Here is a 57,671-nt window from a genome sequence, read left to right on the forward strand (position 1 = left end):
GGACTGGCGACGCTGGCACAACAGATTTCCGATGGAGGTTCCCAATGAATGATCGTCCGGCCGTGACAATGCCCGGTGAAAACCTGCTACCAACCGATGCTGATGTCGACGCGCTGGTGCGCGCCGAACATGGCAACCCGTTTTCCATTCTTGGCCCGCACCCGGACGGTGATGGGCTGGTCGTGCGCGCCTACCTGCCTAATGCGTTGGGCGTCGAAGTGCTTGAACGCAGCGGCGGGAGAGTCCTGGCGGCCATGGAGCAAGGGCAGGTGCCCGGCTTTTTCTTCACCCGATTGACCAATCAACAGCCGTATCTGTTGAAGATTCGCTGGGCCAGTGGCGAACAAATCACCGAAGACCCTTTCAGCTTTGGTCCCCAGCTCGGCGAAATGGACATGTACCTGTTTTCCGAGGGCAACCATCGGGAAATCGGCCGCGTGTTCGGCGCTCAGCCCATGGAGGTCGATGGCGTTCAGGGTGTTCGCTTCGCAGTGTGGGCGCCTAACGCTCGCCGCGTATCGGTAGTTGGCAGCTTCAACGGTTGGGACGGGCGTCGGCACCCCATGCGCTTGCGCTTTCCGTCAGGCGTGTGGGAGATCTTCATCCCGCGTTTGCAGCCGGGCGAGGCCTACAAATACGAGATTCTTGGCCCGCACGGCATCCTGCCACTGAAGGCCGATCCAATTGCACTGGCCACCGAACTGCCGCCAGGCACTGCATCGGTAGTCTCGCACCCGCTTGAATACGAATGGAAAGACGAGGCCTGGCTGGAGCAGCGGGCAAAGCAGCAGTCGGTGAAAGCACCGATGAGCATCTACGAGCTGCACGCTGGCTCCTGGCGTCGCGACGGCGGCGACGACGGTCGCTTGTACGACTGGCATGAACTGGCCGAGCGGCTGATTCCCTATGTGGTCGATCTGGGTTTCACCCATATCGAACTGATGCCCATCATGGAGCACCCCTTCGGCGGCTCCTGGGGTTACCAGCTGCTGTCCCAGTTCGCGCCAAGCGCGCGTTATGGGTCGGCGCACGACTTCGCAGCCTTCATCGATGCCTGCCACGCCGCCGGTATTGGTGTGATTCTCGACTGGGTTCCGGCCCACTTCCCGACTGATGCTCATGGTTTGGGCGAGTTCGATGGCACTGCGCTTTACGAGTACGCGCACCCGTTCGAGGGCTTCCATCAGGACTGGGATACCTACATCTACAACCTGGGGCGTACCGAGGTGCATGGCTTCATGCTTGCCTCGGCATTGCACTGGCTGCGCGAATTCCACGTCGACGCGCTGCGTGTGGATGCGGTGGCCTCGATGCTGTATCGCGACTACTCGCGCAAGGATGGTGAGTGGATTCCCAACCGTCATGGCGGCCGGGAGAATCTGGAAGCCATCGACTTCCTGCGTCACCTGAATGATGTCGTGGCGACTGAAACCCCTGGTGCGCTGGTCATTGCTGAGGAGTCCACAGCATTCCCCGGCGTGAGCAAGCCAACGTCCGAGGACGGGCTCGGCTTTGCCTACAAGTGGAACATGGGCTGGATGCACGACACGCTCCAATACATCGAAGAAGACCCGATCAACCGTCAGTACCACCACGACAAATTCACTTTCGGCATGGTCTACGCCTATTCGGAACACTTCGTCCTGCCGATTTCCCACGATGAGGTGGTGCACGGCAAAGGCTCGTTGATCGACAAAATGCCGGGCGACCGCTGGCAGAAATTCGCCAACCTGCGGGCTTATCTGTCGTTCATGTGGACGCACCCCGGCAAGAAGCTACTGTTCATGGGCTGCGAGTTCGGCCAATGGCGTGAATGGAACCATGACCGCGAGCTTGATTGGCATCTGCTGGAAGAGCCCGACCACCGCGGCGCGCAGAATCTGGTGCGCGATCTCAATCATCTGTACAGCAAGGAACCTGCGCTGCATGAGCTCGACTCCGATCCGGCCGGCTTCCAGTGGTTGATCGGTGATGATCGCGCCAACAGCGTGTTTGCTTGGCTGCGCATGGATTCCAGCGGCAATCCATTGTTGATCGTGGGTAATTACACGCCGGTCGTTCGCGAGAACTATCGCATTGGCGTGCCCGTCGACAGCCGCTGGGAGGAAATCTTCAACAGTGACGCCGAGTGCTATGGCGGCTCCAACGTGGGTAATGGCGGCGGCATATTGGCCGAGCAGATTCCGGCTCATGGTCAGGATGTGTCACTGGCGCTGACCCTGCCGCCGCTGGGTGTGATCATCCTTCGACCCCAGGTGTAACTGCTGCAGACCGGCGCCTGATGCCAGACGCCGGTACAAAAAAAGCCGGAGCGATGATCGCTCCGGCTTTTTTGTTTATGGTGCTTGCGGTGGCAGCGGGCAGAGCAAACTTGCGGTCATTATCAAGTCGCTGTAGACGGGTGCTCTTCCTGCGGGTCGTCGTCGTTTTGCGCCTGGCCACGAGAACGCAGCTTCTTCGCCCGTAGTTCCAGCGCCACGTAAACCATCGTGGCGAACATAAGCGGGATAAGGAAGTAGACCACCCGGTAGCCGATCAACCCGGCCACGATGTTGGCCTGGCTGAGTTCACCTCCGCTGAGCATTGCCACGAACACCGCTTCAATCACGCCCAGCCCGGCCGGTATGTGGGCAATCACGCCCGCTACGCTGCTGATCATCAGAATGCCCAGCACGACGGGATAGGGCACCTGTTGCGACAGCATGAAATAGACCACCAGCGCCATCAGTGCCCAGTTGCTGGCGCCGAGCAGCATCTGGACCACAGCCAGGCGCAGGCTCGGCAAATAGATCTCGTGCTTGCGGATCGTCCAGTGGCGACGTTTGGAGAAACCGCACGCCCAGAGATAGACCGCCGAGACCAGCAGCAGCCCAGCGCCCAGTACACGCAATGCGGTATGACCGATCTCCCAGTCAGCGGGCGGCGTGATCCATCCCAGGGAAAAGATCAGCCCCGCCAGCCACAAATAGCCGAGCCAGTTGGTCAGCACGCTCATGGTGAACACACGGGTGATCTGCGAGGTGCGCAGGCCAAACCGCGAGTAGAGCCGATAGCGCAGCGCGATTCCGCCTACCCAGGCGCTCAGGTTGAGGTTGAAGGCGTAGCAGACAAAGGTCACCGGGAGGATTTGCCGGATTGGCATGTCGTGCTGGGCATAGCGTTTGCCGAGTACGTCGAAACAGCAGTACACCGCATAACTCACCGCGGTGGCTGCACCAGCCATCCACAGCGTCCTGGCGCTGTAGTTGCGCAGCGTCTGATAGACCTCACTCCAGTTGACGTTGCGGGCAAGCCCGATCAATAGCCCGGCGACCAGAATGAAGAAGCAGTAGGTCAGGATCCGCTTGATCAGCGGCCATCGGCGGCGCCACCCGCTCTGTGGCTGGTGGTGTCGCTCTGTCATTGATGTTCTCGCTGCATGGGGGCGGGACTGGGCTCCAAGGGCTCCGGATCGAGCAGCTGCAACCTTGGTTTGTGCGCCGGCAACAGGCCCACCCACTGAGGGAAGTGACGCAGGAAGTGGAAAATGATGAAGGCCAGCGGTGCTCGCCACCAGTAACCACGGATGATGCGCTCCAGCGGAATGCGGCGGCAGTCCTGTTGCAGCAGTCGGTCCAGGTTCTCGTGCAATTGGCGGTTGAAGCTGTGATCACGAATGATCAGGTTCGCCTCGAGGTTGAGCGACAGGCTCAGGGGATCGAGATTGCTCGAGCCCACTGTGGACCACTCGTAGTCGGCCAGCGCTACCTTGCCATGCAACGGCCGGCGGCAGTATTCATGGATCTCCACGCCGTCGCTCATCAGATAGTTGTAGAGCATGCGCGCGCCGAACTTCGCAATCGGCATGTCCGGTTCGCCCTGCAGAATCAACCGGACCCTGACGCCACGCCGTGCGGCGTTTCGGATTTCCCGCAGCACCCGGTAACCGGGGAAGAAATAAGCGTTGGCGATCAGCAGGCGTGAGCGAGCATCGCGGATCGCCTGCAGATAATGCTGCTCGATGTCGTTGCTGTGGTCGTTGTTGTCGCGGGTCACGAACAGGGCGCGGGCTTCTCCTCGGCTGACGCCGACAAAACCGTTGCTTTGAGTTCGTGGTCGCCGATGCCACCAGCGCCGGTGCGAAGAGGTGGCCGTGATGTTCGCGAGTGAAAAGCGGTGGATATCGTGTACGACCGGGCCTTCTACCCGAAGCGCGTAATCCTGTTTGGCTGCTGGGCCGAAATCGCCTAGATGGTCAGCTGAAAAGTTGATGCCTCCGATGAAAGCCAGATCGCCATCCACGACGACAATCTTGCGGTGCATTCGGCGGAATACGTTCAGACGCTTGCCCAACACCCGCTTGCCCGGATCGAATACGTGGACGCGTACACCGGCCCGCGCCATCGCCGCAGCAAAATCGCCATCCAGGTCAGCCGAGCCATAACCGTCTACGGTCACGTCCACGCTCACGCCGCGCTCTGCTGCCGCGATCAGTGTCTGTTGCAGCTCCTGCCCAACCTTGTCTTTGAAAAAGATGAAGGTTTCCAACAGGACTTCCTTTTCCGCGGCCGCAATGGCCTCGAACACAGCGGGAAAGAATTCCTCGCCGTTTTCCAGCAACTGAAGACGATTCCCGTCTCTCCAGTGAAAATTCATAGGTGTATCTCCACCGCCAAGGGCAGATGATCGGACAAGTGTGTCCAGGGTTTGTTACCCAGTATTCTCGGTTTGTGACTCGTGGCATTTCGCACATAGATCCGGTCCAGCCGCAGCATCGGCCAGCGCGCCGGGAAGGTTTTCGCCACCTTGCCCTGTGCTACCGCGAAAACCTCGTGCATACCGGCACAGCGATCCAGCACCTGAGCACCTTTGAGTCGCCAGTCGTTGAAGTCCCCGGCGACCACCACCGGGGCATCGGCTGGCAGCGAATCAAGAAGGTCGCAGAGCAGGCGCAATTGCTGCTGACGATGAGCTTCGCGCAAGCCCAGGTGCACGCAGATAGCGTGGAACTCGTCATGCCCCGGTACCTGCAGCACGCTGTGCAACAGGCCGCGACGCTCAGGGCCAGCAATGGAAATGTCGAGGTTCTCGTAGCGCGTGATGGGGAATTTAGAGAGCAGGGCATTGCCGTGGTCGCCGTCAGGGTAGACGGCGTTGCGGCCATAGGCGAAATCGGTCCAGATGCTGTCAGCCAGGAACTCGTACTGCGACATCTTGGGCCAGTCATGAAAGCGCAAGGCATGCTTTTCATGAGTGCCGAGGACTTCCTGCAAAAACACGATATCGGCCGATACCGCCCTCACTGCCTCGCGCAGCTCCGGAAGGATGAAACGCCGGTTGAGCGCGGTGAAGCCTTTATGTGTGTTCACGGTCAGCAGGCGCACCGTGCTGACGGCCGTGGACATATGCGCGTCGAGGTCGCGGCTGTCGAGGGGGTGGGTCTTGTCCAGATTCACGCCAATGCTCCTTCCAACTGGCCTGGAGTGGTTTCCAGGTCTTTATCCAGTCCGAGCCGGCGCAACAGCTGTCGCGCGTCATAGGGCGCCCGGACCTTTACATCGTTATCGAAATAGCAATAAACGGCGCGATGCTTGCGCGCCGGAGGCTTGATGGAGCTGATCAGATGAGCGTCGTCAGGCTGGCCGCCATTGTTCCAGCGGGTGATGCGCTGGGCCCAGTTATCCAGCGCCTCATCGGTGTAGCCGCTGGTGTAGAGCTGTTCGGCCCCGTGAAGGCGGATGTAGACGAAATCACTGGTGAGATCCTCTCGGTATGGCCACTTGCCGGCCGTGTCGGCTACAACCAGTGCAACCTTATATTTGCGCAAAAGCGCTACGAACGACTGATCGACGAAGCTCTCGTTACGTATTTCGACCGCATGGCGAAGGGAGCGTTTGCGGTCAATCTGCAGATAACTGCGCCCCTCCATGCGTGGTTCACAGCCTTTTGCCATTTCCAACGCCGCAGCCGTGTCATGCGGCAGCAAACTGAGGAAGGTTTCGAAACGCTCGGGATCGAATTTGAACGAAGGCGGGAACTGCCACAGCATCGGACCGAGCTTGTCCTTGAGCGCAAGAACACCGGAGGCGAGAAAGTTGGCAATGGGCTTCTCGACCTCCCGAAGGCGCAGCACATGGGTGATGTAGCGGGGCGCCTTGACGCTGAAAACGAAGCCCTTGGGTGTCTCGTCATACCAGCCGGCGTAGAGCTCTGGCTTCTGCAGCGAGTAGAACGAGCCGTTGATCTCGATGCTGCTCACGGCGCGCGAGGCGAACTTCAGCTCGTTCTTCTGGACGAGACCCTTGGGATAGAAGTCGCCTCGCCAAGGTGCGTAGCGCCAGCCGGAAATGCCTATATGGATGGCTGCCATCGCTTGCTCCTGTAGTCTAACGGGGGTTCTGCATGCTGGTCGGGTCGCTGGCCGGGAAGGTGTCGGCGACGGCCTCGTCGACCAGCGTTTCTTCCGAGCCGTGTACGTTCGAGCCCTCTCGTTGGGGCTTCAGCTCGACCTTGATCCAACCGCCTTCGCGCCGATCGAACGCTTCGAATGCCGCGATGACATCGCTCATCGGCTTGACCTGCGTGAGAATCTTCGTCGGGTCGATGCGCCGCGCCTGGATCATCTCGATCAGCCGGGGGATGTATTTGCGGTGGTGGCAGTTACCCATGTTCATGGTGATGTTCTTGTTCATCGCCATGCCGATGGGGAAGGTCGTGGCATCCGGCGGGTAGACGCCAATGATCGACAAGGTGCCGGCCTTGGCCAGACACTGCACGCCCCATTCGAGCGCCTGTGAGGGGGCATCGCCCGGTTGCCACTTGGCGTTCTGATCGGCATTGGCGCCGTCGGCAGGTTTGCCGCCGCAGCAACCGTGTTCCGCATCGACGCCCACGGCATCAATCACGCGGTCGACGCCAATCCCGCCGGTCAAACGCTTGAGCGTTTCGATCGGGTCTTCTCGATTGAAGTCGATGATCTCCGCCCCCTGACGCTGGGCCATGCGCAGACGGTCGTCGTATTGATCGATGGCAAAGATGCGCCCGGCCCCCAGCAGTTTGGCGCTGGCAATGGCGAACTGACCGACCGGACCGCAGCCGAATACGGCTACCGTGTCGCCGGCTTCGATCTCGGCCATCTCCGCGCCGAAATAGCCGGTCGGGAAAATGTCCGACAGCAGAATTGCCTGGTCATCGCTGATTTCCGGCGGCAGCTTCACCAGACCGATGTTGGCAAAGGGAATGCGCGCCTTTTCGGCTTGCAGTCCATGGAATGGCCCTGTGGCTGCAGGGCCGCCGTAGAATGCAGTGCCTGCTTCCTTGCCGTTTGGATTGGCCACGTCGCACTGGGCGAAATAGCCCGAGCGGCAGTACGAGCAGTTGCCGCAGGCGATGGTCGAGGGAATCACCACGCGGTCGCCGATCTGCAGGTTGCGCACGTCCTCGCCGAGCTCTTCAACGATGCCGACACCCTCATGGCCAAGAATGGTGCCGGGCTTCATGCCGCTGAAGGTGCCGCGCACGAAGTGCAGATCCGTCCCGCAAATGGCAGAGGCGGTGATGCGCACAATGGCGTCGGTCGGGGCTTCGATCTTGGGGTCGGGTACGTCTTCGAGGCGTATGTCGCCGACATCGTGATAGACCACAGCTTTCATGGGCGTCTCCATAAACGGTCCAATCGCGCCTGGCCGGGCATCGATTGGTCTGAATGAATGGTGAGTGACATCCAGCAGATCAGCCGAGCTGGAGCAGCTGGGCTGAAAAATCCTTGGGCATGCGCCTGCCTGTGCGGGCGGCGCGATCCACGGCACGTTGCTTACGCAATCTGCTCCCTTCATTCGGACTGATAGCGGCTTGCCCGGTTCATCTTTTTTTCCCCTGCAGCGCAGCCGGGGCCGCTCAGTATCGGGAGTTACCGCCTGTTGGAAGAGTGCTGAGCCGAGGCGAAAGGCACGGCCGGGTCAACGAAACGGGTGCTCCCATGGCAGCTCGCCCGCGAACGCTTCGACCAGATAGTCGATCATGGCTCGAACTTTGGCCGGCGGGCGGCGATCTGGTGGGTAGACCACATGGATCCCGCCGAGGCCCAACGGTGGCTGATCGAGTTCGATGACTTCCAGCTCACCTCGGCTGAGGGCCGCCGCCACGATGAACTGCGGCTGGTAGATCAGCCCTTGGTCACCCACGGCGGCTGCAACCAGCGCCGCGCCGTTGTTAGCCACCAGGTTGCCCTGGATCGGTACGCGGAATTCTCCCTCGGGTCCGAATGCCCATTCTCGACCGCCCAGCAAGTTCGACAGGCTGTAACCCAGGCAATTGTGCTGCGACAGATCGCTCACCCGCTTCGGCACGCCATGCCGGGCCAGATAGCCGGGCGAGGCGCAGACCTGCATCCGGCAGTCAGTCAGACGCCTGGCCTGCAACGGGCTGTCGGTCAGGCGGCCAATTCGCACGGCCATGTCCCAGCTCCCATCGATCAAGTCGACCTGGCTGTCGGTCAGCCCCAGTTCGACTTTGACCGCTGGGTGGCGCTGACTGAATTCAGGCATCAAGGGCGCGATGAAACGGGTACCGAACGACAGAGGCACGTTCATGCGCAGCAGGCCTGAGGCTTCGACCCGCTGTGAGGCGACGCTGGCCTCGGCTTCGTCGATTTCCGGGAGGATCCGCAGGCACGCCTCGAGGTAGCTGCTGCCCGCCGCTGTCAGGCTTAGCCGTCGGGTGCTGCGGTGAAAAAGCTTGACCCCTAGGCGTGCTTCCAGCGCATCCACATGCTTGGTCGCCATGGCCGGTGACAAGCCCAGATGACGCGCAGCGGCAGACAGGCTGCCAGCACTGGCTGCACGGGCAAACACTCGCATTCCGGTGATTCGGTCGAGCATTGCAGCTCCTACTCTCAGTTGAAACTGTTGATTCAGATTGCCTTGTTCAGCTCAAAACAACCGTAATCCATACTGTGCGTCCGCCCCCTCAGGATCAAGATGCGATGCACAACTACGCCAATATGAGGATGCCCACACTGTTCGTTCCGCACGGTGCCGGGCCGTGCTTCTTCATGGAGTGGAACCCTGTCGACGCATGGGATGCGATGGCTGCCTTTCTGAGATCTGTCGCCGCAACGTTGCCGCAGCGCCCTCGTGCGATCGTGCTGATCTCCGGGCATTGGCTGGAGTCCCGCGTCATGGTCACGGCGAACGCACGACCTGAGCTCATCTATGACTACAGCGGATTTCCCGCGCACACCTACGCCTTGGAGTACCCGGCACCAGGCGATCCATCGCTGGCGGCACGGCTGGTCGATTTGCTTGGTGAGGCTGGCATTGCGGCGGGCGAGGACGGGCGACGCGGCTACGACCACGGCACCTTCATCCCACTGAAGCTGATGTTTGCCGAGGCAGACGTGCCGGTGGTGCAGTTGTCGCTGCAGCGCGATCTGGACGCGGCGACCCATCTCGCTATTGGTCGCGCCATCGCCCCGCTGCGTGATGAGGGTGTGTTGATCGTCGGCAGCGGCATGAGCTTTCACAACATGCGTGGCTATGGCGATCCGCGTTTCGCGCCGATTTCGGATGAGTTCGACCACTGGTTGAGCAATGCCGTCAGTGCACCGAGTTCGGATCGTGAGGCGCTGCTGCAAGGATGGGAGCAGGCGCCTTCAGCGAGGCTCTGCCATCCGCCCCGTGGCGAAGAGCACCTATTGCCGCTGATGGTGGCGGCTGGCGCTGCGCCGGACGGGGCGGGACGCAAGGTATTCACCGATCGCGTCATGCATACGACGCTGTCGGCCTACCGGTTTGACTGATCCATCAGTCCATTTAGCAAAGAGGTCTCTTCATGCGCAGTTCTACCGTACAGATCCAGACATCCGACCCCAGCCGCCTTATCCGCAGGCTCTGCAAACACTGGAGCCACAAGTTCGAGGTGGATTTCGATGACCGACATGGTCATATCGCCTTGGGCGACACTCAGTGCTCGCTGACGGCTGGAAAAAACAGCCTGACCGCGACCTTGCAGACCACGAACGAGGAACAGCAGGCGCGCATGGAAGCCGTTGTGGCTGACCACCTGCAGCGCATGTCAGCCGACGAGACGTTCAATTTTTCCTGGCAGCGCTGAGGTGCTGTCGATCAGTTGTTGCTGGCGAAGTTCGGCAACGTGCTGACCGGTTGCGAAAAGCGGAAAGGAATGGACATCATCGAGTCGCCATAAGCTTTTTGCACGACGAAATGCAGGTGTGGGCCGGTGCTACGGCCGGTATTGCCGGACTGGCCAAGCAGACTGCCGACTTTTACCTGTTGCCCCGCCTTGACCTTCACTGAACCGCGCTTCAGGTGCAGGTATGCGCTATGCGTGCCGTCGTCGTGCAGGATTCGCACGTAGTTGCCGGCCGGGTTGGGCATCCGCCCGTGCTGCCCATCATGAGCCTTCAACACCGTTCCCGCACGCGCCGCCACGATGGGGGTGCCCTGCGGCATGGCGATATCGACCGCATAACGGCCCTTGGGCGACGTGTGGCTGTAGTCCCCGCCTGCGCCCTGCGAAATGGAGAACGGGCCGCCTTTCCAGGGCAGGGCATAGGCATAACCGCCAACGGAACCCTTTTTGCCCGGCTCAGGTGAGTAGATCAGCGAGTAGCTGAACGAATGCTGGTACATCAGCGGATAGCCGGGCTGGCGTTTGCGCAATGTGGCGATGCGCATACGGGTCCGTGCTGGCACTGTCTTGCGGACTACGCCTTTGCCAACGCCAGTGACGTTGACCATGTGCGTCAGGCGCAACACGACTTCGACCGGAACGTCGGTGTCGTTGCGAACGTCCATCGCTTTGCCCGAGCCGATGCGGTTGACGAACAGTTTTACGGTGCCCGGTTTGGTGGCGGGCAACGTCGCATTACTGATGGTGCCGCCGGCATGTGAGGGCAGGGCAACGATGGAGCAGAAGGTCAGCAGAACGGAGGAAATGATCAGCCGAATGAGATGCATAAAGAAGTGGTCCGTCACGGAAGGGACACTCTGCCCGCGACTGGCAGGAACAAATCCGTAGGTTCATGAACGCCGCGCTGTGGGTTGGGACTGGAGTCGCTTGGCGGGGTTCACTACCGCACGTCGAGTTCAAACGAACGGTTGAGTAATGGCGCGGTTGTTCTGCCTCAGAGACAAAAAAGCCCCGGAAACCGGGGCCTTGAAAGCAATAGTGGTCAGGTCGGTGCCTGCTCGCCCGTTATTCCTCTTCCTTGATCAGTTCGAACAGCAACAGCGAACGGCCGGTGAGGGCGTACTCGTTGTTGAAGTCGAAACGCTCGGACCGGGCGTTGGGGTTGTTGGTATCAATCAGGCGGTTCCAGTAGATGCCTTGAGGCACCTCGGGTAGCGTGAAATTGACCACGTCGTGATGGGAGTTGACGATCAGCAGCAGGGTAGCGTCCGAGCCGGCCTTGCGGATACCGGTGGGCTGCGCACGCCCATCCAACAGCATGCCCATGCACCGGTTGTTGCCATCTTCCCAGTGCTCGATGGTCATTTCTTCGCCATGTGGCGCCAGCCAGGTGACGTCCTTGATGTCCAGTTCTTCGTTATAGGCACCGACGAGGAAACGTCCGCGACGCAGCATCGGATAGCGTTGACGCAGCCGGATCAGCTTGCGCACGAAGGCCTGCAGCGTGCGGCCATCCTCGGAAATATCCCAGTTGACCCAGCCGATTTCACTGTCCTGGCAATACGCGTTGTTATTGCCGTTCTGGGTGCGCGCGAACTCGTCACCGGCCACGATCATCGGCGTGCCCTGGGAGAACAGCAGCGTGCCGAAGAAGTTACGCATCTGACGGAAGCGCAACTCGTTGATCTCCGGATCGTCAGTCGGGCCTTCCGTGCCATGGTTCCAGGAGATGTTGTTGCTGCTGCCGTCACGGTTGTCTTCGTCATTGGCCTCGTTGTGCTTGTCGTTGTACGACACCAGGTCATTCAGGGTGAAGCCGTCATGCGCGGTGATGAAGTTCACCGAACTGAATGGGCGGCGGCCACGCTGATTGAACAGGTCCCCAGAACCGGTCAGGCGCGCTGCAAAGTCCGGCAGCTGATCCTCGTCGCCTTTCCAGAACGCGCGCACGGTGTCGCGATACTGGTCGTTCCACTCGGCCCAGCCCGGCGGGAAGCCACCGACCTGATAACCGCCGGGGCCACAGTCCCAGGGCTCGGCGATAAGTTTGGTTTTTGCCAGCACCGGGTCCTGACGGCAGGCGACCAGGAACCCGTGGCGTTCGTCATAACCGTCGTGCTCGCGGCCGAGGATGGTCGCCAGATCGAAGCGGAAGCCATCGACATGCATCTCTTCGGCCCAGTAGCGCAGGGAGTCAGTCACCATTTGCAGGACACAGGGGTGACTCATGTCCAACGTGTTGCCGGTGCCTGAATCGTTGATGTAGTAGCGCTTCTGGTCGGGCATCAGCCGGTAGTACGAGGCATTGTCGATGCCGCGCATGGAAAGCGTTGGGCCCAGCTCGTTGCCCTCGGCGGTGTGGTTGTAGACCACGTCGAGAATGACCTCGAGATCCGCGTTGTGAAGGTGGGCGACCATTTCCTTGAATTCGCTGATCTTGCCGCTCGCCAAATATTTCGGGTGCGGTGCGAAGAAGGCGATGCTGTTGTAACCCCAATAGTTGCTCATCCCTTTTTCGAGCAGATGCTGATCCTGCACGAAACCGTGGATCGGCAGAAACTCGATGGATGAAACACCGAGCTTGCGCACGTAGTCGATCACTTCCGGCGTTTTGAAACCGCCAAAGGTGCCGCGCATGTCCTCGGGAACAGCCGGGTGCTGCATTGTGAAACCCCGCACGTGGGTTTCGTAGATGATCGTGCGATCCCAGGGTACCTGTACCGGGCGGTCATGCCCCCATGTGAAAGCAGGGTCGATGATCTTGGACTTCGGTACGAAGGGCGCACTGTCGCGTTCGTCATAGCTCAGGTCCGCATCGGCATGGCCAATGGTGTAGCCAAACAGCGCCTCGGACCATTTCAGCCCACCGACCAGTTGCTTGGCATAGGGGTCGATCAGCAACTTATTCGGGTTGAAGCGGTGTCCGGCATCCGGCGCATACGGGCCATGCACGCGGTAGCCATAGATCTGCCCTGGATGGGCATCGGGCAGATAACCGTGCCAGATTTCGTCGGTGTATTCCGGCAGCTCGATGCGCTCGAGCTCGGTTTCGCCATCGGCATCGAACAGGCACAGCTCAACCTTTGTGGCATTCGCGGAAAAGATCGCGAAGTTGACCCCTAATCCGTCCCAGGTGGCGCCAAGCGGGAAGGGCTGTCCCTCGCGAATACGCGAAGGCACCAGAATTTGAGGCGCCGCAGGTTTTTTTCTACTCATGAAATCTCCGATGGCTACTCTGCCCAATGGCTGTGCAGGGCGATGAAGGACCACGACTGGCCGGCTCCCGGATGGAGCCAGCTCGGTGGCATGGCGCGGTGTCGTTCAGCTGTCTTTCTTGACCCGTGGTGCACGAGGTTTTTTCACGCCTTCCGGGGTGCCCTCGGCTGCGTTGGTACCTGCTTTGGCTTTGGGACGTGCAGTCCCCTTGGCCGGAGCGACCGCAGGCTTGGCTGGCTTGACGTCTTTTGGCTCCTTGGCTTCCTTCGCAGGCTTGGCTGCCTTAGTCGCTTTGGCGGGTTTGTCAGCAGGGGTGGCATCCGTTGGTTTTGTGACTGCTTTACGCGCGCGGGCTGCCGGCTTTGATTCGGAGGTATCGTTTTCCGCTTCAGCCAGCTTGCGGGCCATCTCCCAATGACGTTCGTCCTGCCCGTGCGGGCGGCCTTCCGAAACCCAAATGTCGTAGGCCAACTCGCGGATGCGCTGCTCTTGTTTGGTCATCGTTCTGATTCTCCTGTTGAACTCATTGTTAGCTGTAAAAGCGCAAAGGGCAGGTGCTGCAAAACATCGGGCACGCTTAAACCTTCTTGTTTGGGTCTGACTGTCATTCCGTCGAAAAGTCGCTCCATTGCTTTACCGCTCAGCGCATCGGGCAATCGGACATGTGTGTCGCCCCAGCGCTCGATCGGAACCTGTGGTGTCTGGCTGTCGCCAAGCAAGCCGTAGGCCAGACGTGCGGCAATCACAATCACGCAGTGGCCGTCGAGCTCACGAGCGAAGGCAATCACACGTTCGGCATGCTCGCCTTCGACCTTCAAAGGAAGATAGCGGCCCTCGGTAAACAGACGCGGGTGAGCACGACGCAGTTTCAGTGTGTTCGCGATCAGCCATTGCTTGATGCGACCGTCCTGCCAGTTCGCCATGAGCTCGGCTGGCTGTGCGTCCAGGCTAAAGGTAGCGCGACGACGGTCGAAATCGACGGGACGGCGGTTGTCGGGGTCGACCAGACTGAAGTCCCAGTAGTCCGCGCCCTGATAGAGGTCGGGCACGCCCGGCGTGGTCATGCGCAGAAAAGTCTGGGTAAGACTGTTGAGTGCGCCGGCAGGGGCCAGCTCGGCGGCAGCTGCGGCGATGTCGTCGCGCAGCGTCTTGCATTCGTCCCCCAGAAGCAGGGCGCGCAGGTAGTGCTGGCAGGCGCCTTCGTAATCACTGTTCGGATCGGTCCAGGTGCTGCGTAATTTGGCCTCGCGCACAGCCTTTTCCTGCCATTGGATCATCCGCTCGCAGAAGGTTTCCATGGCCGACTTGTCGTCCGCCTTCAGGTCCAGCGGCCAGCAGCCGAGCAGCACCTGATACAGCAACATTTCGTCGCCCGGCGAAGGCGCTGGTCCCTCCGGCAGCTCCTGGCGCTGGCCGTAGGCGAGCTGACGCCAATGTTTGACTTTGCTGGCGAACCATTCGGCACGTTCGCTGATCACCGTCATCCTCGCACGGGTGTCTTCGCCGCGTTTGTGATCATGGGTAGCCGTGGTCAGCAAGTTGCGCGGGAAGTGCTCCGCACGTTCAAGGCACTCGGCATGGAAGGTGTCGACCGGTGCGCTGAAGGTCTGCGCGTCGAAGCCGACATCGTTGCGCGACAGCAGCGTGCCGGAGCGGTAGCAGGCGGTGTCTTCCACGGCCTTGGCGGCGGCAGGCGAGGTCAGCTGCTGGAAGCGGGTACAGGCATAGCGGCGAATCCGCCGTGCAGGTCCCGGCGGTAAGGAGCGCAGGTCTTCCCCGCCGAGCCAGCGATCAAGCTGATCCAGCAGCGGCCAGTCGGCTTCGCCAAGTGTGGTGCGCGCTCCCGCCAGCGCCTGCTGGAAGAATGGCTCGTCAGACTCGCGTCGGCCGCGGGCCGCGATGTAGGTGCGGTACACCGGGAAATGCACGATCAACTCGAGCAGCCCGCGGCGGATCGCGCCGAGTGTGATATCGCGGGTCATCACGTCATGGCGCGCGACCTGCAGCAGCGCTTGGGCAACGGTTTCGAAGTCGCCGGCCAGCGGTCCGGTCAGCACCAGCTGTCGCGCCTGCCGGACTTCCTCCATGAAATCGGCCGGGCGCTCGGCAGTTTCGCTCCACAGCGTACACAGCACGGATTTACCGGCCGGGTCGTGTTGCAGCAGCGACACCTGGTTCATGAATTCGTAGCCAGTAGTGCCGTCGACGCCCCAGTCGTCATGGAGATGTTCGCCCTCAGCGAGAATCTTCTCGACGTAGATCGGCACATGATCCTGTTCCGCATCCTCGGGCCGCGCGGCATTGAGTCGATCGACACGACGCCGCAAGCGCCGGCAGTAACCGCGTGGATTGGCCAGCCCGTCGATGTGATCGATGCGCAAGCCGTCAACCAACCCTTCACTGATCAGCTCGAAGATCTTGGCATGGGTTTCCTCGAACACAACGGGGCGCTCGACGCGCAGACCGCCCAGCTCATTGATGTCGAAGAATCGCCGCCAGTTGATGTCGTCTCCCGCGGTACGCCAGCTGGCGAGGCGATAGTTCTGTCGTTCGAGCAGACCATGCAGGCGTTTGAAGCCTTCTTCGGTGGTCGAGTCGTAGTGTCTGATTGCTTGTTCCAGCGTTTGCCGAGTATTGCTGTCCTCCAGCAGTCGGGCCAGGTCGGCACGCAATTCACGCGCAGTCTGATAAGGCGCCGGCTCGGTTTTCAAGGCATCGAAATGCTGCGCCAGGCTACGCAACTCAGGTTGATCGGTCAGGCGCAGGATCTCGCCGTAAGTGGGTGGCGAAATGGGGAAGCGGTGCTCGTAGTGCTCGGCGTAAAAAGCGCCATTTTCGATATCCAGGCGCAGGGGAATCTTGCCTTCCTGCAGCGCATCGCCGTAGTCACTGCCAAGGAAAGGCACCAATAGCTGGCCTTCCAGCAGTGGATCGGGGGAATTCCACTGGATATCGAAAAATTGTGCGTAGGGGCTGCGGCGCCCCCACTCGAGCACGTCGAGCCACCAGGCGTTGCCGGAGCCGCCAACCGCCATGTGGTTGGAGACAATGTCCAGTATCAGGCCCATGCCCTTGGCGCGCAGTGCATCGACCAGTCTTCGCAGCGCCGGCTCACCGCCCAGCTCTGGATTGATACGGGTCGGGTCGATGACGTCGTAGCCGTGCATTGAGCCGGGCCGTGCCGTCAGCAGCGGGGACGCGTACAGATGGCTGATACCAAGGTCGGCAAAGTAGTCGACCAGAGCGGTGGCATCGTCGAGGGTGAAGTCACGATGGAACTGCAGTCGCAACGTGGCGCTAAGGTCTCTCATCGATGTTTACTTCCAGTGGCCTGCTTGCGCGCGCTGGAGAGCAGCTCCAGGCGGTGCGAGCAAGCGGGGTCATCAAGCAGGGTAGCGCTGTCGCTGGGGTAGCGTCGGCGCCAGTTGGGATGGGTGTCGATGATGCCGGGCAGATTCGGTTGTTCGAGCAGGCCCAGGGCGTCCTCGACAGGGAACAGCACCAGCGGAGCCGGCGTGCGGCCGAGGAAGACGGCACAAGCGTCGGCGAGTACGTCTGGATCGGTGAGGTCGCCCTCGATGCTCGGTGCGTATTCACGTAACAGCCTCAGCAGCCCGCCACGCTCGCGTTCGCGTTCCTCCAGCTGTGCGGGGCGTTCGTCCTCGCGGTGCTGGCCGACCTGGATACGCCAGTCGATGTCATGGGCTGTCCACCAGCCCTCGATGGTCGGCAGGTCATGCGTGGTCGACGTGGCGATTGCGCTGTCTGGCCATTCATCGAGTGGCTTGAAAGTGCCGTTGTTGTCGCGTTCGAAAAACAGCACGCGCATGCCCAGCAGCTTGCGTGCCGCCAGCTTGTCGCGCAGTCCTTCGGGGACCGTCCCGAGGTCTTCGCCCAGCACCACAGCGTTACGCCGCCAGGCCTCCAGCGTGAGCAGGCGCAGCAGGTCGTCAAAGGGGTAATTGAGGTAAGCGCCTTCGGTGGGGCCGGCGCCTGCGGGCATCACCCACAGACGCATCAAGCCCATCACATGATCGATGCGTATGCCGCCGGCATGCGCCAGGTTGGCCCGAACCATTTCGATGAACGCGCGGTAACCGTGTGCATTGAGGCCCCATGGGGAGAACGCTGAGATCCCCCAGCTTTGTCCCTGACGATTGATGACATCGGGCGGTGCACCCACGCTGAGCGCCGCCAAAACTTCATCCTGGCGACTCCAAGCCTGGCTGCCACCCCCGTCGGCACCCACGGCCAGGTCGCTGATCAGGCCGATCTTCATTCCAGCGCTGCAGGCGGCAATCTGGGCACGCTCGAGCCCACGGGCGATCAGCCATTGGCAAAAGGCGTAATAGCTGACCTCGGAGGCGTTTTCCTGTGCGAACTGTTCAACGGCGGCGCTTTGGGGCGTGCGGTATTCCTCGGGCCAGTCGCGCCAGTGCTGTGGGAAACCTTCTGGGCCGAGGAGGGCTGCGTGCAAGGCCTCGAAGCGACAATGGTTTTCCAGTGCTTCGCCGCCGGCTTCGCGAAAACTGTCGAAGTCCGCCTGCTGGGCGTTACCGCCGGTGGCGAAATCCTCGTAGAGCGTGCGCAGCAGGCACTGACGGGCTTGCGAGGCTGCGCTCCAATCGATCAGGTCGAGCGCCTCGAGGCGTTGTAGCTCGTCAGCAAGCCCGCAGGACTCGATTGCCATGCGCAGCGGCTTCTCACCCAGCACGGTGCCAGGTGCACTGTGCAGAATGTTGTAGAACAGCCGGCTGGAAGGCGAATACGGGCTGTATTGACCGCTGTTGCCGGTAAACATCGCGTGCACCGGGCTGATGCCCAGCGCGTCGGCCCCATGTGCAGCTGCATTGCGCGCAATCGCTTCAAGTGCCTGGGTATCGCCGAGCCCGCCATCACCGGGCCGACGCAATCCATAGAGCTGCACCGTAACCCCCCATGCTCCCGGGCCGGCCACGTCTTCTACGCTAGGGCAGGCGGCAGGGGAGACGGCCAGTGTAAGCTGCTGGTCAGCAATACTCAGCCGGTGATAGCCAGGCGTATCGATGGCCGCAAGACGCGACTGGCTATCCAGGCTTCCGTCCTGCTCGCTACCGTCTTCGAGGGTCAGGCTGTAAGGTGCCGATGGCTCGAAGTACTGACTGAGGTCCAGCGGCGCGCCCTGATCCAGCGTCAGCAGCGGCGGCACACTGGCCGCGCCTGAGCCGGCGTCGAGTTTTTCCAGGCTGAGTTCAATCTCCTCGTCGCTGGTGGCTGGCAGCCCCAGCCCGCCGAGCACGGCGCGCAAGACCTCCGGTTTGACCCGTTGATCCTTGCCATCCGCATCAACCCATTCGATGGACAGGCCAGCCGCCTTGGCCAGGCGGTTCAGTCGTTCATCGCTCATTAAGACACTCCTGCTGATTCGAGCAAATACATCCTGGCGGTGCGCGCAGGTAATGTGTCGGTGCCGCCTGAATCGCCTTCACGGCTGCTATGCAGCAAGCGCGCAGTCGAGGCAGGGGGCGTAACGGCAAGGTCGTTGCCACTCAAGTTGAGCTCCAGGCGCAACTCGCTGCGGTCACCCAGTTGCCAGCGAGCCAAGGCCGCGCTTTCGCCCAAGGTTTCGGCGCCGAGGAATTGCGAGCCTTCCAGCCGCGGCACGATTTCGGCGTGGCGAAGCTGCAGCAGATGGCGATACAGGCTCAGCCATTCGGCGTGCTCAGGCTCGTCGCGCTTACTGAAGTCAGGCTTGGAGGCCTCATACGTCTCGACCGCGTTTGGATCGGGTATACGCTCACGGGTGTGCTCGTCGGCGAACTCGGCAAATTCCGCGAATTCACCCCGGCGACCCTCACGCACGGCGTCGGCCAGCTCTCCGTGGTGGCTGGTGAAGAACAGGAAGGGCTCGCGCGCGCCCCATTCCTCGCCCATGAACAGCAGTGGCACCATGGGCGAAAGCAGCAGTACGGTCGTTGCCGCTTTAAGTGCATCGGGTGGTGCCAGGTTGATCAGCCGGTCGCCGAAGGCACGGTTACCGGTCTGATCATGGTTCTGCAAAAACAGGACGAAGGCGGTCGGGGAGAGGTGACCGCTGGGCTCGCCGCGCGATTCACCACGGCGATTCTCATGCCCTTGATAGACGAAGCCTTGACCGAGAAAACGCACCAGTTTGCTGGTCGAGTCGCTGTGGTAATCGCCGTAGTAGCCCTGGCTCTCATCGGTGAGCAGGGTGTGCAGCACGTTATGACCGTCGTCGTTCCACTGGGCGGTGAAGTCATCGGAGAGCAGGCTGGAAAGGTTGTGTTCGTTCTCCAGTACCAGATGCACGTGGCGACCCGGCTCGACCTCCGCTCGAACGCGTTCGGCCAATTCGGGTAGGAAGGTTGGGTCTGGAATCGCGTGGACAGCGTCCATGCGCAGCCCGTCGAAGCGATAGTCCATCAGCCACATCAGGGCGTTATCGATGAAGAAATCGCGCACTTCGCGACGACGGAAATCGATGCCGTCTCCCCAGGGCGTCTGCTGGTCGTGACGGAAGAAGTGCTTGGCGTAGCTGTGCAGGTAATTACCGTCCGGCCCGAAGTGGTTGTAGACCACATCGATGAATACCGTCAGCCCCAGACCATGAGCGGTGTCGATCAGGTGCTTGAGCTGATCGGGTGTGCCGTAGGAAGCTTCCGGCGCGTAGAGCAGAACGCCGTCGTAGCCCCAGTTGCGGTCGCCGGGGAATTCGGCGAGCGGCATCAACTCGATGGCAGTCACGCCGAGATCCGCCAGCGCCTGAAGACGCTGCTCGATCTGCGCATAGCCTCCGTAACTGCCAACGTGCAGTTCGTAGAGCACGGTTTCGTGCCAGGGGCGGCCTGGCCAATCCGCGTTGCGCCACGTATAGGCTGCAGGATCGACGACTACGCTCGGGTCGTGCACATCGGCAGACTGTGCCCGGGACGCGGGGTCGGGCACCTGAAGTTCATCGTCGATGAGGAAACTGTACTGCGTGCCGGCGCCGACATCTGCCTCGATGCTGTACCAGCCGTCTTTACCTTCCTGCATTGGCAGCGTAGCGCCGCCAATGATCACCAGGCTGACGCTTTGCGCGTCCGGTGCCCAGAGCCTGAACCGGGTACGGGATTCTTCCAGTAACACCGGTCCGTGTTGCCCGTTGCGGGCAGGCCTATTCTGCATTGATCAACCTCGTTAGATAGTGGCACTGACCTCGCGTCGTCCGCCCAGCAGGCGTTGGTACAACCGGTCATAGGGTTCGATCGCATGACTCCAGAAAAATCCCCCACTCATGGCACGGCAGCGCATCGCATTGAGTAATTGGGCGTTCTGATGCACCGACAGGGCGCGTTCGACTGCGCCGCGATAGCTGTCGACGGTGGCTTCACCGAAGAGGAACCCGGTGACGCCGTCGTCGATGCTGTCCGCCAGGCCGCCCGTGCGGTGGGCTATCGGCAATGACGCGAAGCGCTGTGCGTACATCTGGCTCAGGCCGCACGGCTCGTAGCGCGATGGCATGAGCAGGAAGTCACTGCCGGCAAACAGGCGCCGGGCGTCGGTTTCGTTGAAGCCGATATGCGCACCGACACGGCCGGGGAAACGCTCGACCAGGCGGCGAACCTCGTCTTCGATGTGTGGCTCGCCACGACCCAGGATGGCGAGCTGGCCGCCGCGTTCCACAATGGTTTCGGCAACCGCGATGGTCAGGTCGATGCCTTTCTGGTGCACCAGGCGAGACACCACCGAGAACAGCGGGCCATCACCTGCGTCCAGCTCGAACAGTTCGCGCACGTGCGCCGCGTTGGCCTGTTTGCCGGACCAATCGTTCGGGCCGAACGGGCTGACCAGATGAGAACAGCTGCGCGGCTCCCAGCTTTCTTCGATGCCGTTGAGCAAGCCGCTGAGCAGGCCTTGGCGTGCCTTCATGCTGAGGAAACCTTCCATGCCGCAACCGAATTCCGGCGTGGTGATTTCCTCGGCATAGGTCGCGCTGACAGTGGTCACATGGTTTGCATAGGCGATGCCGGCTTTGAGCAGCGACAGCGAGCCATAAAACTCCATGCGCTCGGGGCCGCAGCCTTCCAGAGGAATGGCCAGCGAGCGGCGCAGGCTCATATCGATGTTGCCCTGGTACGCCAGGTTGTGAATGGTGAAAACACTCGGCGTGGTAAGCCCGCGCCAGTGCATGTAGGCAGGTGTCAGGCCGGTCGGCCAGTCATGGGCGTGGACCAGATCGGGTGTCCAACGAATGCCCGCCGTGCCGTCGGCGATATCGGTCGCTGCCATGCACAGGCGGGCAAAGCGCACCGGGTTATCCGGCCAGTCCTGGCCATGCTCATCGCCATACGGCAGGCCGTCACGCTCGTAGAGTTCCGGGCAGATCACCACGTAGATGATCAGGCCGTCAGGCATGTCTAGCCGGCCGATGCGGCTCGGCGGCAGGTCAGCGTGGGAGATTACGCTGCCGACAATCCGTATCGGTTCGCCGCACTGCATCACCTGGGTGTAGCCGGGGATGAGCACGCGCACGTCGTGTAGATCACTCAGGGCTCGGGGGAGGGCTGCAGACACATCGGCCAGGCCGCCGGTCTTGACCAGATCGGTCAACTCGGACGTCACGAAAAGTATTTTCTTCTTGTCGTCCTGCGTGCTGCGCAATTGCAGCAGGGGTCGCTCTGCTGGCGGTGCCAGGCGTTGTGCGATATTCAAGCTGACAGGCCGGGCGTTCACAGCAGCAATACTCATAATTTACCTCTCCCCAAGCGGCCGGCCTCTTTGCCAAGCCTGCTACAAGCACGTTTCTTCCATGCAGCACCGCCGCGGCGCCGCAAACCATGAGCACGACAAAGCTGAATTTTCTGTATTGAGGCCGCGTGTGGAGCGGCGTAGAGCTGCGTTGGCCCTACCCTGAAACAAGACCGGCACGCCGTGAAATAGTTCTCGCCTTTAGGCGGAATACTGAAGCTTGGAACTTTGCCCTTGGGTATTGCCTCGGAAATTTGACTCAAGTCAGCTTTTTTCAAGACGAAAGCCGGAGTCAAGACCATGCAAGACCTTGCTGAAATCGTGCGGTTTCTTCGTGACAAACAGATGATGTTGACCACTGCGGAATCCTGCACCTGTGGCCTGATGGCCTCCCTGTTAGGCGACATCCCGGGCTGTGGCAGAGCGCTCGACAGCGGATTCGTTGTCTACTCGCCAAAGGCGAAGAACCAGCTGCTGCACGTCAGTTTCGAAACCATCGAAACCTTTGGCCTTACCAGCGAAGAGGTCGCCACCGAAATGGCCATCGGCGCGCTGAACGCCAGCGTTGCCGATATCGCCATTGCAAACACCGGTGTGGCCGACGACAGCGGAGAGGATGCCGGCGGTACACAGTGTTACGCCTTTGCACTGATGCAAGGGGAGCGCCAAGTAAGCATCAGCGAGACCGTTCAGTTCGAAGGTGATCGCGTGGCCATTCGTAAACAGGCAGCTCGCTACGGGCTAGAGCAGTTGCCGAGCAAATACGAACAGCTGGTACGCAAACTGCGTGAGCACGAATGACTTTGCGGTGACTGCGTCCGCGCACCGACAGACGACAGTTCGCAACGTAACGCCCCATATTGCAGCACAGCCGGCATGATTCCTGTGGTCACACCGGCGGCTGACGTTCGGGCTCGATATGGTCGGGAACGGAATGTTCGACATTTGGCTTCCGGCCCACGTTGAGATCCGCGCGCAGCTGCGGCAAGCAGCCGGGATACTCGCGCTGGATGAAGTTGATCAACGCCTCGCGCAGGTGGCAGCGCAGATCCCAGGCGCGCGATGAATCTGGCGAACTGACCAGCACCCGCACCTGGATTGACTTCTCGCTGGTATCGGTTACCTGCAGCACGATCACGCGCCCGTCCCATAACTCAGGCACCTCACGGCAAAGGCGGCGCAGCTCCTCGCGCACGGGCTCCAGTGGCAGCGAGTAATCGACCCAAAGAAACACTGAGCCGATGATGCTGGAATTACGGCGTGTCCAGTTCTGGAAGGGCTTCTCGATAAAATACTGCAGAGGAACCACCAGCCTGCGGTCATCCCAGATCCGCACCACCACGTAGGTGCCGGTTATTTCCTCGATCCGCCCCCACTCGTCTTCGACGATCACCACGTCATCCAGACGAATTGGCTGGGTGATTGCGATCTGTATACCGGCAATCAGGTTGGCCAGCACCGGGCGCGCAGCGAAGCCGACGGCCAGGCCGGCGAGACCCGCCGAGGCCAGCAGACTGGCGCCGAACTGGCGAGCACCCGGAAACGTCATGAGCATTCCGGCGGCACCGATCAAGAGGATGAAGAAGCTCAGCGTCCGCAACAGCACCCGCGATTGCGTCTGGATCTGGCGCGCACGCAAGTTGTCGCTGACGTCGACGGGGTTTCTAAGTCGTACGGCCTGTTCAAGCCCTCGCATCAGTCGCATGGCCAGCCAGGTGAAGCAGGCAATCATGACCAATGCGGTGAGGCGTCGAGCGAGACTGATCAAGGCCAGGTCGTCACTGGCCGCCGCCAGCACAGCTTGCAGGCCGAGCAGCGGCAGCAACACGCGGATGGGCTTTTCCAGCTGCTCCGAGACGGCTTTGGTAAGCAGAAATCCGCGGCCCAGCCGCAGCATCACGGCCGTCAGCACTCGGCTGAATACACTGAGCAAGACCACGACGAAGGCGGAGGCCAGAACCGTGCGTAACGCCGGTTCGGTGATGTAGTTTTCCCACTGGAGGAGGGGATCTAGAAATTCGATGAGGTCAGCTCCGTCTAATCCGTTGCATGAGGGACTGGTTGCCCTATGCAAAGTTCATGGCAGTGCAGCCAGTCGGGTCCGCGGAACCTTGCTGGCCTGCCATCTCTCACACATAACAACAGGGCAGCGATAACGCCCTGATGGCTATCCAAACCAGTGGGAGAGAAACATGCAAAGCGCTCAGACGGGAAATGACGTCCGCATTGAACGATTGATTGAATGGCTTCGCGACGCGCATGCCATGGAAGCGCAGGCTGAAACCATGCTCAACAAGCAGGCCAGCCGCATTGAGCATTATCCGCAGCTCAAGGCTCGGATCGAGCAGCACATTACCGAAACGCAAAACCAGGCGAAGCTGATCGAGAGCTGTCTGCAGCGTTACGACAAGTCCTACTCAGGTTTCAAGGACCTGGGCGGCAAGATGATGGCGATGGGGCAGGCCATGGGCGGGATGATGGTCAATGACGAAATCGTCAAAGGCGCGCAGATGGGCTACGTCTTCGAGAACCTTGAGATCGCCTCATACGAGATCCTCATTGCTGCAGCCAAGGCGGTTGGCGACACCGAAACCGCTGATATCTGCACCCGCATCCTCGGTGAAGAAGTCGCGATGGCCGAGTGGATGCGCAGCCACCTGGCCGAGCTGACTCAGGCCTATCTGACCCGAGCTGCCGAACCGCATACAGAAGCGAAGCGGTGATAGCGCAGCCGCTGGAATGTCGGTGATGCGACGCCGAATGGCTAGCTGCCGACAACCTTGGCGACACCCGCAGCGACCGGCATACCGCTGCGGGTCGCATAGAGTTCGAAACGCAGCTCCTGAGCCAGGCGGACCAGGTTTGCGGCATCCCGGCACTGGTCGTCGGTAATGCCGAGCACCGTGAGTTCTTCACCCTCAGCGATGTCTTCATAGAGTCGCACGGTGAGATGGCTGTCTTCCTGCGCATGGCAGTCACAGCGGAAAGGGTGGAGATAGTCGCGAAGGATGTTCTCTATGGTGGGTAGAGGTAGACGTGTACCCATGATCCTTCCTCCCATCGATGTCCGCATGTGATGTGAATGGCTCGCGCCGAGGCGGCGCAGCCTTGGTTTTTCAACTTCTACAAACGCTAGCAGGCCTCGCCGAGATGTAAACACCCTAGCGCAACCGCTTGGCAGACGGCTTGCAGCTCGACCAAAACGATAACGGAGTCGCTGCCATGGCCTTGGACGAATACAACCGAAAGCGCGACTTCAGCGCGACCCCCGAGCCTGGCGGTGAGAGCGGTACTGGCAAACGCCGCAAAGCCCATGCCTTGCAATATTGCATCCAGAAGCACGACGCGACTCGGCTGCACTATGACTTCCGATTGGAACTCGATGGGACGCTGAAAAGCTGGGCTGTTCCCAAAGGGCCGTCGCTAGACCCGAAATCCCGACGTCTGGCCGTGCATGTCGAGGATCATCCCCTCGAATACGCAACGTTCGAAGGCAGCATCCCGAAAGGACACTACGGAGCGGGCGATGTCATCGTCTGGGATCGCGGCGTGTGGGTTCCGGAGGGAGATCCGCAAGAGGGTTATCGCAAAGGCAAGCTCAAGTTCAGCCTTGAAGGGGAAAAACTCAGCGGTACCTGGAATCTGGTTCGCACCCGCATGGAGGGCGGGAAGGAACAGTGGTTTCTGATCAAATCCAATGATGATGCGGCCAGGCCAGAGAGCGATTACAACATCGTCGAAGAGCAGCCAGACAGTGTGCTGAGCGATCGAGCTCTGATTCCCCGCAAGCGAGGTAAAGCCAAGCCCCCAGCGGCAACCAAAGCCGTCAAGACGCCTGCTCCTCGGCGCAGCCGCAAGGATGAACCAAACGCGACGCTGTCCGGCGCCAAACAGGCCCCATTGCCGGAAAGCTTGAAACCGCAGCTTGCTACGCTGGTTGACTCGGTGCCTGACGGTGACTGGCGCTATGAAATCAAATTCGACGGGTATCGCATCATGGCGCGCATCGAGGCTGGCAAGGTCCAGCTCTTCACGCGTAACGGCCATGACTGGACGCACAAGATGCCACCGCAAGCCGAAGCGCTGGCCGGGCTAGGTCTGGCGTCGGCCTGGCTGGACGGCGAAGTGGTAGTGCCCGATGAAGACGGCACGCCAGATTTCCAGGCACTACAGAACGCCTTCGAAGCAGGGCGCAGCGGCAGGATCATTTATTACCTGTTCGACATGCCCTATCTGAATGGCATGGATCTGCGCGAGGTTGCGTTGGAGGAACGCCGGGCCGCTCTGAATCAAGTACTGGAGGCTGACGAGAGTGAGTTGCTTCGGTACTCCGCCGACTTTACCGACCAGCCGGAGAGCATGCTCGAAAGCGCATGCCAGATGAAACTTGAAGGGTTGATCGGCAAGCGTGCAGGCAGCACCTATGTCTCCCGGCGGAGCAACAGCTGGGTCAAGATCAAGTGCAACAATCGGCAGGAGTTCGTCATCGTCGGCTACACCGATCCCAAGGGCGCCCGCAGCGGGTTCGGCGCGCTCCTGCTGGGCCTCCACGATAAGCAAGGTCAGTTGCTATACGCGGGAAAAGTAGGAACAGGCTTCAACCACGCCACCCTGGAAAGCTTGCACGCCAAGCTCAAGCCGCTAGAGGTCGATAAAAGCCCGTTAGCCAAAGCACCGCCCGCCGCCGATGTTCGTGGCGCGCACTGGCTAAAGCCCGAGCTGATGTGCGAGGTCGCCTATGCGGAGATGACCCGCCAGGGCGTGGTTCGCCATTCGGTCTTTCATGGCCTGCGCTCGGATAAACCGGCCAAAGCAATCACCCATGAACGCGCTGCGAAAGCGGCCAAGGCAACCGGCACCGCGAAGGCTAAAAACAACCCGGCCCCGAACACGGCGGGTGGCAAGATCAAGATTTCCAATCCCGAGCGCATCATCGACAAGTCCATCGGTGCGACCAAGATTGAGCTGGCGCGCTTCTATGCCGAGGTCGCGCCTTGGGCGCTGCCGCACCTGAGTAAGCGTCCGCTTGCGTTGGTCCGCGCTCCAGAGGGAATCGACGGCGAGCTGTTTTTTCAGAAGCACACCGAGAAGCTGAGCATCCCGCATGTCACTCAGCTTGACACTTCGCTGTTCCCCAACCATGCAGCATTGATGACCATCGACACAGCTGAAGCGCTCGTCAGTGCGGCGCAGATGGGCACGATAGAACTGCACACCTGGAATGCCGTGGCGCCGGTGCTCGACCACCCGGATCGCTTTGTGCTCGATCTCGACCCTGACCCCGCACTGCCCTGGAAACGCATGCTCGAAGCCACTCAGCTGACTCAGACCCTGCTCGACGAGATCGGACTGCAGTCGTACCTGAAAACCAGCGGTGGTAAGGGGTTGCACATCATAGTGCCGCTAAAACCCGTACATAACTGGAAAGAAGTAAAAGCGTTCAGCCAGGCGATTGCGCAGTACATGGCGAAGTTGATGCCGCAGCACTTCTCTGCAGTCAGCGGGCCGAAGAATCGAGTCGGGCGCATCTTTATCGACTACCTGCGTAACAGTAAGGGCGCGAGCACTGTCGCGGCTTATTCGGTACGTGCACGCGAGGGGCTCGCTGTCTCTGTGCCTATCCATCGAGACGAACTGGCCGATCTCAAGGGCGCCAACATCTGGACCATCCGCAACCTGATTCCGCGTTTGGAAGAGCAGGGCGATGACGACCCGTGGGCAGGCATCGACGAGGCGGACCAGCAAATCACCGATGAGATGCGTGACCGAATAGCCATGAAATGACCGAAACGGGCTGGCCGCGCCCTTGATGCCATCATGGGCGGACGAGCATGCCAGCATCGTTGAGCCCCGCGGAAGGCTCTGAACCGCCGTTTCAGGCCCGTCATTCCTACAAAAAAAAGAACCGTTCGTCGGCACCAGCGCTTAAAAATGTTACGAAACGGAGCTAATGCCATTTCCATTTTTCGCCATGCCCCTGATTAATAGCCGGCGTTACATTTTATTTCGGTTATGAACAAGCGCAGCCGGGATCGTAATGCACCGGAGAAGGGCTCTAGCACGCTTTTAGGCGCACTTTTTGTATGGTTAAAGAGCTCGAGTTTAGCCATGTATCACAGCATTGTTGTTTGGTTTTCTCTAAACAGGGGCGGATTAATTATCCCCTGATTATGATTCAGTATCCGACGAGTGGAATAGCGATCTAATTGTTAGCGCCGCTGCGCCTGGTCGCTTTATACAAGCGATTCGGTCTTGCACCCGCAAACAAAGGCTTCCATAGTTTTTACACGGCAAACGGTAGTGCGGTGCTGGAAAGCGCTGTTAAGCGCGCATTAAAAACAGATACCTCTCGAACTGTTGGATTTGGTTTATATGACGAAGGATTCGATTTCGCCTTGTACTGCTTGGTTCTTGATCCATTGCAAATCCAGACAAGAGCCTAGGGCGCTGGCAAACCTGTTAGAGCAGGGCTATATCTGCTACCTACCCACTCTGCACACCGGTGCAGTTACAACTATCGGTAGAGCTTCGACGAACAAATCAGAGCAGGCATTATTTCCTGGTTACATGTTTGTCCGGCTTTCTTCGGACTCAAACTGGCATAGTCTTCGCTGCACCCGTGGTGTACTTCGGGTCGTTGGTTTTGACAATCGGCCGTACCCGGTCAGCAACGAGCTTATCGAGCAGATAAAGGAACGTTGCGACAGAGCCCGAACGCCTGAGCCAGGGAGCAAGGTTCAGGTAAGAATCGGGCAGAACACCGGTATCGACGCGATTTTCCTGGCCTCAGACGGCGCAGAGCGCGCCGTTCTGCTGTTGAGACTACTCAATCAGGAGTGTCGCCTGACCGTTTCGAATACATCGGTCAGGCCAGTACATCCTGCCTAACGTTCGAAGCAGTACTCTAACTTATTCACACTCACCGAATTCGTACAAGGCGTTAACTCAACAAGGGCATTAGGTTCCTGGCGGGAGCGTGGCTGAACGCAAAGCGGCTTCACTTGATCAATGAACGACAATACAGAATTCAAGGGGTTAGTTAATCGTTCAGTTGGTAGGTGAAAAAAGGAGCGAGGAGAACAGTGATGTCGATACGCATAGTTTACGGGTTGCTTACGTTGTTGTTGATGTTAATCAGCGATGGGACTCGAGCCGACGTAATTTCTCAATATCGGATGTCCGCTGGTGACGTCATCAATATCAGGGTGCTTGGCGAACCGGACCTGACATTTGAAGAACTTCGGCTAACCGACGCTGGGTCGTTCTCCTATCCGTTTATTGGCGAAGTAATGGCGAACGGTAAGACTGTTGCACAAGTCGAGGAGTTACTGCTGAAAGCGCTGAAGGGAAAATATCTGGTAAGTCCGCGCGTTTCGGTAAATGTACTTGAATACCGAAACTTCTACATCATCGGTGAGGTGAAATTGCCCGGCGGTTATCCCTATCAGCCGGGCTTGACCTTGCGCCGTGCCGCCGCGCTCGCCGGGGGATTGACCGAAAGGGCATCAGCAAAGCGAATCACCATCATCCGCAATCTAGACCCGGGTCAGGGCCCGACCAAAGCGTCGATGGATACGCCTGTATATCCGGGCGACACCGTGACCATCGAAGAAGGATTCTTCTAGTGCGGTTCCTCACCTTGCGAGCTTGATATGACCAGCAAACCCCCTTCGATTGAGCATCACCTGACGGCGGTGCCGCATGGCCCTGCCGAGGCTGAACTCGACCTGCGCAAACTCTGGATGAGTGTCTGGTTGCGCAAGTGGCTGATTCTGGGCGTCATGCTGTTCGCAGCGCTGGCCGCTGCATGGGCAACATCCTGGATGACGCCGCTGTATCGCGCCGGCGCCACGCTTCTGGTCGAGAGCGAGCGGGCGAAGCTATTGGCCATTGAACAGGCCAATCAGAATGAAACGCTCAACAACGACTTTCTGCAGACCGAAATTGAGCTGCTCAAGTCTCGCGGGTTGGCCGAGCGGGTGGTGCGCCAGCTTGACCTGGTCAATCACCCGGAATTTGCTGCGCAGCCTCTGTCAGTAGGGCAAGGAGTGGGAACCTGGTTCGCTCGACTCGGCGCGTTCGTTCGTACGAAACAGCCAGACCAAGCTGCCCAAGGTGAAGGCACATCTTCCAAGGCGTTCGACAGGGCCACCGAAAAACTAATGGCGGCAATCAGTGTGAACCCGCGGGGCAAAAGCCAGGTGGTCGCGGTCGAGGTGCTCCTGGCTGATTCGTATGTCGCCATGAAAGCAGCCAATGCTCTGGTCGAAGGCTACATAGCGAGCAAGTTCGAGGCGGGGGTTGCCACGTCTGCGACGGCCACGGCCTGGATGGACAGCCGCCTAGAAGAACTGCGGCAGAAACTCCAGGAGTCGGAAAACCGGCTCCAGGCCTATCGCGAATCCGAGGGGCTGGTTGATCTACAGGGTATCTCGACGATCGCCGCCACCGAGCTGACGCTGACCAGTGATCGTTTGATCAATGCTCGGCGCCAGCGGGCAGAATCGGAAAGCCAGTTCCGCCAAGTGGAAGCAATGAAAGGCTCCCGCCTCGACGAGCTGGCCAGCGTGCCGGCAGTACTGTCGGACCCGGTCATCCAACAGTTTAAGGCGACCAAGGCGCAAGCGGCTGCGCGCGTCGATGAGGTGTCGCAGCGCTATGGGCCTGGCCATCCGGAACTCATCGCTGCAAAGGCCGATCTCGATGCCGCCACGGCCAGCCTTAAGACGCAGGTCAGCCAGGTGGTCTCGGGTATTCAGCGGAACTATCAATTGGCTGTCGCCAATGAGCAATCCCAGCAAGCGCTGTTCGACTCGAACAAGTATCAGATCCAGAATCTGTCCAGCAAAGAATTCAAAGTCCGCGAGTTGGCGCTAGAGGTCGAGGCGAACCGGGCGCTCTACGACACGTTTCTGGTCCGCTTGAAGGAGACTGCGGCCACCGCCGATCAGAACAGCGTCAATGTGCATGTCGTCGATCGGGCGATGGTGCCAGAGGAACCGGTCAAGCCAAACAGGCCATTGATCGTTGCAGTGGCTGGCTTGATCGCGTTGTTCTTCGTAGCCGGTACGGGTGTGGTCAAGGATGTGTTGAATGACACATTCACGACCACCGAGGACATCGAGAACAAGCTGAACATTCCTGTGCTGGGCATCGTGCCGTTGGTGCAACAGGCACAGGGCGCACAGCTGGCAAGAATGTATTCGGAAGGCAACAACCCTCTTTTCACGGAGACGATTCGCACCATCCGGACCAAGCTCGAAATGGCCAATACCGACCATTACAGCCAGGTCATCGTGACGACGTCGGCATTGCCCGGCGAGGGGAAGAGCACGCTATCGGCCAACCTCGCCCATGCCCTCGCTCAGTTGGGCAAGGTCATCCTGATCGACGCAGACCTACGCAAGCCGACGCTGGCCAAAAACTTCGGACGGCCCAAGGGCAGCATGGGTCTGACCGACATCATCGAGAACCGGGCCAGCCTGGAAAGCTGCATCACACAGGTCAGCGGCGTCGACATGATCTGCGCCGGCACCGCCGTGCGAGATCCTCTGAGCCTGCTTTCGTCGAGCCGGTTTTCAGCTTTGATCGAAGCACTGAAGACCCGATACGACCGCATCGTTGTCGACTCGCCACCCACTCAGGGTGTTAGCGATGCGATGGTCTTGGCGGCACATGCGGAAGCGCTGTTGTTCATCGTGCGAAGCGAGGTGACGTCCAGCACCGAAGTGGAGCGCGGCGTTGCCCAGCTGCGGCAGAACGCTACTCCGGTGGACTGGGTGATCCTGAATCAAGTGGATATCAAAAAAGCGGAAAGGCATGGCTATCGATATAGCAGTTATTACGACTACTACCAGTACGGGTCAGGCTCGCCCAGCTGAAACCCGCCACGAATGGAATGGTCGTCACGCTAATAAACGCATTGCCCCCTGGATGGAACCCACCTGTGAAAAGATACATCAAGAACTCCGTTTGGCTGTTGTTGGAAAAGATAACCAAACTGGCCGTTGCCTTTGTTTTGATTGGCCTGGTCGCTAACCAGCTTGGTCCGCAGGATTTCGGCGTACTCAGCCTGGGGCTTAGTGTGGCAACCATTATCTGGGCAATGGGCAACTTGGGTCTGGATCAAATACTCATCAAGGAATTCACGCAACAGAAATACCCTGACAGCCAGCTGCTCAGTACGACCGTTATATGCAGGCTCGCTGCGAGCGCCCTGATCGCGATTCCTTGCTTGATCGCGATCTATCTGGCCCCAGCGTTTTCACCTGAGCACAAGTTGGCCTATGCCATCACGATCGGGTCGGTGCTGTTCTACAACTTCAACAGTTATCAGGCGCTATATCAGGCCAAATCCCAGTCTTCGCATATTGCGGTGATTGGCCTCTCCAGTTTGTGCATCTCTTCGTTGGTCAAGATAGTGCTGCTGTGGAACGAAGCTGGGCTGATCCTGTTTTGCCTCAGTGCCGCCTTCGATATTGCGATGAATCTGTTGCTGTATTCCCTGTATCCAACCAAGGGGGCCGTACGCGTAAGATTGTCAGCGTTCAACGTTTCGATCGTGCGAGAACTCTGGCGACCTGCTGCACCGATGCTGCTGTGTTCGTTGATGATCGTCGTCTATACCCGCGTGGATCAACTGATGATCGCATCGCTGCTCGGCGTCGCGCAGGCCGGTGTCTATAGCGTCACGATTCGCGTCGTCGAAGCGTACGCGGTGATTCCCATGCTGGTCGGAACTGCGTTCTTCCCCTACATATGCACCAAGCCAGACGCAGAAAAGGTCCGAACCTATTTCGATATCGTGGTGTTTTCGTCGGTAGCCACGGGGCTCACCGTCTGGGCGGCGGCACACCTGGCCATCCCCTTGCTGTTCGGCGCTGAGTACATGCAGGCGCTTGAGATATTAGGCATCTCCATGCTGGCGGCGGTCTTTTCTGTTGTCGGGTTCGCCTGTACAAACTATCTAGTCGCGGTGGATCTTGGCCATCTGCGGCCGTTGCGGCTCGGGCTCGGGCTGTTGATGAACATCGGCCTGAATCTGATGCTCATCCCTCGCTTCGGTCTGTGGGGCGCTGCAACCGCGACGCTGATCAGCCAGATATTTGCCTCTTGGATCGGAAACGCCCTTAGCGCCAAAACGTTCGAATGCCTGAAATTGCAGAGCTGGTCCGTATTGACCCTTGGCCTACCGGGCGTCAACCGGGTGGTACGTGAGTTGCTCGGTGAACGGGTTTCTCGGACCAAACGATCCAACGCGCTGCAACCGCAAAGCGTCCCGTCCAGTCATGTGATCGAGCCAGGAGACGCCTGATGCCAACAGTCTCGATAGTCATACCGACCTACAACAGTTCGACCTTCATCATGGATGCCGTGGCGTCCGTACTACAGGCGGTTTCCGGGCTGAGCTATGAAATCATTCTGGTGGACGACCGGTCACCCGATATGCCGGCGTTGCGCGCTGTGACCGCAGACACGCCTTGTCTGACGATCATCGAGAAATCCGCGAAGGGCAATGCGGCAGATTCCAGGAACCTGGGAATAGCGGCATCGAAGGGTGAATTCATCTTTCTGCTCGACAGCGATGATGTGTTCGCGCCGGAGCATATACAGCGGCGTTTGCTGCTTCACCAGCGCGACGGTTACGGCATCCTGTTCGGCCGCTATCTGGCGAGAAATACCTACCGGACGTTCAAGGTCGAGCTTCCCCGCTACCTGGGCGACATGCACGATTATCTGTTCTGTCAGAACGGTGATGTCCGAAGCTCGACGATCAGTTTGTGTCGATCCCGATACAAAGGTACGACCTTCGACTCTCAGCAAGCCAAGCATCAGGACTGGGGATTCGCCCTGCGTGCTGCCAAGGCGGGCGAGTGCCTGGGTTTCGATGAAAAGTACGGCGCGATCATCGATTCATCAGTCAATGGTGGGCGCATGAGCAACGTGCTGAACATTCCTGCAAGCAGCTACTTCCTCAACGCTTACATCGATACGCCAAAACATTTGCGCGGTTTTGCAATGAACCATCTGCGGGTGGTGCTGAAGAATAACGACAAGCAATCTACAGCCTTTGTCCACACCACGCTGGTCCGTTCGCTTCGCGACGCCTCGCTGTGGGAGCGCGTGAAGTACTTTCCGGTGGTCTTTATCACCGGTCCAGCACTTACTCTGCCGGCCAGTTTGTTAATGCAGATTCTGGCGACGGCGCGTGCGTTGACGATCAAAAGCTATCGAAAACTCATCAATGACTAGGCGGGTTGCGCGATGACCAGACCGATCATCATTGCGACGGTGCTGCGTAGAACCGGCGAGACCGGTGTGCACACTCACTTTCGTACCTGGTCGGACTGGCTGGAAAAAACCGGCCGGACGACGCCGACATTGGTGACGCCTTACGACCGATACAAGTGGCTGGTCTATCCCGTATTTGCGGTACGTCGCTTGGTTGCGCCGCTCAGCGGCACCTTCGGTCTGTGGTGGTACCGCTACTGGCACCAGTTGTTTCTGTACCTGAACCTGAAGACAACGCTCGCCGATGGCCGGGCATGCGTGATCTATGCCCAGTGCCCGATGTCAGCACAGGCGGCGCTCACGGCGCGTGTATCGCCGACTCAACGAGTAGTAATGATTGCCCATTTCAATATTTCGGAGGCAGAAGAATGGGCGGGGAAGGGCATCATCGCGCACGATGGAAGGCTGTTCAGGGGCATCCAGGCTTTTGAAGCGCGTGTGATTCCGCTCGTTGACCAGCTGGTTTTCGTATCGGCCTTCATGCAGCAAAACATCTATCTAAGGATTCCCAAGACAAGCGTCGTAGACGCGAAGGTAATACCCAACTTCATTTCCGAATCTCGGACTGACGGGATCAGTCAGAGCAAAATCGGCGACCTCATCTGCGTTGGGACCCTCGAGCGCAGAAAGAATCAACGCTATGCCCTCGAGATAGCTGCAGCCGCACGCCAACATGGTCATCCGCTGCGGCTGACGCTTGTCGGTGGCGGTCCGGATCGCGCGGCTCTGGTCAAGGAGGCACAGGCACTGGGCGTAGAGAGCGATGTGGTCTTCACAGGCCATGTGAATGACGTGGCTCATTTGATGGCGAGCCATCGAGCCTGCTTGCACGTCTCGCACATGGAGAGCTTTGGCATCGTGTTGATCGAAGCGATGTCGCAAGGCTTGCCGGTCTTCGCGAGTCGCGTCGGCGGCGTTCCGGAAGTATTCAATGACGGCATCGAAGGGCGCTTTATTCCGCTAGATGACGCCGCAGCCGCAGCCCGGATCGTTGAGCAATGGCTGTGCCGTCCTGCCGCGCTTGAAGCGGCTAGCGCTAGCGCCCGAACCCGCTTCAAGGGCCACTTCGAAACCGGCAAAGTGGCGCTTGAGCTAGTCGAATTCCTGATGCTGGATCAGACCGAGCCCAACTTCATGACCAAAGCGCCAACGGGCGAGCCAACAGGCGCGCCTGTCGCGACTGCCGATTGATGTCGAGTTCGTCCAGCAAGGAGTAGCGATGTCTGTTCACCGTCTCACACCTAACAGCATCATCGTGTTCCCGGCGTTCTGCCTGACGACCGCGATTTTGACATCGGCCATGTTGACGTACGGCCTGGGCATCGTCGGCTTCAGAGCGATGCCCTTCGTACGGCTCGCGGTCGTGGCAGCCGCCATTGTTTTTGTTGGCGTGTTCCTGCTCCAGACGCGGCTGAAACCCAGATTAGCCAGTGGAAATCTATGGCGGGCGGTTCTGGCGCTTCAAATGCTCGGGCTGGTTTATTTGGTGGTGGGATTACTCAGGGAAAACAGCAAGCTCTATCTGATTACTGATCTTATTTATCTGTTGATGTTCTTATTGACCTTCTTATTGGGCGCCTGGTGCTACAGGGTTGGAACGGTCGCACTCTCCTACAACAAATTTATTCGTGTGGTAATCATTCTGATCGGCGTCACTTCTTTCTGCTGGGCTTTTAATCTTCAGGTTGGAACGCCACCGGAGCTGCTGATTCTATGGGGATGTGCACTGATCATCTCAATGGCTCATAAAAAACATTCCCACACTTTTTTCTTGTTGCTCGCTGTCATTCCCCAGGTCGCCGGCGTAAACAGGGCGTTAGTCTTTGCCGTAATCGGAGGGTTGGCGATTTATTTGCTCAGTGCGCCTTTGCTTAAAAAGATAAAAACAATCGCCTTGATAGCTGTATTTATAACTGTGGTAGGTGCAGTCGTGGGCGTATCGGGCGCTATCAAAGGGAGTAGCTTCGAAAGGCGGATTGATGAAAGTCTTTCGCTGCTCTCATCAAGTCAGGGTGCGGAGCTGCCTATTCCACTCCAGCAACGATTCTACGAGGGTGATCTGGTTAATCACGATGTGGGAAGGACATTATTGCCGTTTTCTTTACTGTTCGGACTGGGGTATGGATACACGCTGGACATGACACAGAGCATCGACTCGTCCGTTATCGATAGCCAATTGCTGGGTGGGCAGCACACCCATAATATCCATTTCTTAAACTATGCATTGCTCGCTCGGTTCGGACTGTTGGGAACGCTGTGCTTCGCCTTTATTTTTGTTACCTGTGCGGGGCGTTGCTTTGCGCTGTTCAAGCAAGCGGCGATGGACAGGAATACGGTTGAATTGCTGGCGAACTTATTTGTGGTCTTGCTTTTTCTATTCTCCGCGCCTGCATCATCATTTCTATTTTCTAGCATGTTGCTTGGTTATTTCTGCGGCATTGCTAACGAGTCAAGATTGGTGGACTCATCAAGCCGATTTATTTGTTGACGCTGCGTGCATCCAACTAAGGACCATTCATGAAAGTACTGCTGGTCAGCTCATATCGCTCAAAAGGGGGGGCCGCTAGGGCAGCATCAAGGCTCACTGAAGCCTTGGCTCAAGCCGGCGTGCAGGTGGAATATAAAAGTATCTATCCGCAGCAAATGAACACTTGGCAGAAAGTGCACTATCTGGCACGTGTTGCATATGATCGGGTGCCTGCTTTGATCATTGCTCGACAACGAAGCATGTTTTCATCGGGTGCGCTGCCGAATGAAAAACTGATCAAGTCGATCAATGAATCAGATGCTGACGTGCTTCATTTGCATTGGGTGAACGGCGGCGGCCTGTCTGTAGATGACCTCAAACTCATCAACAAGCCGATCGTTTGGACACTGCATGACATGTGGGGTTTTACCGGAGGCTGTCACTACGATGCTGAGTGCAACGGTTTTGCTTCTGGCTGCGGACGTTGTCCGTTGCTCAAATCCGATGACTCAGCCGATCTCAGCGCGGTCGGCGCCGCACAGAAAGCGCATGCATATGCTCAGGTCAAAAACCTGACGATCGTAGGGCTAAGCAGCTGGATGGTCAAAAGTGCTCGTCGATCAACGGCCATGAATCGGCTGACAATCAAACAGCTCCCGAACCCCATCGACGTGAATGTCTTCCGCCCTGAGGATAGGTCGTTGGCGCGGGCAAGACTGGGTATCTCCACAACGACCCGTCTGGTCGCCTTTGGCGCTGTTGCGGCCGTTGGCGACGACCGCAAGGGGTTCCATAAACTGCTACCAGCCTTGTGCTTGTTGAAAGAGCAGGGGCATACAAATATCGAATTGGCGGTCTTCGGTGGCTCGGGTTCCGAGCATTCCCAAGAGACCTTTTACAAGACCCACTACTTTGGCCACATCAGTTGTGATGAACAGTTGCGCGACGTCTATAGCGCTGCTGACGTAATGATCGTGCCCTCGTTGCAGGAAGCGTTTGGACAGACTGCGACCGAGGCCATGGCTTGCGGCACTCCGGTCGTTGCGTTTGGCGCAACCGGGCTCCTGGATATCGTCGACCACAAGCAGAATGGATACCTGGCGAGCGCATTCGATGAAGCCAGCCTGGCTGAAGGCATCGCCTGGGTGTTGGACGCCGAAAACAGCAATGATTTGCGAAGCCAGGCTCGTACCAAAGCGGTAAAGCAATTTTCCAACGACTGGGTTGCGGCCCAGTACCTGGCACTCTACCGAAGCTGTTTCACGCAAGAGAATCCGACGCCAGCAGAAGCCTTGGCGGGTTGATTCAAACAGTAGAGTCCAGTTCAGATGTATTCGAAACAGCGGCTTGCGTATGTTATCCAGTTGCCGCTGTTTGCCGCGCCGTCAGTAATAACTTTTGCGAGATTTAGCCAGCGCAGAGTTACCATCTAAAGTTTCTGTGTGCGGGGTAACTTGGCCTTCAGATCCTGTTTTGGAGTATGCCTGACTGTTGGCCGTGGCGCTGGACTGCTCCGTGTTTCTGGTGTTAATGAAACTTCGTAGCTGTTGAACATAAAAAGGCAACTCGCTTTTGCGTGGACGTTGGTCCTGGCGCAGGCTTAACTGTGCCTGTATACAATTTCTAGAACACACTGTGGATAGTTGATATCCGTAAGTTTGGTTATTCCGCGAGTTAGTCGGAAGGAGGTGTCTCGCCTTGAATTTGGTTATGCGGCGCCTCTTTGGGCGGCTTTATTTCGAATTTCATGCACGGTCTGGATAGCGTTTGTAAGTGCTGTGTGCAGGTGCAATGTGGGAGGCGACGATGAAGTATCTTATTTACGGAATAAACTACAGCCCCGAATTGACTGGTATAGGGAAATATAACGGAGAGATGGCTACGTGGCTCGCCGAGCAGGGGCACGAAGTGCGAGTTGTGACGGCCCACCCCTATTATCCAGACTGGAAAGTTTTTCCCGATCATTGCAGTTGGCGCTATGCCAGGACACGTGAGAACGGAGTCACCGTCATACGCTGTCCGCTTTATGTTCCTGCAAAACCTACTGCCTTGAAGCGCTTGTTGCACCTGGCCAGTTTCTCGTTTTCATCTGCGTTAGCGCTTTTTGCCAATATTGGCTGGCGACCTGACAAAGTCATTCTGGTGGTGCCCACGCTGTTCTGCGCAAGCCAGGCAATCCTTTACGCAAAACTAACTGGCGCAAATAGCCTGCTGCACATACAGGACTTTGAGGTTGACGCCATGTTCGGCTTGGGGCTCTGCAAATGCAAAAGGGTCATACAATTCGCTAATGCGGCAGAGGCCTGGACGTTGAAGGCGTTCGATGAGATATCCACCATATCGGGCGGGATGATGGCGCGCGCTCGAAATAAAGGTGTGAATGATGAAAAACTTAGTTTGTTTCCCAATTGGTCCGAAATATCACGATTCCAAGGCGTAACGAAGTCGCCTGAACTGCTAAAGCGGCTGGGAGCGCCCGCTGAGAAAAAGGTCGTGATGTATTCGGGAAATATCGGCGAGAAGCAGGGTCTGGAGATAGTAATTAGGGCAGCTGAGCTCTTGGAGACACGTGATGATTTGGTGTTTCTCATAATAGGCGAAGGCGCGGGGAAGAGCCGGCTGGTGGAGAGCGTTCGGCTTAAAGGGTTGTGCAATGTGCTCTTTGCACCGTTGCAGTCTTACGATGATTTGCCGTCCCTTCTTGCTTCCGCCGACTGCCATCTCGTAATACAGCGTCGTGGTGCAGCCGACGCCGTGTTGCCTTCGAAACTCACAAATATTCTCGCCGTCGGCGGAAACGCGGTGATCACGGCGGACCCGACGACAAGCCTCGGAGTGCTCTGCAGCGAATATCCGGGGATTGGTGCGCTTGTTGAGCCGGAGTGCGCGCTAGCGCTCGTCGAGGGCATCAAAAGATGTATCGCCATGGCGTCGCCCAATCGCATTGCGGTCGCCTATGCCCAGGAATTTCTGGATAAGGAGCGGATACTGGCGCGCTTTATGGCCGGCCATGCTGCGCCAGTGGTCGGCGAAGCGATCCCAGGGAGTGGCGTGACCGTCAGCGCGTATTCGGATGTGCAAGTTAGCGCGGCCAGCCGAGTCGGTCCCTTGCACGGCAGCCCTCTGATTGCTCAGGGGAGAGCGTCCGCCAGTGCTGGGCTGGCGGTGGAAAAATAAAAAGTCGTTTCACTCGATAGCGAAATGCGCCTGAAAAAGGAGGGCGCTTTGCTCAGCGAGAGTGGGCTAGTGGACTAGTGGGCTAGTGGGAATCTGGCCGATGGCGGGTTGCCTCCTCCATAACTTCCCCTCGATTGTTCCTGTAACGTGGAGCTGCCCTATGCGGACGTTCATGAATATTGATGCAGATACGGTCTCACATGTCGCAGGTGAGCTGAATCGAACGGGTTTTGCGTCCATCAGCGACTATCTGACGCCGGAGCAGCTCGAGGCTGCACGAGAGGACATCGCATGCGAAGCCCGCTTTCGTGGCAACGCCAGCTTTGCTGTCAGGGGCACGCCCAACATAACGGGGACGCTGTTCGAACGGTTAGTGGTTTCGGAAGAATTCCAACGGCTGTTGCTGGGTGTTTTCACCGCTGGAACCGGACGCACACCGTTACCTACCGAGAAAGTTCACACCGTCATGCGTTGCCTGAAGGGTTGCGACAGTGCTAGGGAATCGAACCGGTTTCACTATGACGCTACTACCTTGACGGTGCTGCTGCCGGTTTCGATGCCTGAATGCAGTACGGAGCAGGGACGCTTGGTCCTTTTTCCGAATACGCGCGGACTGCGTTTTAGCGCATTGTTCAATGTGATCGAAAAAGCTGTGATTCAGAACCGCATCAGTCAGCGGTTGGTAGCGGTGGCTGTCAGGCTTGGTTTTCTCCACCCAGTAAAGGTCGTTCTTGCTCCGGGCAGCCTGTACTTTTTCTGGGGTTACCGCAGCTTGCATGCCAACGAGCCATGTGATCCGCAAGCGCTGCGTTCAACCGTGCTGTTCCATTACGACAATCCGCACCGACATAGCCAAGTGGCACGCCTGCTGTTGCCCAAAGGACGCTGACTTCTATTGCGATAGCCATCTTCCGTATGGCTTTTGTTACCACAGCCTTGGCCACTCAGACCTTGAACGCCTTTCGCGGGCTGTCTCTGTAGCTGATCGTCGGCTCCCTTGGAACATCCTCTGTTTGGTCAGCTCCAAGTAGTGCCCAGACAAGAGTTTTTCCTAATGATTTGCTGTTCTGCTTGCGACTGCCAGGCCAGGCGATTGATGCCTCGGTTTCGGCTCAACTGTCCACTTGCCAATAACGTACGTATTAGCCGTGCCGCGGAGCACTGCCATCCATGAAGCTCACTCGCTGGCTGATCGTGCTGTCTTTCGTGGTCGCGGCAGCTTGTTTTCTCTGGTTCGATCTTGAGCAATACCTGACGCTGGAAATGATCCAGGCGAAGAGTGGGGCGCTTCGAGACGAGGTTCAGGCGCACCCCTGGTGGACCGGTTCGGTGTTTTTTGCCGCTTACGTAGCGCTGACGGTCATGTCGTTCCCCGGCACTGTGGTGCTGACGCTCCTCGCCGGAGCCTTGTTCGGCCTAGTTGGCGGAACCTTGATGGTCTCCTTCGCCAGCAATATCGGCGCGCTGGTCGCGATGCTCATCAGCCGCTTTTTGTTACGCGACTGGATTCAAAAACGATTCAACAAACAGATTGCGAGTATCAATCGGGGACTCGAGCGAGACGGCGCCTTTTACCTGTTCTCGCTGCGGTTGATTCCGCTCGTTCCCTTCGTTCTATTGAATCCTGCGCTCGGTCTGACGCGCGTGAGCATGTGGACGTTCTGGTGGACTACCCAGGCCGGCATGCTGCCGGGGCACGCGATCTACGTAGGTGCCGGACGCCAACTCGCGCGTATTCGGGAAATTTCCGACATTCTCTCGCCGAGCTTGATAGGGACGCTGGCCTTGCTTGCCATATTTCCGCTGGCCGCGACCAAGCTGCTGACGCTCTACAAGGCGCGCAAGGTCTATAGCGGTTGGCAAAAGCCGAAGAGTTTTGAGCACAACCTGCTGGTCGTCGGTGGCGGCAGCGGGGGCCTGGCCGCGGCTCGGATTGCGGCGTCGATGAAGGCCAGGGTGGCATTGGTCGAGTGCGAGCGCCTTGGTGGCGCGGCGCTGCACAGTGGCAGCGTTCCGGCGAGGGCGCTGATGCGGGCAGCCAACATGAATTACGCGCTGCGCCAGGGCGGTACGTTGGGCATTCGCCTGCACACCGAAGTCGACTTTGCTGAAGTCATGGCACAGGTGCGCCGTACGCTTGACGAGGCGCAAGAGCAGGTCACGGCAGAATCTTGCAAGGCCACCGGTGTTGAGATGATCCGGGGTAAAGCCCAGATGACGTCACCCTGGTCGGTTCAGGTAGGCGATCGCACTCTTTGCAGCCGCGCTATCGTCATCGCTACGGGAAGCCAGCCCGTCATCCCGCTGATACCGGGCCTGGAAAACGTCGAGCCGCTGACCTGCGAGAACGTCTGGGATTTGCAGCAACGGCCAGAGCGGCTGCTGATCATGGGAGGCGAAGCCAATGCCTGCGAACTGGCCCAGGCGTTTCAGCGCCTCGGCTGTCAGGTGACGCTGGCCGTCGAAGGCGAGATGTTGTTGGCTGCCGCTGAGCCAGAGGCACGCGAGGCTGTCCATGACGCCCTTCGCGCCGATGGGGTTGAGGTTCTATTGAAGGTCTCACCACAGCGTTTCGAATTGGTCGAGAACGAGCGCCGCCTGGACTGTTTGATTGATGAGCAAAAACATTCGCTTCCGTTCGATCAGGTGCTGCTGGCGTTGGGACGCAAAGCCCACCTGGACAATCTAGGGCTGGAAAGGCTGGAGTTGAACATTCGCGAGGACGGCAGTCTGGAAGTGGACGAATACCTCGCTACGCGCTACCCGAATGTCTATGCCGTGGGCGCAGTGGCAGGTCCGGACAGCTCGTTTCAAAGCGCTAAACACCACGCCTGGTACGCCGCCGCCAATGGTTTATTTTCCGGATTCCGCCGTTTCATGGTCAGCGACAGAGTGGTCCCCCGTGTGGCCTTTACTTCACCCGAGATTGCCAGCGTGGGCCTGACTGAAGCCCAGGCAAAGTTGGCTGAAGTGGAATACGAGGTGACCATGCTCGACCTCGATTCGCTCGAGGCGGCACAGATGAGCGCTGGTAACAGCGGCTTCCTGAAGGTGCTCACCGAACGCGGTCGTGACCGCATCATTGGCGTCACGCTTGTCGGGGATGGCGCGAGTGAAACACTTGCCGTGTTCGTGTTGGCGATGAAGCACAAACTGGGTCTGAACAAACTGCGCCGTACCGTACACATCAACCCGACCTTGGCCGAGGCCAGTCTCGCCGTTGCCGAGGCGTGGCGCCGTGCTCATACCGCCAAACGTCCGCAGACCTGGGCGGCCAGGCTTCATCGATGGCGGCTTGGTGGGCAGCCTTAGGGCTGCCGGAGCTCATCAGTCCAGCTGCTGCAAAATCCGATAGGCGAGCTTCACCCGCTCTTCGTTCGGGTAGTACCGGTTGGCCAGAATCACGATGCCGATCTGCTTAGCCGGGACGAAAGCCACATACGCGCCGAAGCCATTGGTTGACCCGGTCTTGTTGATCCAGACAGACCGCTGCGGTTCAAGGGGCGGTGCTATCGGCTCCACCGGCTTGCTCTCGAGGACCATGGAGCTGCCATTTCCAGTTAGCAGATCGTCCAGTTTCGCCGGGTACGGATATTGTTCCCAGACCAGAGCCTGGGTCATGGCGCCCACACGGTAGTAGCCGGTTCGCGTGGCCGCCACGGCGCTCTTGATTGATGTGTCCATTTCGACGACGCCCAGCTGGGCGTCAACAAAGTGCAGCAGATCTTTGCTCGTTGTTTTCACACCATAGGCTTCGTCAGCCAACAGCGCTGGATTCAGCCGAACTGGTTTTCCGGCCTTGTCGTAACCCTGGGCGTAGCGCGTCATCTGCTCGGGTGGCACTGTGAGATAAGTGTCGACCATGCCCAGTTTCGGCAACAGCTGGGACTGCAGCGCATTGGCATAGGGCATCCCAAGGCTTTTTGCCGCAGCCCGTCCGAGCAGCCCGATGCTGGGGTTGGCGTAGCTGCGACAGCGACCGGTGGGATGTTGCGGCTGCCAGTTGTTGAAATACTGCGTCAGCTGCTGCTCGGTTTGAATGTCGTCTGGCAGCTGCAGAGGAAAGCCGCCAGCTGTGTGCGTTGCGAGATCGATCAGACTGATCTGCCCGAGCCTGTCGCACTCAAGCGCTGGCAGGTAGCGACAGGGGCTGTCACTCAACGACAGTTTGCCTTGCGCCTGCGAGTAAGCGGCTAGCGTGGCTGTAAGCGTTTTGCTGACCGAGCCCACCTCAAACAACGTATCGCGTGTTACAGGCTGGCCAGTTTTCTTCGACGCCACGCCAAAATCAAAGAACCGCTGTTGACCGTGAGCGGTGATAGCAACCGCCATGCCCGGTATCCCGTGCTCAGCCATCGCGGCTTTTGCAGACTCATCGACAGTTCGATCTATGTTTTCGATGTTCATGCCAGCTGCGACGTTGCAGCTGAGCGTCGCCAGTACCGCAGCGACGACTAGTCGAGCTTGAATCTTCGGTATCGGATGCATCTCGACGCCTCAATCATTGCGGAGTAGGCCCCGGCATTTGGCCGTGCTCTCTGAAACCTAGGTTTTCGTCAGTCTTTACAGCATCCGTTGCGCAGCGACTCCAGCGAGGACCGCCAATGCAAGAGCGCCGATCAGTAGTCCGAGGCGCCAACGCGAAACGGAATGTTCGGCCGGCGCTTGGGTTGGTGCCATCGCTGCAGCGGTGCGAAGCGGGTTCGGCGTGGCGGGGCGGGGACGGGCGGGCTTCGCTTCAGGACCCGCATGGGCAGGCAGGTCGGCCGCGCGAATGAAAACGGTGGCGTCTTCGTCAGCAACTACCGGAGCGTCGACCTTGGGACCAATGACCAGCAACGTCGTGTTTCCCAGCTGGACCTGATCGCCAGGCTGCAACACGGCTGTTGTGACCTTCTCGCGATTGACGAGTAAACCGTTGGCTGATGCAAGGTCTTTGACTTCGAGTACGTCGCCCTTGAGATAGAACTCGGCGTGCCGGCGCGACAGCTCAGCGTCACTGAAGCAAAGCTCGCACTTCACCGACCGCCCAAACGTCATCGAGCCGGTGATGTGGTACTTCTGTCCCTGGTTTTCGCCTTTTACGACCTGCAACAACCAGCGTGGCGCAGTCGCCACCTTAGCGCCGACCTTGGCGGGATCGACGATCTCCAGCTCCAGCCTGCCAAGGCGAACGCGGTCGCCAGAGCGAATCTGATAGCGCTCACCAATCTTTTCTTCGTTGACGAAAGTACCGTTCGGTGTACCCAGGTCCGTCAGGTAATAGAAGCGATTGTCGTGGCGCAACTCAGCGTGAAAAGGTGCAATGCCGACGTCGTTTAGTACCAGATCGTTGCTGCCGTCCGAGCCAAGAGTGAATGTCTCATCGGCAAGCCATACCGGACTCTGGCGATTGTCAACGAAATGGATCCTGAGCATCTATGCATTACCTTGAGCGGGATAGGGTGGGCTCGAACCAAGCGGCCGAGCGATCTCATCAATTGAAAATTCGGTTCCAGAGTCGCTTCACCGGATTGGCAGGCGCTTGGGCCTGCGCAGGGGTATTGGAGGTGGTGCGGGCTGTGCTGACAGCGGTCCGTTTCGCAACACGAGGCGCTCTTGCTTTGGCGACTCGCTGCAAATGCCCGTCGCGCAAAGCGAGGAGGGTGGCCTGCTCGGGCGTAGCCTCAAGGCCTTGATGGATGTATTCGAGCGCTACTGCGTATTCGCGCCGGCCGTAGGCCGCTTCAGCCAGTTCGGTATAGCGTTGGCTTACGCGCTCCAGCCCGACGCGGGCAGCTTCGTTTTCCGGTAGCCAGCCAAGCACCTGACGAAAATAGTGCACAGCGCTGTCTTCGGCCGGTTCGAGCAACTGATCCTCCGCCAGCCGCTGCTCGGCCAGCACCAGCGATTCGGCGATACGGGCGTTGAGCACGCGCTTGAGCCCGTCGAGGGCCTTCGGGTTGTCCGCATCCAGACGCAATGCACGGCGGTAGTAGTAATCGGCGTTATCCAGAGCCGGCGCAATCAGCTGCCCATTGGCCAGCCGTACCTCAGCGCGGGTCAGGAAGTCATTGATGCGCGTGTATTGAAACCACTGATAACCACCAACGCCCAGAGTTACTGTCGCTAGCATCGCCGCACCTATTGCCCCCCATCGTTTCAGCCCACGACGGCGCGACCGTCGTGTGGGGCGAGAAGCAATGACAACAGCCGGCGCAATACGAGTCTGATCCATGTCTGGCTCGGTGAGCGTGTCGATGGCTTCCAGCAATTCGCGGCAACTGCCGAACCGTTCGCTCGGTTGCTTGGCCAGCATGCGATCAAGAAGCATCTGATAGGGCGCTAGCGCTGGCGGTAGCTGCGGCGCTGGCATTTGTACGTGATTGAGTACAGTTTGCGGATAGCTGCCCGCGCGGAATGGGTTGGTGCCAGTCAGCATCTCGGCAAGAATCACACCGAGGCTATAAATGTCGCTCCGTGCGTCCAGTGTCTGGCATTGGGCCTGCTCCGGGCTGCTGTAGGCGGGGCTGCCAACAGCTATTCCGAAGTGGGTAAGTTCGTTGTCCAGCTCTATCGCTTTTGCCACGCCGAAGTCGGTGAGCACGACGCTTCCATCGTCCCGGAACAGGATGTTGGCGGGTTTGACATCTCGATGGACCAGGCCGCCGTCGTGAACGACGGCCAGCCCTCCAGCCAATTGCTTAATGATGTCCAGCGCACGCGAAGGGGAGAAGACGAGACCGCGATGCTGAGCCAAGTCGCCGCAACCGATGTATTCCATGGCGAGGTAGTGCCGGCCGTCAGTGACCTGGCCAATGTCATAGATCGTGATGATTGCAGGATGGCGGAGCGAAGCGACGATGTGGCCTTCCTGAATGAAGCGTTCGGTAAAGGCTGCGTCCTCGGTCCGTAACAGCACCTTGACCGCGACCTCACGGTCTAGCGAAAGCTGCGTAGCCAGGTAGACCTCGGCCATTCCGCCTTTTCCGAGGCGTTTGTGCAGGCGATAACCGGGAACTTCTAGCATCCGTTGCGTCATGAAACGTGGGCCTACTTACGACTTCAGGGGATTTAGCAGCCTATTGATGAGCCGCCGTGTGCGGGACTCGGTCGTCGGAGAGACTGCAGTTCGTCCGACAACAATGCAGGAGATATTGTCGCGTCCACCGTGGTTATTCGCCTGGTCGATCAGATACTCCACAAGACTTTCGAGCGTATCGGCGAAGGTGCAGCTGGCGTGGATCTGGGCGTCAGTCAGTTCGTTGGTCAGCCCATCGCTGCAAAGCAGGAGCAATTCATCGCCGCCAAGTGTGCCCTTGCAGGTGCCGATCTCCAACGGTTCTTCACGCCCGAGGCAACGCATGATGATGTTGCGCCAGGCATGTCCTCGAGCATCGGACGGCTGCAGCTCACCAGCATCTATCATCATCTGCACCCAGCTATGGTCACGGCTGAGCTGCACAATCCCGTTGGCAGTGACAAGATAGGCTCGACTGTCACCCACCCAGACAAGTTTGAAATTGACCCCGTCGAAATGCGCCGCGACAAGGGTCGTGCCCATACCATCATCGCTGGATGCGTCGAGTACGGCTCGGTTCGCTACGTGAACAGCAGTGTCCAGCGGTTCGCCACTTTCCACCGCCTGCTCCAGTGCCGCGAGCGCCAGTGTACTTGCGACCTCACCACATTGGTGACCACCCATGCCGTCAGCGATGGCCCAAAGGCCCAGCGTTGGCGAGCAGAGCAGAGCGTCTTCGTTGTGATCACGTGTTCGACCGGGAGAGGTGAGCCCGGCGTATTCCAGCAAGGAGGCAGAGAGCGTAGGTTGCATGCGAGGGCCAGTTCCTTGTTCCTGCGGCACGACAGCGAACGAACATGATGCGTGGGGCCTGTGCGGCTGTCATCGATTGGCAGGCAAGCAAACGCAAAACTGTTAACTCGTCGGCGTCCTGACGTGACCAGCAAGAGGCTTTCGTTGTGCTCAATCTGTCGGATCGGACTCGTTTCGCTACTTGAAGCCAACCTCTAAGAGCAAAAACCAACGGTTGCAAACTACATATCTTCGAAGCTTGAGACTGCGCAATCCGCTGTAGATCTAGATGCAGACAGTGGCGCTGACAAATGCGATGGCTCTCGGAGGACGCGTGACCTTGCGCTGGAGTTTTTGAGGGATGCGCGTCTTAAGAAACACTCGGTGTCGACTTCGCGATTTTCTTTCTGGCGATTGCAGTGATCTGCATCCCATTGGTGCCTTGTTAACAGAGCGTCAAAGGGTTTCGCCGTAAATGGCTTCGAAATGAGTGCTGCTAGTTCGAGCGACAGCGCGGCCGTTAGAGACCTGCGCATCATGCTGGGCTGTTCACTGGCTACGCAGGTCCGCATGCAGGGGCAACTGAGGGTCGCTGTTCATGTAGTCACCGGTGCTGCGTTGCATGGGAGCTGCTACGACTTTGGCTCAAAACCGATGGCCAGTCAGCGGCACGCTCAATGGCCCGACGCAGGATGACCACATTGGCGGATAAGGAAGTACGGATGGTTATAGGTTTGCGGGTGGATGGCAAAGTCGCCCATAAATTCAGTTTGTGTGGTGAGTCACGAAATTAGCCACGCCGATAAGTAATTGATTTTCCGATATATCTTATAAAAAACTCACTGAATGCTGGAAAATCAGCTCCGATTACAGCTTTTCTAGCGCATTCTATGACTTCTGCCGAAAGCGTATTCGGTTCGTTGATAGCACGGGAGAAGGTATGGAAATCACCTTGGCCGAGGGAATGCCTGTAATCGCGTTGGGAGCGCTGGCTTTCGTCAATAAGCTTATGCCTAACGGAAAGGTTGAAATTCAGCTAAAAAAGGATAGATCCCGCCATGTTCTTACGATTGATGAAATAGAACTCATTAATTTGTCCGAGAAAGATTCAGTTCCGAAGCCGCGACTTTCGGAAGCAATGTACAGATTTCACGATACCTCTATCGAAAGTGCAGAGATCGCTCAAAAGAGGTATGTGGTACTAAACAAGTGTGTCAATAATGAAATAACCGTATCTCAAGCAGCCGAAGAACTCGATCTATCAGTATCCACAATTTACAAACTTCGCCGTAGCTTCGCAAAGGAGGACGGCGTCATGGCTTTACTGGCGAATAAAAAAGGGAGAAAGTTGGGTCTTAGCGCATTACAGGCGCCGGTTGAGGCAGTTATGGATGCCGCAATTTCAAAAAATTATAGAGGGAAAGGCGCTACAGTAAAAAAAATTCACCTCAGTATAATTGAAGAGTGCAGGCGATTAGAATTATCCCCGCCCAGCCTGAGCACCGTGCAGCGTAGGGTTAGAAAGCTCAGTCCGCTCGAGAAAATGACCGCGATCCACGGCGCTGATTATGCCAAGGAAAAGTTAGGGCTCAAAACCGGTAAGTTAGTATTATCTCGCCCGCTGGAACAAGTGCAGATTGATCACACGGAAGTCGATATATTATTGGCAGGTACCGAAGACGGTGAGCGTGCAGTGAGACCTTGGCTCACGGTCGTGATCGACAGCTATACACGAGTAATACTAGGCTTTTATCTTGCTCTACATCCGCCATCGGCGGTATCAGTTGCAGCAGCGTTATCGATGGCGTGCTTTACAAAAGCTAGCTTTCTAAATGCGATCGGAGCAAGCTCGGCAACTTACCCTTTCTATGGCAAACCAGAGTTGATATTTGTTGATAATGCTGTTGAATTTCGTAGTTCAAAATTTGTACGAGCCTGCTCCCTAAATAATATTCGGGTAGAATGGCGACCCATAGGGAAAAAACATTGGGGTGGTATTGTGGAGCGTGTCATTGGGACATTGATGCGAAAAGTACACTCCCTACCTGGGACTACTATGTCGAGTGTCAGCCAAAGGCCTCAAGGCGAAATAAATGCCACTGTAACTTTCCCTAGGCTATTAGTTTGGCTGACCCTGCAAATCGAGATTTACCACAATACATCCCATAGAGGCCTTCAAGGCCGATCTCCCGCTAACGTTTGGTTCGAAGCTTTCCAAACCGATAACGGTAGCCCCATTTACCCACCCCTCATCGCTGACCCGTTTAAGTTCAAGCTTGATTTTATGCCAGAAGACCGGAGAAGCATCACCTCCAGAGGAATTCAGTTTAAAAGAAATTTTTATTCATCTCAGGCATTGGCGCTTCATGTTGGCAGAAAAGATGTAATCATTAAATATGATCCCTTCAAAATGAAAAAAATATGGGCGTATATAGATAACAATTATATAGAAGCTGATTATGGCATGACCAGACCGGACATGAGCCTTGCAGAGGTGATGCTGGCGAGCAAGCCTACTAAGCAACCTCCTTGGCTAACCAGTGAGCAAGGTTACGCTGTTAGATTTGAAGCGGAAAAGCTGATCAGAAAGAGGAATGTCAGCAAAGCAAAAAAAGAGAATTATGAGCTGGCGAATTCTTATATTCCAGGACCGAGCTCCGAGGCGGAGCTTAGTGATGCGTCTGAGCTAGACGGACGCAAGTTTATTCCAACAATTTATCCGGTTAAGGAATAGACAATGACGGCTGAAGGCTTACGCAAAACCAGGCGAGAGAAATATTGCGGCGCATCTGATTTGAAACGTATCGAGGTGATTGGGCGCGATATTTGGATTAGTTGCCCCAGACATCAGAGTATAACTAAGACGGTAGATAATATTCTTAAGCTTAAGGATGTAGAGCCTGCTCCATGTATGCTTGTGTGCGGAGAGGGCGGGTTCGGAAAAACTGCGCTGATTAATGAACTGAAAATGTCTTCAAAAGACCGAAGTGAGGCAATTAGATTCATGTCTTTGGCAGATAATCCCGGAATGCTCAAATTTAGCGACCTCGTTATGAGCGCGTTAGGTGTGCCTATCTTACCCGGGCGAGCAACTACGAGAGCACTTTTGCCTCCAGACATCGTCAAATACGTACGTCAAAGTAATATTAGAGCTCTGATTATAGATGAAATGCAATCTTCTCTTACAGTCAGTAGAGGCGAGCAAGAGCGGAATCTGCTCTTGATCAAGGCATTGTCAGGAGCTCCTTATCGACTATCAATTATCGCTTTTGGCACCTCAGCTGCAAAAAATGCTTTGAGTGTCGATGCTCAACTCAGCCGCCGCTACGAAATCTTGGAGCTTCAGCGTTGGACGTTGGACGATGAGTTTCGAAATTTTCTGGCCTCTTGGGAAAACGAGCTACCGCTCAGAGAAGACTCAAGGCTATACAGAGATGATATAGCGAAGACATTGCTGCTTCACTCTAACGGCGTGATGGACTTTGTGGTCAAGGGCGTAAAATGGGCAGCTATACAGGCCGTATTGACCGGTGAGGAAAAGATAACCAAAGAACTGATTGAAAAGGGTTTTGCGACGCGTTGGAGTTACTAACTGTGCAACGATATTGGAAAGGTCCTCGTATTGTGCACGATGAAACAATCGCGTCCTGGACCTATCGCTGCGCTTATGATCCATCATGCGAGGTGATCACTACTCTTGATTTGGACGGATTAGTGTTCATACCCAAAGCACTGGACCTGAACTCAGGAAGTGATCTTTCGAACCCGTCGTTTGATTTTGACATATCAAATGAGCTATTTAAGAAAATTGTCAAACATTACAAGTTATCAGCCCAAGCTGTCGATAAGCTTTTCGGTTACGAACAAAAAAATCTCCTCGACCCAATGTTTCGCTCAGCCTACTGTGCAGAGTGTTTAAAGGATGATATTACTCATTTTGGCCTACCTGCGTGGCGTCGAAGTTGGTGCTACGTCCATGCTCCGTTTTGCCTCATACATAAACGTCTGCTCTCGGTGTCTGCAGATGTTAGTCCGGCTAAAGCATGCGCCGCTTTTGTTAGTCTGGATGAAAATCTTGGTGATTTTGGGAGTCGAAAGTTTCAAAGCGAAACGACACTCGTCTTAATCCGTAACTTTCTGGCTATTCGAGTTCAGCTCTGGATAAATCGTCTCTATGTTTTATCCAGAAATAACCTTACTCACCCGCACGCTAGGGAAATGTTACAGTGTGTCGATCTCTTACTTAAACGGCTGCTTCGAGTTCCGTCACGCAAATATAAACGGGGCTTGGCTAGATACTTGTTTGGTTATCGTCGGGATTCGTGGTATCCCGATTACGTCCCTGTTGATAAATTGGAAGATATAGGATGGTTGACAGGGCTTCCGGCTCAGAGAATGTGTGCATTGCTTCTGCTTGGCAATCTTGTCGGTTTGTATAGTGATGATGAAATTGCTTGGCTAGACAAGCTGTCGCGCCAGAGAGGATTTCTGTGGCCGCGTTCGTTAGCAGATTTGGTCGATTCCGTACTTCATGTGGAAAACAACAGGCAAGTCTGTAATGTACTATCGCCCTTTTTAAAGGCGGCCAAAACAAAAACCACGATAGATTGGGCTTCACGCTTCCTTAATCACGTAATTACGAACAATAAAACAGGCTTTAACTCACCTAGTCAGTGGCATCAGATAAGATGCTCGTAACGATCCTAAGGTAGATTTAAAGCAGTTATTGGTAATAGGCGTTCATTCAGAAGTTTGTTTATATTATTATCGCCATCTGCCATGCTTCAAGCTTGAAAGTGCGGCAGATATAAGCTGAGCGATATTGAAATAGCAATGACTGGCGGTACCGTTTTTTCCCATTTCAAGTTCGGGCCTAAGCTAGGCCTTCCCAGGGAAGTTTTATATAGCGGTACTCATCTTGATACGTAACTATCCCAGTGGTCTTCAGAGCACTTGATGATAGTTCATTCAATATGGGTGGGGCTGAGGTGCTGCGTACTTGAAGGGCAGGTGTACTCGCTCCGTCATTCCGACCTATATGATACTTCGGCAGGTTCTGTTTCTGAATGCATATGATCACATATTGCACAGCTCGAGTGCTCGAGAGTCCCCAAAGTACAATGGGCCCCCAGCTCCTCAGTATCGTTAAGCCAAGCGCCAGAATGTTCGCACTGACTTTAAAGTACTCAGAAGTGAATGGCTGTATCGGGCCGCCGCTGCTGAAAAATTAGTGGGTTCCTTATGCCATTGGCTGTTGCTTTATTAGCACGCCTGGAGCCGAATACTATTATGGACAGTTAAAGAGAGAACAGCAGCAGCTATGATACTCGGTCAAATCGGAAGATTACGTACTGCCCAGTATATCCGTAGAAGCATCATACAAGGCTTGAATCTTAGAGGCCTGTGGGTATCTACAGCCCATTTGGTCGCCCCCAATTGAGGCTGAGATGATGGTGCGCGTTTTTTATCGACCCCTGTTATGGCATCCGCTCTGAGCGGTGATGAGCGGCGAGGTGCATCTGAACTAGCTTATCGCTGGTTCTGCCCGCTGGGTCTGGAAGACCACAGCCCCAATCATTGGACGTTCTCGCAAGATCTCAATTGCCCTGACCGGAACGTAGTACACGTCCGCCTCAAACCAACCAGCTGCGGCGCAAACAAAAGTAACCAGAAGACCTGAAACAATACGGTATCCATGAGGGAAGCACGCCCCCTTCTACGTGCCTCCTGGAGAGACGCCAAATACTCGAAACTCCAGACGACGGCGATACCTGCTCCTTACCAATAAAATCGGCATCCCGTTCGAAGTTATCTACAATGACTGCCAACCCAAGCTTTTCGTTTGGATAAGGCACGACCCTGGCATCGAATCACTCGGAGTTACTCAGGATTGTTCTTCTAGCACAGCTCTAATCCATGTCCACGAAGAATTGAATGGGAACTGGCCGGCAAATGATTCGGATGGTCCGACTGTTAGCGGGTCGAGCGCTGTCTTTTTGGAAAAATGCGATTAAAAATCTGCAGATAAACATGCATCGGCGACGGCAAAAAGTCCTTGAAGGGACCGTTATTGCTGGCGTCGCAGCCCTGAAGTTATATGCAAATAAATGTGCAGATCAAAACCGGAATCGATTGGCTTTTGGGCTTTTGGCTCTTGCGGGCGGTCGTGCTGACGGAGCAGACCCTATTAGGCCATTCACCTGTCTGCGCTACCCGAGCCATTGCCTCATGGGGTCATGGGTCATAACGGCACTCCGAGTACTCGTCTTCGCAGCCTGCTCCTTGGGGCAGGGCTGAAAATGGCTGTGCTGAGCTCAGGGCGTAGCGAAAAGCCTTGGTAGGTTGCGTTGCGATGTTTCGAGCAGGGCGAAACGTTGCTGCTATCTAGCGCATGGTTAAAACGCGTCTTCAAGCCGCTGAGCGAGTCATGCTTTTAGCGTTACCTACTCGAACACTTTTCCCCAGTCGCGAAGAATCAGCTTTCGGCACGCGGATGGGGCGCCACCAAAGCAACGCTGTGCAACTTCGGTGAGATTTGCTTTCGTTTGATAGCCGACCGTTTTGCCCTCCTGATTGAGCAATACACCGCCAGCTCCCTTTAGCAGTGCGTGACCTGCGACAACATCGTGTGCGGACACTGTTACAAGCGAAACGGCCGCTATTCCATCCCCGGCCGCTACTCGCGCTAAGCGATAAGCGATGCTCGGCATGGCGACAAAGTCGGCCGGTGCACACAGCTCAGCATTTACACTTGGCTTCGCAGCCGCAGCCATGCTCACCATTACCTTGCTTTGTTTATCTAGGTCCCGATCATTTAGTCTCCATGAAACTTCTAGGTCGTTGCGGAGGACGGTATTCAAGCCTTCTGCCCATGCGATGCAGTCGGCTCCGCGGTCCTCAGTGACAGGGGCACAAACCACGCCCAGTACAGGTACCGCGTTCCGCAGGAGACCGACCGAAACAGCCGAACCCTTATGCCCCTTCAGAAAATCACTCGTGCCGTCGTTAGGGTCGACGACCCAGCAGTATTCCGCACCAGTCAAGGAGTTGCCGGTCTCTTCTCCCCAAAAGTCGCAGTCGAGCAGAGCGAGTAAATCGCGGCGCAGAAAGCACTCAATTTCCAAGTCCACCTCGGCCTTGTCACCACTCCCGCGGGGTCCGTTTGGAAGAAGCCACTCTGCTGCCAACAACGCAGATGCCGCTACGACCCTATCGATGACCTGATTGAGCAAGACCACATAGTCCATAGATTACACCGCTATTCGATTCGCCCGCTCTGCTCGCCACAATGTGCGTTGGAGATGACGGAAGGGGCCGTTAACTGCTCGTATGCTGGTAAGCCACATTTGATGTATAGGCTATTGAGATCGATAGTGGTTGTTGTCCTCAAGCCGACTTCAGTTCCACCGGTGCACGATTGTCAGTGAGTCCTAGCGGCATACGCTATGAGTCCGCTTTGGGACTTGGGACCATGCTCAATTCCCGCCATCGGCGCTAAAGGTCAATCGCCAGCGTTGCGGTGGTAGGTTCTTCGATGATTCATGGTCAAAGTACGTCGCGCCGGATTTAAGCACATAGGCATAACTCGTTCCTCGCGCCAGATCTGTACCCTCGACTGCCCTGAGCTCATCCATCCGCCATTCACCAGTGCCGTTCATACGTCCCGGACTAACAAGCTGGACTTGCTCAATTTTCCATCCATTGGTTTTCGCGGCAGCCAAATCCACGAGGTCCTGCACCGTATAGATCAGTAAGGTCGTTGGGCGTATGCCCTCGTCATCTTGATCAACCGCAGAGACATGAAAATAGGGGAAGGAGGCAAGATACTCAACGTACCGCCATGTATGGGCCCCACGTAGAAGAGAGCCTACAGGGACTTCCGCGTGATCAAACGTGAGGAACATGGTGGCATACCTTCGCAAATGAACACTATAGTTTGTAGCATTATAGCGTTCAACATCGCTTTATAGTTCCTTTTGCAGGTATGGCAAATGGAACTGAATACGGCATTCGGGCAGGCCCTCAGAATTTCGAGGCAGGCCGCAGGACGAACGCAAGAAGATTTCACTCGCATAAGCAGCCGAACCTACATAAGTCAGCTTGAGCGCGGATTGAAATCCCCGACCCTGGAAAAGCTCGATGAGCTCAGTAAACTACTCGGGATGCACCCTGTGACGCTGGTGGCGGCGACTTACATACTCAAGAATCAAGTGGGTGCGGACGACCTGCAGTCGACATTGGTCGCAGAGCTGAAACAGTTGGGATTCTGAATGGAAAGGAAGGTTCTCAGGACGCACCGCGCTGACCTGCTATCTGCTGATAGCAGCTACATGGGCGATCGAACGCGGTGAAGTTAGTATCACCGCGGGTAATCCTTACCGGACGCAGATCAGCTCGCATGAGACCGTTGTTATGCTATTTACGCCCTGTCCGGGTAGGGTGCTGACCTAGTCGCTTGGACCCTTTCTTCTTTTCGCTGGCAGAGATGGTTTCTCTGCGCCGCCAATTACACGCTCATCTCGGCGAGACTTTTGGCGGCTGCTTTGCCTGATTTTCGTCTTGCTCAAGCTGTCCAGTTTAGTTTGTAGCTCTTCATTTCGTTGCTCACAAGCCAGCTTGACAGCTTCTGCGACATTCAGCTGACTCTGTAGGGCTTCCCGGGCTTGAATGTTCTGATCGAGCAGGCGCTTCTGGGCCTGTTGATCCCTCTGCGATAGTCTTGCCTCGGTGAGAAGACGTTCGTTGTCACGATTCAGCTGGGTTAATTCGTCCTGCTTGACGATCAGCGTCTGCTGCAATTGACGTACTTCCATCTGAGATTGCTGTAGCTGCGATCCATGTCGGCGCTGTTCTTGTTCGCGCTGTTCCTTGCTGGCCTGGCGGTAGTGCTCTAGCGCGTCACGCGCATGTTTGTGTTTTTCCTCAAGCGAACCGATCTGTGCGTCGCGATCCTTTACTCGGTCCCTCATATCTCGATTAGCTTGCTGCAGACGGGAAATTTCAATCTCGGCCTGCTGGAGTTTTTGGCTCGCATGCATTAGCTCTTTATCGGTTTTGAAAAGTCGTTTGGCGTCCATTGCCGTCTGGTCTTCCAATTGCTGAAGGCGGTTCTCGGTCTGTCTAATTTGATTCCGGTAATCGATCATCTCGCGGCCAAGCTGCTCCCGCTCTACCGCGACGGCTGCATGCGCTTCTTCCTGCAACCGATCGGCTAGCTGGTTCACAAGGTTGGCCAATTGCTCGCTGAGAGACGGAGCCGTTTGCCGGCCGCGCTCAGTCTCTTCTATTTCTTTCAGGTAGCGGTGAATAGTGGTCTTTGAGCCGGTATTGCCAAGCTCAATCCGTATCGCATCAATGCTGGGGTGCTCGCCACGGGCGAGGAGGGCGGTTCGTGCCTTTTGCACCACCGCCTTGTTAATGCCGCCGCGTGCCATGTTGATCTCCTACGATTTCGTACCATATTACATACTATGTAGTTACATGGTACTGAACGATCGGATTTGTGCTAGGTTAAAGCCCGTCAAAGATTGGATAATCATGAATTATTCAATATGAATGGCACAAACGGTCGTCCAGTGGCCGTTTTGCAGTACATAAAGGGCATCTCAGGGCGATGAAAGACGTCGGGCGCTACCTACAAGCCGGTACGCGGGAAAACACCCGCCGCAGCTATCAGTCGGCCATCGAGCACTTCGAAGTGTCGTGGGGCGGCTTTCTGCCCGCGACAGGCGATAGCGTGGTGCGCTACTTGGTGGATTATGCGGATACGCTGAGCATGAACACGTTGAAGCAACGCCTGGCTGCTCTCGCTCAATGGCATATTACCCAAGGCTTTCCCGACCCAACGAAGACTCCCACAGTGCGTCA

Annotated in this window: 45 protein-coding genes (2 of these 45 only partly in view); 23 read left to right on the forward strand and 22 right to left on the reverse strand. The window is 57.4% G+C overall.

All coding sequences use genetic code 11. From position 1 onward, the window contains the following. Together treS and glgB are read left to right on the forward strand one after the other, a co-directional pair. Window positions 1-48: the 3' portion of a maltose alpha-D-glucosyltransferase gene (gene treS / locus ACSSNI_RS06355; RefSeq protein WP_200636815.1), read on the forward strand. It extends 3,276 nt beyond the left edge of the window; 48 of the gene's 3,324 nt are visible here — the last part of the coding sequence; its start codon lies off the left edge, out of view; it ends in the stop codon at window positions 46-48. After that, window positions 45-2,261 (forward strand): 1,4-alpha-glucan branching protein GlgB, encoded by a 2,217-nt coding sequence (gene glgB, locus ACSSNI_RS06360; protein ID WP_200636814.1) that lies wholly within the window; start codon window positions 45-47, stop codon window positions 2,259-2,261. Before treS ends, glgB begins: the two co-directional genes overlap by 4 nt. 122 nt (window positions 2,262-2,383) lie before the next feature. Here glgB and ACSSNI_RS06365 read toward each other — a convergent pair whose 3' ends face one another. From ACSSNI_RS06365 to ACSSNI_RS06390, 6 genes are all read right to left on the reverse strand, one after another. After that, the gene (locus ACSSNI_RS06365; RefSeq protein WP_200636813.1) at window positions 2,384-3,403 is read right to left on the reverse strand and encodes a lysylphosphatidylglycerol synthase domain-containing protein; all 1,020 of its coding nucleotides are present in this window, start codon (window positions 3,401-3,403) and stop codon (window positions 2,384-2,386) included. Beyond that, window positions 3,400-4,635 carry a cardiolipin synthase ClsB gene (gene clsB / locus ACSSNI_RS06370; protein ID WP_200636812.1) on the reverse strand — a complete coding sequence of 412 codons (1,236 nt, stop codon included), beginning with the start codon at window positions 4,633-4,635 and terminating at the stop codon, window positions 3,400-3,402. The genes ACSSNI_RS06365 and clsB overlap by 4 nt, the downstream gene beginning before the upstream one ends. After that, window positions 4,632-5,435: an endonuclease/exonuclease/phosphatase family protein gene (locus ACSSNI_RS06375; RefSeq protein ID WP_200636811.1), complete on the reverse strand. Its 804-nt coding sequence runs from the start codon at window positions 5,433-5,435 to the stop codon at window positions 4,632-4,634. The genes clsB and ACSSNI_RS06375 overlap by 4 nt, the downstream gene beginning before the upstream one ends. After that, window positions 5,432-6,349 carry a DUF72 domain-containing protein gene (locus ACSSNI_RS06380; protein ID WP_200636810.1) on the reverse strand — a complete coding sequence of 306 codons (918 nt, stop codon included), beginning with the start codon at window positions 6,347-6,349 and terminating at the stop codon, window positions 5,432-5,434. The genes ACSSNI_RS06375 and ACSSNI_RS06380 overlap by 4 nt, the downstream gene beginning before the upstream one ends. A 16-nt stretch (window positions 6,350-6,365) precedes the next feature. Then, a complete protein-coding gene (locus ACSSNI_RS06385) occupies window positions 6,366-7,631 on the reverse strand; it encodes a zinc-dependent alcohol dehydrogenase (RefSeq protein ID WP_102835271.1) in 1,266 nt (421 codons plus the stop codon). A 306-nt stretch (window positions 7,632-7,937) separates the two neighbouring features. Next, window positions 7,938-8,858, reverse strand: a complete 921-nt coding sequence (locus ACSSNI_RS06390) for a LysR family transcriptional regulator (protein WP_200636809.1) — start codon at window positions 8,856-8,858, stop codon at window positions 7,938-7,940. A gap of 104 nt (window positions 8,859-8,962) precedes the next feature. On the opposite strand from ACSSNI_RS06390, the gene ACSSNI_RS06395 reads away from it, so the two are divergent. Beyond that, window positions 8,963-9,778, forward strand: coding sequence for a DODA-type extradiol aromatic ring-opening family dioxygenase (locus tag ACSSNI_RS06395; protein WP_200636807.1), 816 nt, complete (start codon window positions 8,963-8,965; stop codon window positions 9,776-9,778). Between the two features lie 32 nt (window positions 9,779-9,810). Next, window positions 9,811-10,092, forward strand: coding sequence for a DUF2218 domain-containing protein (locus ACSSNI_RS06400; RefSeq protein ID WP_200636805.1), 282 nt, complete (start codon window positions 9,811-9,813; stop codon window positions 10,090-10,092). Window positions 10,093-10,103: 11 nt separating this feature from the next. Here the strand turns inward: ACSSNI_RS06400 and ACSSNI_RS06405 are convergent, their stop codons facing one another. The 7 genes from ACSSNI_RS06405 to glgA all read right to left on the reverse strand — a co-directional run bounded on the left by ACSSNI_RS06405 (window position 10,104) and on the right by glgA (window position 22,077). After that, window positions 10,104-10,958: a M23 family metallopeptidase gene (locus tag ACSSNI_RS06405; RefSeq protein WP_200636803.1), complete on the reverse strand. Its 855-nt coding sequence runs from the start codon at window positions 10,956-10,958 to the stop codon at window positions 10,104-10,106. A 238-nt stretch (window positions 10,959-11,196) separates the two neighbouring features. Further along, window positions 11,197-13,347: a glycogen debranching protein GlgX gene (gene glgX, locus ACSSNI_RS06410; protein ID WP_200636801.1), complete on the reverse strand. Its 2,151-nt coding sequence runs from the start codon at window positions 13,345-13,347 to the stop codon at window positions 11,197-11,199. Between the two features lie 105 nt (window positions 13,348-13,452). After that, a complete protein-coding gene (locus tag ACSSNI_RS06415) occupies window positions 13,453-13,848 on the reverse strand; it encodes a DUF2934 domain-containing protein (protein WP_200636799.1) in 396 nt (131 codons plus the stop codon). Next, window positions 13,845-16,658, reverse strand: coding sequence for a malto-oligosyltrehalose synthase (locus tag ACSSNI_RS06420; RefSeq protein ID WP_200636797.1), 2,814 nt, complete (start codon window positions 16,656-16,658; stop codon window positions 13,845-13,847). The genes ACSSNI_RS06415 and ACSSNI_RS06420 overlap by 4 nt, the downstream gene beginning before the upstream one ends. Then, a complete protein-coding gene (gene malQ / locus ACSSNI_RS06425) occupies window positions 16,655-18,733 on the reverse strand; it encodes a 4-alpha-glucanotransferase (protein WP_200636795.1) in 2,079 nt (692 codons plus the stop codon). The genes ACSSNI_RS06420 and malQ overlap by 4 nt, the downstream gene beginning before the upstream one ends. Continuing rightward, window positions 18,733-20,514, reverse strand: coding sequence for a malto-oligosyltrehalose trehalohydrolase (treZ, locus tag ACSSNI_RS06430; RefSeq protein ID WP_200636793.1), 1,782 nt, complete (start codon window positions 20,512-20,514; stop codon window positions 18,733-18,735). The genes malQ and treZ overlap by 1 nt, the downstream gene beginning before the upstream one ends. 12 nt (window positions 20,515-20,526) lie before the next feature. After that, on the reverse strand, window positions 20,527-22,077 hold the full coding sequence (gene glgA, locus ACSSNI_RS06435; RefSeq protein ID WP_148924191.1) for a glycogen synthase GlgA: 1,551 nt from the start codon (window positions 22,075-22,077) through the stop codon (window positions 20,527-20,529). Between the two features lie 300 nt (window positions 22,078-22,377). On the opposite strand from glgA, the gene ACSSNI_RS06440 reads away from it, so the two are divergent. Further along, on the forward strand, window positions 22,378-22,878 hold the full coding sequence (locus tag ACSSNI_RS06440) for a CinA family protein (protein ID WP_200636792.1): 501 nt from the start codon (window positions 22,378-22,380) through the stop codon (window positions 22,876-22,878). Between the two features lie 88 nt (window positions 22,879-22,966). Here ACSSNI_RS06440 and ACSSNI_RS06445 read toward each other — a convergent pair whose 3' ends face one another. Next, the gene (locus ACSSNI_RS06445; RefSeq protein WP_325166551.1) at window positions 22,967-24,010 is read right to left on the reverse strand and encodes a mechanosensitive ion channel family protein; all 1,044 of its coding nucleotides are present in this window, start codon (window positions 24,008-24,010) and stop codon (window positions 22,967-22,969) included. Window positions 24,011-24,269: 259 nt separating this feature from the next. On the opposite strand from ACSSNI_RS06445, the gene ACSSNI_RS06450 reads away from it, so the two are divergent. Then, the gene (locus tag ACSSNI_RS06450; RefSeq protein ID WP_102835259.1) at window positions 24,270-24,800 is read left to right on the forward strand and encodes a ferritin-like domain-containing protein; all 531 of its coding nucleotides are present in this window, start codon (window positions 24,270-24,272) and stop codon (window positions 24,798-24,800) included. Window positions 24,801-24,841: 41 nt separating this feature from the next. On the opposite strand, the gene ACSSNI_RS06455 is transcribed toward ACSSNI_RS06450, so the two are convergent. After that, window positions 24,842-25,123, reverse strand: a complete 282-nt coding sequence (locus ACSSNI_RS06455; protein ID WP_200636791.1) for a DUF1652 domain-containing protein — start codon at window positions 25,121-25,123, stop codon at window positions 24,842-24,844. A 176-nt stretch (window positions 25,124-25,299) separates the two neighbouring features. Between ACSSNI_RS06455 and ligD the strand changes: the two genes are divergently transcribed. The 12 genes from ligD (at window position 25,300) to ACSSNI_RS06515 (ending at window position 43,324) form a co-directional block, all read left to right on the forward strand. Next, on the forward strand, window positions 25,300-27,861 hold the full coding sequence (gene ligD, locus ACSSNI_RS06460) for a DNA ligase D (RefSeq protein WP_200636790.1): 2,562 nt from the start codon (window positions 25,300-25,302) through the stop codon (window positions 27,859-27,861). A gap of 588 nt (window positions 27,862-28,449) precedes the next feature. Then, window positions 28,450-28,965, forward strand: coding sequence for a transcription termination/antitermination NusG family protein (locus tag ACSSNI_RS06465; protein WP_200636789.1), 516 nt, complete (start codon window positions 28,450-28,452; stop codon window positions 28,963-28,965). 197 nt (window positions 28,966-29,162) lie between these two features. Continuing rightward, window positions 29,163-29,702, forward strand: coding sequence for a polysaccharide biosynthesis/export family protein (locus ACSSNI_RS06470; protein WP_200636788.1), 540 nt, complete (start codon window positions 29,163-29,165; stop codon window positions 29,700-29,702). Window positions 29,703-29,729: 27 nt separating this feature from the next. After that, complete coding sequence (locus ACSSNI_RS06475) at window positions 29,730-31,958, forward strand: GumC family protein (RefSeq protein WP_200636787.1); 2,229 nt, start codon at window positions 29,730-29,732, stop codon at window positions 31,956-31,958. A 65-nt stretch (window positions 31,959-32,023) separates the two neighbouring features. After that, window positions 32,024-33,391, forward strand: coding sequence for a flippase (locus ACSSNI_RS06480; protein WP_200636785.1), 1,368 nt, complete (start codon window positions 32,024-32,026; stop codon window positions 33,389-33,391). Then, on the forward strand, window positions 33,391-34,329 hold the full coding sequence (locus ACSSNI_RS06485; protein WP_200636784.1) for a glycosyltransferase family 2 protein: 939 nt from the start codon (window positions 33,391-33,393) through the stop codon (window positions 34,327-34,329). The genes ACSSNI_RS06480 and ACSSNI_RS06485 overlap by 1 nt, the downstream gene beginning before the upstream one ends. A 12-nt stretch (window positions 34,330-34,341) precedes the next feature. After that, window positions 34,342-35,559 carry a glycosyltransferase family 4 protein gene (locus ACSSNI_RS06490; protein ID WP_200636783.1) on the forward strand — a complete coding sequence of 406 codons (1,218 nt, stop codon included), beginning with the start codon at window positions 34,342-34,344 and terminating at the stop codon, window positions 35,557-35,559. Between the two features lie 28 nt (window positions 35,560-35,587). Beyond that, window positions 35,588-36,856: a hypothetical protein gene (locus tag ACSSNI_RS06495; protein ID WP_200636782.1), complete on the forward strand. Its 1,269-nt coding sequence runs from the start codon at window positions 35,588-35,590 to the stop codon at window positions 36,854-36,856. Window positions 36,857-36,885: 29 nt separating this feature from the next. After that, window positions 36,886-38,139: a glycosyltransferase family 4 protein gene (locus tag ACSSNI_RS06500; protein WP_148924200.1), complete on the forward strand. Its 1,254-nt coding sequence runs from the start codon at window positions 36,886-36,888 to the stop codon at window positions 38,137-38,139. Window positions 38,140-38,641: 502 nt separating this feature from the next. Next, the gene (locus ACSSNI_RS06505) at window positions 38,642-40,012 is read left to right on the forward strand and encodes a glycosyltransferase WbuB (protein ID WP_200636781.1); all 1,371 of its coding nucleotides are present in this window, start codon (window positions 38,642-38,644) and stop codon (window positions 40,010-40,012) included. A 160-nt stretch (window positions 40,013-40,172) separates the two neighbouring features. Then, window positions 40,173-40,901, forward strand: coding sequence for a hypothetical protein (locus ACSSNI_RS06510; protein WP_448258982.1), 729 nt, complete (start codon window positions 40,173-40,175; stop codon window positions 40,899-40,901). A 281-nt stretch (window positions 40,902-41,182) separates the two neighbouring features. Continuing rightward, a complete protein-coding gene (locus ACSSNI_RS06515; protein ID WP_200636779.1) occupies window positions 41,183-43,324 on the forward strand; it encodes an FAD-dependent oxidoreductase in 2,142 nt (713 codons plus the stop codon). Between the two features lie 15 nt (window positions 43,325-43,339). Here ACSSNI_RS06515 and ampC read toward each other — a convergent pair whose 3' ends face one another. From ampC to ACSSNI_RS06535, 4 genes are all read right to left on the reverse strand, one after another. Then, the gene (ampC, locus tag ACSSNI_RS06520) at window positions 43,340-44,419 is read right to left on the reverse strand and encodes a class C beta-lactamase (protein ID WP_200636778.1); all 1,080 of its coding nucleotides are present in this window, start codon (window positions 44,417-44,419) and stop codon (window positions 43,340-43,342) included. Window positions 44,420-44,575: 156 nt separating this feature from the next. Next, window positions 44,576-45,430, reverse strand: a complete 855-nt coding sequence (locus tag ACSSNI_RS06525; RefSeq protein WP_148924205.1) for an FHA domain-containing protein — start codon at window positions 45,428-45,430, stop codon at window positions 44,576-44,578. Between the two features lie 58 nt (window positions 45,431-45,488). Next, complete coding sequence (locus ACSSNI_RS06530; protein WP_200636775.1) at window positions 45,489-47,033, reverse strand: serine/threonine-protein kinase; 1,545 nt, start codon at window positions 47,031-47,033, stop codon at window positions 45,489-45,491. Between the two features lie 15 nt (window positions 47,034-47,048). After that, the gene (locus ACSSNI_RS06535; protein ID WP_200636773.1) at window positions 47,049-47,825 is read right to left on the reverse strand and encodes a PP2C family protein-serine/threonine phosphatase; all 777 of its coding nucleotides are present in this window, start codon (window positions 47,823-47,825) and stop codon (window positions 47,049-47,051) included. 919 nt (window positions 47,826-48,744) lie between these two features. Between ACSSNI_RS06535 and ACSSNI_RS06540 the strand changes: the two genes are divergently transcribed. From ACSSNI_RS06540 to ACSSNI_RS06550, 3 genes are read left to right on the forward strand one after another with little or no spacing between them, the layout of a single operon-like run. Next, window positions 48,745-50,538, forward strand: a complete 1,794-nt coding sequence (locus ACSSNI_RS06540) for a Mu transposase C-terminal domain-containing protein (RefSeq protein ID WP_127839241.1) — start codon at window positions 48,745-48,747, stop codon at window positions 50,536-50,538. Between the two features lie 3 nt (window positions 50,539-50,541). Further along, the gene (locus tag ACSSNI_RS06545) at window positions 50,542-51,396 is read left to right on the forward strand and encodes a TniB family NTP-binding protein (RefSeq protein WP_127839242.1); all 855 of its coding nucleotides are present in this window, start codon (window positions 50,542-50,544) and stop codon (window positions 51,394-51,396) included. 32 nt (window positions 51,397-51,428) lie between these two features. Then, on the forward strand, window positions 51,429-52,502 hold the full coding sequence (locus ACSSNI_RS06550; RefSeq protein ID WP_164863209.1) for a TniQ family protein: 1,074 nt from the start codon (window positions 51,429-51,431) through the stop codon (window positions 52,500-52,502). 1,745 nt (window positions 52,503-54,247) lie between these two features. Here the strand turns inward: ACSSNI_RS06550 and ACSSNI_RS06555 are convergent. Together ACSSNI_RS06555 and ACSSNI_RS06560 are read right to left on the reverse strand one after the other, a co-directional pair. Continuing rightward, window positions 54,248-55,051, reverse strand: a complete 804-nt coding sequence (locus ACSSNI_RS06555) for an inositol monophosphatase family protein (RefSeq protein WP_127839244.1) — start codon at window positions 55,049-55,051, stop codon at window positions 54,248-54,250. Between the two features lie 228 nt (window positions 55,052-55,279). After that, complete coding sequence (locus tag ACSSNI_RS06560) at window positions 55,280-55,708, reverse strand: hypothetical protein (RefSeq protein WP_127839245.1); 429 nt, start codon at window positions 55,706-55,708, stop codon at window positions 55,280-55,282. Between the two features lie 87 nt (window positions 55,709-55,795). On the opposite strand from ACSSNI_RS06560, the gene ACSSNI_RS06565 reads away from it, so the two are divergent. Continuing rightward, a complete protein-coding gene (locus tag ACSSNI_RS06565; protein ID WP_127839246.1) occupies window positions 55,796-56,074 on the forward strand; it encodes a helix-turn-helix domain-containing protein in 279 nt (92 codons plus the stop codon). A gap of 177 nt (window positions 56,075-56,251) precedes the next feature. On the opposite strand, the gene ACSSNI_RS06570 is transcribed toward ACSSNI_RS06565, so the two are convergent. Beyond that, complete coding sequence (locus tag ACSSNI_RS06570; RefSeq protein ID WP_127839247.1) at window positions 56,252-57,238, reverse strand: DNA-binding protein; 987 nt, start codon at window positions 57,236-57,238, stop codon at window positions 56,252-56,254. Window positions 57,239-57,417: 179 nt separating this feature from the next. Between ACSSNI_RS06570 and ACSSNI_RS06575 the strand changes: the two genes are divergently transcribed. Then, a protein-coding gene (locus tag ACSSNI_RS06575; RefSeq protein ID WP_127839248.1) for a site-specific integrase crosses the window boundary here: on the forward strand, window positions 57,418-57,671 show its beginning. The gene runs 718 nt beyond the window's last position; 254 of the gene's 972 nt are visible here — the first part of the coding sequence; its start codon is at window positions 57,418-57,420; the stop codon falls past the right edge of the window.

It is taken from the genome of Stutzerimonas tianxiuensis, assembly GCF_053470365.1.

Bases quoted from the DNA above. Each gene is read 5' to 3' on its own strand.
- ACSSNI_RS06495 (WP_200636782.1), top strand. From the start codon at position 35,588: ATGTCTGTTCACCGTCTCACACCTAACAGCATCATCGTGTTCCCGGCG.
- ACSSNI_RS06530 (WP_200636775.1), bottom strand. From the start codon at position 47,033: ATGACGCAACGGATGCTAGAAGTTCCCGGTTATCGCCTGCACAAACGC.
- ACSSNI_RS06440 (WP_200636792.1), top strand. From the start codon at position 22,378: ATGCAAGACCTTGCTGAAATCGTGCGGTTTCTTCGTGACAAACAGATG.
- ACSSNI_RS06490 (WP_200636783.1), top strand. From the start codon at position 34,342: ATGACCAGACCGATCATCATTGCGACGGTGCTGCGTAGAACCGGCGAG.
- ACSSNI_RS06565 (WP_127839246.1), top strand. From the start codon at position 55,796: ATGGAACTGAATACGGCATTCGGGCAGGCCCTCAGAATTTCGAGGCAG.
- ACSSNI_RS06525 (WP_148924205.1), bottom strand. From the start codon at position 45,430: ATGCTCAGGATCCATTTCGTTGACAATCGCCAGAGTCCGGTATGGCTT.
- clsB (WP_200636812.1), bottom strand. From the start codon at position 4,635: ATGAATTTTCACTGGAGAGACGGGAATCGTCTTCAGTTGCTGGAAAAC.
- ACSSNI_RS06555 (WP_127839244.1), bottom strand. From the start codon at position 55,051: ATGGACTATGTGGTCTTGCTCAATCAGGTCATCGATAGGGTCGTAGCG.
- ACSSNI_RS06500 (WP_148924200.1), top strand. From the start codon at position 36,886: ATGAAAGTACTGCTGGTCAGCTCATATCGCTCAAAAGGGGGGGCCGCT.
- ACSSNI_RS06540 (WP_127839241.1), top strand. From the start codon at position 48,745: ATGGAAATCACCTTGGCCGAGGGAATGCCTGTAATCGCGTTGGGAGCG.
- ACSSNI_RS06570 (WP_127839247.1), bottom strand. From the start codon at position 57,238: ATGGCACGCGGCGGCATTAACAAGGCGGTGGTGCAAAAGGCACGAACC.
- ACSSNI_RS06560 (WP_127839245.1), bottom strand. From the start codon at position 55,708: ATGTTCCTCACGTTTGATCACGCGGAAGTCCCTGTAGGCTCTCTTCTA.
- ACSSNI_RS06400 (WP_200636805.1), top strand. From the start codon at position 9,811: ATGCGCAGTTCTACCGTACAGATCCAGACATCCGACCCCAGCCGCCTT.
- ligD (WP_200636790.1), top strand. From the start codon at position 25,300: ATGGCCTTGGACGAATACAACCGAAAGCGCGACTTCAGCGCGACCCCC.
- glgX (WP_200636801.1), bottom strand. From the start codon at position 13,347: ATGAGTAGAAAAAAACCTGCGGCGCCTCAAATTCTGGTGCCTTCGCGT.
- ACSSNI_RS06455 (WP_200636791.1), bottom strand. From the start codon at position 25,123: ATGGGTACACGTCTACCTCTACCCACCATAGAGAACATCCTTCGCGAC.
- ACSSNI_RS06405 (WP_200636803.1), bottom strand. From the start codon at position 10,958: ATGCATCTCATTCGGCTGATCATTTCCTCCGTTCTGCTGACCTTCTGC.
- ACSSNI_RS06545 (WP_127839242.1), top strand. From the start codon at position 50,542: ATGACGGCTGAAGGCTTACGCAAAACCAGGCGAGAGAAATATTGCGGC.
- ACSSNI_RS06420 (WP_200636797.1), bottom strand. From the start codon at position 16,658: ATGAGAGACCTTAGCGCCACGTTGCGACTGCAGTTCCATCGTGACTTC.
- ACSSNI_RS06380 (WP_200636810.1), bottom strand. From the start codon at position 6,349: ATGGCAGCCATCCATATAGGCATTTCCGGCTGGCGCTACGCACCTTGG.
- ACSSNI_RS06385 (WP_102835271.1), bottom strand. From the start codon at position 7,631: ATGAAAGCTGTGGTCTATCACGATGTCGGCGACATACGCCTCGAAGAC.
- ACSSNI_RS06450 (WP_102835259.1), top strand. From the start codon at position 24,270: ATGCAAAGCGCTCAGACGGGAAATGACGTCCGCATTGAACGATTGATT.
- treZ (WP_200636793.1), bottom strand. From the start codon at position 20,514: ATGCAGAATAGGCCTGCCCGCAACGGGCAACACGGACCGGTGTTACTG.
- malQ (WP_200636795.1), bottom strand. From the start codon at position 18,733: ATGAGCGATGAACGACTGAACCGCCTGGCCAAGGCGGCTGGCCTGTCC.
- ACSSNI_RS06515 (WP_200636779.1), top strand. From the start codon at position 41,183: ATGAAGCTCACTCGCTGGCTGATCGTGCTGTCTTTCGTGGTCGCGGCA.
- ACSSNI_RS06390 (WP_200636809.1), bottom strand. From the start codon at position 8,858: ATGCTCGACCGAATCACCGGAATGCGAGTGTTTGCCCGTGCAGCCAGT.
- ACSSNI_RS06475 (WP_200636787.1), top strand. From the start codon at position 29,730: ATGACCAGCAAACCCCCTTCGATTGAGCATCACCTGACGGCGGTGCCG.
- ACSSNI_RS06415 (WP_200636799.1), bottom strand. From the start codon at position 13,848: ATGACCAAACAAGAGCAGCGCATCCGCGAGTTGGCCTACGACATTTGG.
- glgA (WP_148924191.1), bottom strand. From the start codon at position 22,077: ATGAGTATTGCTGCTGTGAACGCCCGGCCTGTCAGCTTGAATATCGCA.
- ampC (WP_200636778.1), bottom strand. From the start codon at position 44,419: ATGAACATCGAAAACATAGATCGAACTGTCGATGAGTCTGCAAAAGCC.
- ACSSNI_RS06465 (WP_200636789.1), top strand. From the start codon at position 28,450: ATGACGAAGGATTCGATTTCGCCTTGTACTGCTTGGTTCTTGATCCAT.
- ACSSNI_RS06505 (WP_200636781.1), top strand. From the start codon at position 38,642: ATGAAGTATCTTATTTACGGAATAAACTACAGCCCCGAATTGACTGGT.
- ACSSNI_RS06470 (WP_200636788.1), top strand. From the start codon at position 29,163: ATGTCGATACGCATAGTTTACGGGTTGCTTACGTTGTTGTTGATGTTA.
- ACSSNI_RS06510 (WP_448258982.1), top strand. From the start codon at position 40,173: ATGCGGACGTTCATGAATATTGATGCAGATACGGTCTCACATGTCGCA.
- ACSSNI_RS06535 (WP_200636773.1), bottom strand. From the start codon at position 47,825: ATGCAACCTACGCTCTCTGCCTCCTTGCTGGAATACGCCGGGCTCACC.
- glgB (WP_200636814.1), top strand. From the start codon at position 45: ATGAATGATCGTCCGGCCGTGACAATGCCCGGTGAAAACCTGCTACCA.
- ACSSNI_RS06395 (WP_200636807.1), top strand. From the start codon at position 8,963: ATGCACAACTACGCCAATATGAGGATGCCCACACTGTTCGTTCCGCAC.
- ACSSNI_RS06365 (WP_200636813.1), bottom strand. From the start codon at position 3,403: ATGACAGAGCGACACCACCAGCCACAGAGCGGGTGGCGCCGCCGATGG.
- ACSSNI_RS06485 (WP_200636784.1), top strand. From the start codon at position 33,391: ATGCCAACAGTCTCGATAGTCATACCGACCTACAACAGTTCGACCTTC.